The sequence below is a fragment of the Prosthecobacter sp. genome, from assembly GCF_044222565.1.
Classification (GTDB): Bacteria; Verrucomicrobiota; Verrucomicrobiia; order Verrucomicrobiales; family Verrucomicrobiaceae; genus Prosthecobacter.
The window spans coordinates 1-56,096 of record NZ_JBGANA010000033.1; the positions used below are offsets into that span (position 1 = coordinate 1).

The 56,096-nt window shown below is 59.9% G+C and carries 58 protein-coding genes (1 of these 58 running past the window's edge); 14 read left to right on the forward strand and 44 right to left on the reverse strand.

Annotated features, from left to right (window positions below):
* The coding region (locus ACILSR_RS29970) for a hypothetical protein (protein ID WP_395753506.1) at positions 1–1,179 on the forward strand (1,179 nt) is incomplete at its 5' end.
* A gap of 175 nt (positions 1,180–1,354) precedes the next feature.
* Here ACILSR_RS29970 and ACILSR_RS29975 read toward each other — a convergent pair.
* On the reverse strand, positions 1,355–1,774 hold the full coding sequence (locus ACILSR_RS29975) for a ketosteroid isomerase-related protein (RefSeq protein WP_395753507.1): 420 nt from the start codon (positions 1,772–1,774) through the stop codon (positions 1,355–1,357).
* A gap of 105 nt (positions 1,775–1,879) precedes the next feature.
* Here ACILSR_RS29975 and ACILSR_RS29980 point away from each other — a divergent pair, with 105 nt between their 5' ends.
* The gene (locus ACILSR_RS29980) at positions 1,880–2,848 is read left to right on the forward strand and encodes a D-alanyl-D-alanine carboxypeptidase family protein (RefSeq protein ID WP_395753508.1); all 969 of its coding nucleotides are present in this window, start codon (positions 1,880–1,882) and stop codon (positions 2,846–2,848) included.
* Positions 2,849–2,905: 57 nt separating this feature from the next.
* Positions 2,906–3,985 carry a 6-phosphofructokinase gene (locus tag ACILSR_RS29985; RefSeq protein WP_395753509.1) on the forward strand — a complete coding sequence of 360 codons (1,080 nt, stop codon included), beginning with the start codon at positions 2,906–2,908 and terminating at the stop codon, positions 3,983–3,985.
* A 151-nt stretch (positions 3,986–4,136) separates the two neighbouring features.
* Here the strand turns inward: ACILSR_RS29985 and trxA are convergent, their stop codons facing one another.
* Positions 4,137–4,523, reverse strand: coding sequence for a thioredoxin (gene trxA, locus ACILSR_RS29990; RefSeq protein ID WP_395753510.1), 387 nt, complete (start codon positions 4,521–4,523; stop codon positions 4,137–4,139).
* Positions 4,524–4,728: 205 nt separating this feature from the next.
* Here trxA and ACILSR_RS29995 point away from each other — a divergent pair, with 205 nt between their 5' ends.
* Positions 4,729–5,547: a CHAD domain-containing protein gene (locus ACILSR_RS29995; protein ID WP_395753511.1), complete on the forward strand. Its 819-nt coding sequence runs from the start codon at positions 4,729–4,731 to the stop codon at positions 5,545–5,547.
* Between the two features lie 46 nt (positions 5,548–5,593).
* Here the strand turns inward: ACILSR_RS29995 and ACILSR_RS30000 are convergent, their stop codons facing one another.
* Both ACILSR_RS30000 and ACILSR_RS30005 read right to left on the reverse strand, forming a co-directional pair.
* Positions 5,594–7,030, reverse strand: coding sequence for a YfbK domain-containing protein (locus tag ACILSR_RS30000; protein ID WP_395753512.1), 1,437 nt, complete (start codon positions 7,028–7,030; stop codon positions 5,594–5,596).
* Entirely contained in the window at positions 7,027–7,578 is a 552-nt protein-coding gene (locus tag ACILSR_RS30005) for an RNA polymerase sigma factor (protein ID WP_395753513.1), read from the reverse strand. The genes ACILSR_RS30000 and ACILSR_RS30005 overlap by 4 nt, the downstream gene beginning before the upstream one ends.
* 148 nt (positions 7,579–7,726) lie before the next feature.
* Between ACILSR_RS30005 and ACILSR_RS30010 the strand changes: the two genes are divergently transcribed.
* Entirely contained in the window at positions 7,727–8,008 is a 282-nt protein-coding gene (locus ACILSR_RS30010) for a hypothetical protein (protein WP_395753514.1), read from the forward strand.
* A gap of 22 nt (positions 8,009–8,030) precedes the next feature.
* Here the strand turns inward: ACILSR_RS30010 and ACILSR_RS30015 are convergent, their stop codons facing one another.
* The 30 genes from ACILSR_RS30015 to ACILSR_RS30160 form a co-directional block, all read right to left on the reverse strand.
* Positions 8,031–9,440 (reverse strand): efflux transporter outer membrane subunit, encoded by a 1,410-nt coding sequence (locus ACILSR_RS30015; protein ID WP_395753515.1) that lies wholly within the window; start codon positions 9,438–9,440, stop codon positions 8,031–8,033.
* On the reverse strand, positions 9,437–12,553 hold the full coding sequence (locus ACILSR_RS30020) for an efflux RND transporter permease subunit (RefSeq protein ID WP_395753516.1): 3,117 nt from the start codon (positions 12,551–12,553) through the stop codon (positions 9,437–9,439). Before ACILSR_RS30020 ends, ACILSR_RS30015 begins: the two co-directional genes overlap by 4 nt.
* Positions 12,550–15,669, reverse strand: coding sequence for a multidrug efflux RND transporter permease subunit (locus ACILSR_RS30025; protein WP_395753517.1), 3,120 nt, complete (start codon positions 15,667–15,669; stop codon positions 12,550–12,552). Before ACILSR_RS30025 ends, ACILSR_RS30020 begins: the two co-directional genes overlap by 4 nt.
* A 26-nt stretch (positions 15,670–15,695) precedes the next feature.
* A complete protein-coding gene (locus tag ACILSR_RS30030; RefSeq protein WP_395753518.1) occupies positions 15,696–16,979 on the reverse strand; it encodes an MdtA/MuxA family multidrug efflux RND transporter periplasmic adaptor subunit in 1,284 nt (427 codons plus the stop codon).
* Between the two features lie 199 nt (positions 16,980–17,178).
* Positions 17,179–18,012 carry a type I methionyl aminopeptidase gene (gene map / locus ACILSR_RS30035; RefSeq protein ID WP_395753519.1) on the reverse strand — a complete coding sequence of 278 codons (834 nt, stop codon included), beginning with the start codon at positions 18,010–18,012 and terminating at the stop codon, positions 17,179–17,181.
* Positions 18,013–18,029: 17 nt separating this feature from the next.
* Entirely contained in the window at positions 18,030–19,532 is a 1,503-nt protein-coding gene (gene secY / locus ACILSR_RS30040) for a preprotein translocase subunit SecY (protein WP_395753520.1), read from the reverse strand.
* A gap of 94 nt (positions 19,533–19,626) precedes the next feature.
* A complete protein-coding gene (gene rplO, locus ACILSR_RS30045; protein ID WP_395753521.1) occupies positions 19,627–20,070 on the reverse strand; it encodes a 50S ribosomal protein L15 in 444 nt (147 codons plus the stop codon).
* 29 nt (positions 20,071–20,099) lie between these two features.
* Entirely contained in the window at positions 20,100–20,699 is a 600-nt protein-coding gene (gene rpsE / locus ACILSR_RS30050; RefSeq protein WP_395753522.1) for a 30S ribosomal protein S5, read from the reverse strand.
* Between the two features lie 21 nt (positions 20,700–20,720).
* Positions 20,721–21,080, reverse strand: a complete 360-nt coding sequence (rplR, locus tag ACILSR_RS30055) for a 50S ribosomal protein L18 (protein WP_395753566.1) — start codon at positions 21,078–21,080, stop codon at positions 20,721–20,723.
* Positions 21,081–21,095: 15 nt separating this feature from the next.
* Entirely contained in the window at positions 21,096–21,635 is a 540-nt protein-coding gene (rplF, locus tag ACILSR_RS30060; protein WP_395753523.1) for a 50S ribosomal protein L6, read from the reverse strand.
* 22 nt (positions 21,636–21,657) lie between these two features.
* Positions 21,658–22,047, reverse strand: coding sequence for a 30S ribosomal protein S8 (rpsH, locus tag ACILSR_RS30065; RefSeq protein WP_395753524.1), 390 nt, complete (start codon positions 22,045–22,047; stop codon positions 21,658–21,660).
* A 27-nt stretch (positions 22,048–22,074) separates the two neighbouring features.
* Positions 22,075–22,659, reverse strand: a complete 585-nt coding sequence (gene rplE / locus ACILSR_RS30070) for a 50S ribosomal protein L5 (RefSeq protein WP_395740285.1) — start codon at positions 22,657–22,659, stop codon at positions 22,075–22,077.
* Positions 22,660–22,748: 89 nt separating this feature from the next.
* Entirely contained in the window at positions 22,749–23,033 is a 285-nt protein-coding gene (gene rplX, locus ACILSR_RS30075; RefSeq protein ID WP_395753525.1) for a 50S ribosomal protein L24, read from the reverse strand.
* A gap of 5 nt (positions 23,034–23,038) precedes the next feature.
* Positions 23,039–23,407 (reverse strand): 50S ribosomal protein L14, encoded by a 369-nt coding sequence (gene rplN / locus ACILSR_RS30080; RefSeq protein ID WP_395740287.1) that lies wholly within the window; start codon positions 23,405–23,407, stop codon positions 23,039–23,041.
* 45 nt (positions 23,408–23,452) lie between these two features.
* On the reverse strand, positions 23,453–23,737 hold the full coding sequence (gene rpsQ / locus ACILSR_RS30085) for a 30S ribosomal protein S17 (protein ID WP_395753526.1): 285 nt from the start codon (positions 23,735–23,737) through the stop codon (positions 23,453–23,455).
* 35 nt (positions 23,738–23,772) lie between these two features.
* The gene (gene rpmC, locus ACILSR_RS30090; protein ID WP_395753527.1) at positions 23,773–23,991 is read right to left on the reverse strand and encodes a 50S ribosomal protein L29; all 219 of its coding nucleotides are present in this window, start codon (positions 23,989–23,991) and stop codon (positions 23,773–23,775) included.
* 24 nt (positions 23,992–24,015) lie between these two features.
* Positions 24,016–24,438, reverse strand: a complete 423-nt coding sequence (gene rplP, locus ACILSR_RS30095; RefSeq protein WP_395753528.1) for a 50S ribosomal protein L16 — start codon at positions 24,436–24,438, stop codon at positions 24,016–24,018.
* A 46-nt stretch (positions 24,439–24,484) separates the two neighbouring features.
* Complete coding sequence (gene rpsC, locus ACILSR_RS30100; RefSeq protein ID WP_395740290.1) at positions 24,485–25,252, reverse strand: 30S ribosomal protein S3; 768 nt, start codon at positions 25,250–25,252, stop codon at positions 24,485–24,487.
* 33 nt (positions 25,253–25,285) lie between these two features.
* A complete protein-coding gene (rplV, locus tag ACILSR_RS30105; protein ID WP_395740291.1) occupies positions 25,286–25,732 on the reverse strand; it encodes a 50S ribosomal protein L22 in 447 nt (148 codons plus the stop codon).
* Positions 25,733–25,758: 26 nt separating this feature from the next.
* Positions 25,759–26,538: a hypothetical protein gene (locus tag ACILSR_RS30110; protein WP_395753529.1), complete on the reverse strand. Its 780-nt coding sequence runs from the start codon at positions 26,536–26,538 to the stop codon at positions 25,759–25,761.
* A 26-nt stretch (positions 26,539–26,564) separates the two neighbouring features.
* The gene (gene rpsS / locus ACILSR_RS30115; RefSeq protein ID WP_395740293.1) at positions 26,565–26,843 is read right to left on the reverse strand and encodes a 30S ribosomal protein S19; all 279 of its coding nucleotides are present in this window, start codon (positions 26,841–26,843) and stop codon (positions 26,565–26,567) included.
* A 24-nt stretch (positions 26,844–26,867) separates the two neighbouring features.
* Positions 26,868–27,707 (reverse strand): 50S ribosomal protein L2, encoded by an 840-nt coding sequence (gene rplB, locus ACILSR_RS30120; RefSeq protein WP_395747638.1) that lies wholly within the window; start codon positions 27,705–27,707, stop codon positions 26,868–26,870.
* A 42-nt stretch (positions 27,708–27,749) separates the two neighbouring features.
* Positions 27,750–28,034: a 50S ribosomal protein L23 gene (gene rplW, locus ACILSR_RS30125; protein ID WP_184338228.1), complete on the reverse strand. Its 285-nt coding sequence runs from the start codon at positions 28,032–28,034 to the stop codon at positions 27,750–27,752.
* A gap of 2 nt (positions 28,035–28,036) precedes the next feature.
* Positions 28,037–28,648, reverse strand: coding sequence for a 50S ribosomal protein L4 (rplD, locus tag ACILSR_RS30130; RefSeq protein WP_395753530.1), 612 nt, complete (start codon positions 28,646–28,648; stop codon positions 28,037–28,039).
* 17 nt (positions 28,649–28,665) lie between these two features.
* A complete protein-coding gene (gene rplC, locus ACILSR_RS30135) occupies positions 28,666–29,319 on the reverse strand; it encodes a 50S ribosomal protein L3 (RefSeq protein ID WP_395753531.1) in 654 nt (217 codons plus the stop codon).
* A 36-nt stretch (positions 29,320–29,355) separates the two neighbouring features.
* Positions 29,356–29,664: a 30S ribosomal protein S10 gene (gene rpsJ, locus ACILSR_RS30140; protein ID WP_294398955.1), complete on the reverse strand. Its 309-nt coding sequence runs from the start codon at positions 29,662–29,664 to the stop codon at positions 29,356–29,358.
* A 40-nt stretch (positions 29,665–29,704) separates the two neighbouring features.
* Entirely contained in the window at positions 29,705–31,855 is a 2,151-nt protein-coding gene (fusA, locus tag ACILSR_RS30145) for an elongation factor G (RefSeq protein WP_395753532.1), read from the reverse strand.
* A gap of 39 nt (positions 31,856–31,894) precedes the next feature.
* A complete protein-coding gene (rpsG, locus tag ACILSR_RS30150) occupies positions 31,895–32,368 on the reverse strand; it encodes a 30S ribosomal protein S7 (protein WP_395740378.1) in 474 nt (157 codons plus the stop codon).
* Between the two features lie 37 nt (positions 32,369–32,405).
* Positions 32,406–32,810 carry a 30S ribosomal protein S12 gene (gene rpsL / locus ACILSR_RS30155; protein WP_395730645.1) on the reverse strand — a complete coding sequence of 135 codons (405 nt, stop codon included), beginning with the start codon at positions 32,808–32,810 and terminating at the stop codon, positions 32,406–32,408.
* A gap of 292 nt (positions 32,811–33,102) precedes the next feature.
* Positions 33,103–36,429, reverse strand: coding sequence for a hypothetical protein (locus ACILSR_RS30160; protein ID WP_395753533.1), 3,327 nt, complete (start codon positions 36,427–36,429; stop codon positions 33,103–33,105).
* 186 nt (positions 36,430–36,615) lie between these two features.
* Between ACILSR_RS30160 and ACILSR_RS30165 the strand changes: the two genes are divergently transcribed.
* Together ACILSR_RS30165 and ACILSR_RS30170 are read left to right on the forward strand one after the other, a co-directional pair.
* Positions 36,616–37,242 (forward strand): hypothetical protein, encoded by a 627-nt coding sequence (locus ACILSR_RS30165; RefSeq protein ID WP_395753534.1) that lies wholly within the window; start codon positions 36,616–36,618, stop codon positions 37,240–37,242.
* Positions 37,243–37,618: 376 nt separating this feature from the next.
* Positions 37,619–38,005: a hypothetical protein gene (locus tag ACILSR_RS30170; RefSeq protein ID WP_395753535.1), complete on the forward strand. Its 387-nt coding sequence runs from the start codon at positions 37,619–37,621 to the stop codon at positions 38,003–38,005.
* Between the two features lie 385 nt (positions 38,006–38,390).
* Here ACILSR_RS30170 and tadA read toward each other — a convergent pair whose 3' ends face one another.
* Complete coding sequence (tadA, locus tag ACILSR_RS30175) at positions 38,391–38,951, reverse strand: tRNA adenosine(34) deaminase TadA (protein WP_395753536.1); 561 nt, start codon at positions 38,949–38,951, stop codon at positions 38,391–38,393.
* 70 nt (positions 38,952–39,021) lie between these two features.
* Here tadA and rpe point away from each other — a divergent pair, with 70 nt between their 5' ends.
* Positions 39,022–39,696, forward strand: coding sequence for a ribulose-phosphate 3-epimerase (gene rpe / locus ACILSR_RS30180; RefSeq protein WP_395753537.1), 675 nt, complete (start codon positions 39,022–39,024; stop codon positions 39,694–39,696).
* A gap of 551 nt (positions 39,697–40,247) precedes the next feature.
* Here rpe and ACILSR_RS30185 read toward each other — a convergent pair.
* The 6 genes from ACILSR_RS30185 to aroE all read right to left on the reverse strand — a co-directional run bounded on the left by ACILSR_RS30185 (position 40,248) and on the right by aroE (position 44,482).
* The gene (locus ACILSR_RS30185; protein WP_395753538.1) at positions 40,248–40,427 is read right to left on the reverse strand and encodes a hypothetical protein; all 180 of its coding nucleotides are present in this window, start codon (positions 40,425–40,427) and stop codon (positions 40,248–40,250) included.
* 101 nt (positions 40,428–40,528) lie between these two features.
* Positions 40,529–41,350 (reverse strand): ATP-binding protein, encoded by an 822-nt coding sequence (locus tag ACILSR_RS30190; RefSeq protein WP_395753539.1) that lies wholly within the window; start codon positions 41,348–41,350, stop codon positions 40,529–40,531.
* Positions 41,351–41,362: 12 nt separating this feature from the next.
* Positions 41,363–41,875 (reverse strand): contractile injection system tape measure protein, encoded by a 513-nt coding sequence (locus ACILSR_RS30195; protein WP_395753540.1) that lies wholly within the window; start codon positions 41,873–41,875, stop codon positions 41,363–41,365.
* A 97-nt stretch (positions 41,876–41,972) separates the two neighbouring features.
* Entirely contained in the window at positions 41,973–42,713 is a 741-nt protein-coding gene (gene infC, locus ACILSR_RS30200; protein WP_395753541.1) for a translation initiation factor IF-3, read from the reverse strand.
* A gap of 588 nt (positions 42,714–43,301) precedes the next feature.
* Complete coding sequence (locus tag ACILSR_RS30205) at positions 43,302–43,580, reverse strand: hypothetical protein (protein WP_395753542.1); 279 nt, start codon at positions 43,578–43,580, stop codon at positions 43,302–43,304.
* 17 nt (positions 43,581–43,597) lie between these two features.
* Positions 43,598–44,482 (reverse strand): shikimate dehydrogenase, encoded by an 885-nt coding sequence (gene aroE / locus ACILSR_RS30210; protein WP_395753543.1) that lies wholly within the window; start codon positions 44,480–44,482, stop codon positions 43,598–43,600.
* Between the two features lie 149 nt (positions 44,483–44,631).
* Between aroE and ACILSR_RS30215 the strand changes: the two genes are divergently transcribed.
* From ACILSR_RS30215 to ACILSR_RS30225, 3 genes are all read left to right on the forward strand, one after another.
* Entirely contained in the window at positions 44,632–45,495 is an 864-nt protein-coding gene (locus ACILSR_RS30215; RefSeq protein ID WP_395753544.1) for a ThuA domain-containing protein, read from the forward strand.
* A gap of 117 nt (positions 45,496–45,612) precedes the next feature.
* The gene (locus ACILSR_RS30220; protein WP_395753545.1) at positions 45,613–47,883 is read left to right on the forward strand and encodes a peroxiredoxin family protein; all 2,271 of its coding nucleotides are present in this window, start codon (positions 45,613–45,615) and stop codon (positions 47,881–47,883) included.
* Between the two features lie 64 nt (positions 47,884–47,947).
* Complete coding sequence (locus tag ACILSR_RS30225) at positions 47,948–49,213, forward strand: exo-beta-N-acetylmuramidase NamZ domain-containing protein (RefSeq protein WP_395753546.1); 1,266 nt, start codon at positions 47,948–47,950, stop codon at positions 49,211–49,213.
* Here the strand turns inward: ACILSR_RS30225 and ACILSR_RS30230 are convergent.
* From ACILSR_RS30230 to ACILSR_RS30240, 3 genes are read right to left on the reverse strand one after another with little or no spacing between them, the layout of a single operon-like run.
* Positions 49,204–49,884 carry a response regulator transcription factor gene (locus ACILSR_RS30230; RefSeq protein WP_395753547.1) on the reverse strand — a complete coding sequence of 227 codons (681 nt, stop codon included), beginning with the start codon at positions 49,882–49,884 and terminating at the stop codon, positions 49,204–49,206. The two genes, ACILSR_RS30225 and ACILSR_RS30230, sit on opposite strands and share 10 nt — an antisense overlap.
* 18 nt (positions 49,885–49,902) lie before the next feature.
* The gene (locus tag ACILSR_RS30235) at positions 49,903–51,468 is read right to left on the reverse strand and encodes a sensor histidine kinase (RefSeq protein WP_395753548.1); all 1,566 of its coding nucleotides are present in this window, start codon (positions 51,466–51,468) and stop codon (positions 49,903–49,905) included.
* Positions 51,465–52,808, reverse strand: coding sequence for a hypothetical protein (locus tag ACILSR_RS30240; protein ID WP_395753549.1), 1,344 nt, complete (start codon positions 52,806–52,808; stop codon positions 51,465–51,467). The genes ACILSR_RS30235 and ACILSR_RS30240 overlap by 4 nt, the downstream gene beginning before the upstream one ends.
* 120 nt (positions 52,809–52,928) lie before the next feature.
* Between ACILSR_RS30240 and rsfS the strand changes: the two genes are divergently transcribed.
* From rsfS to ACILSR_RS30255, 3 genes are all read left to right on the forward strand, one after another.
* Positions 52,929–53,402: a ribosome silencing factor gene (gene rsfS, locus ACILSR_RS30245; RefSeq protein ID WP_395753550.1), complete on the forward strand. Its 474-nt coding sequence runs from the start codon at positions 52,929–52,931 to the stop codon at positions 53,400–53,402.
* Positions 53,403–53,486: 84 nt separating this feature from the next.
* On the forward strand, positions 53,487–54,635 hold the full coding sequence (locus tag ACILSR_RS30250) for a sugar ABC transporter substrate-binding protein (protein WP_395753551.1): 1,149 nt from the start codon (positions 53,487–53,489) through the stop codon (positions 54,633–54,635).
* Positions 54,632–56,096 carry the 5' portion of a sugar ABC transporter ATP-binding protein gene (locus ACILSR_RS30255; protein ID WP_395753552.1) on the forward strand. The gene runs 47 nt beyond the window's last position, so only the first 1,465 of its 1,512 coding nucleotides appear in the window; the start codon lies at positions 54,632–54,634; its stop codon lies off the right edge, out of view. Before ACILSR_RS30250 ends, ACILSR_RS30255 begins: the two co-directional genes overlap by 4 nt.

Below are 56,096 nucleotides of genomic sequence, written 5' to 3' on the forward strand. Positions count from 1 at the left end.
GGCACCGGTGGTGCCGGTGGCGGCTTTGGCAAAGGCATGGGCATGGGCGCAGCCAACGGCTTCGTGACCCTGCCACCGTCCATGCGCAGCCGCTGCTCCACTCAGGAGCGCTTGGAAAAGCTGCGTCAAAATGGCGGCTCGCCGGAGTGCGAGGCTGCGGTCTCCGCTTCTCTCGAATGGCTCAAGACTCAGCAGAACGCTGATGGTTCCTGGGGCCGTGGCAACAAGTGCGCCATGACGGGCCTCGCCCTGCTCTGCTTCCTCGGCCGCTGCGAAACACCTGAGTCCCCCTTCTATGGCGAAAACGTCACCAAGGGCATCATGTTCCTCCTGGAAGTCGGAAAAAAGAACCCTCACGGCATCTTCTCCGAAACCGGCTGGAAAGGTGAGGCAGCCGGCGGCAAAGGCGGTGCGGGCACCTACGAGCACGGGATCGCCACCTACGCTCTCGGTGAAATGTACACCCTGGCCCGTCTCGGCAGTAAATCGCTCCCCGGCATGCGCGAAGGCTTCGAAAAAGGTGTCAAAGTCATCATCGACAACCAGACCCCCAAAGGCGCCTGGGCCTACGGCGGCAAAGACCAGATCGTTTATAACAAAGCTGGCGGTGCCGACCTTTCCGTCGTCGGCTGGCAGTTCCAGGCGCTCAAAGCCGCCAAAAACACCGGTCTGAAAATCGAAGGCCTCCACAGTTCCATCGGCAAGATGACCGATTACCTCGAAACCATGCAGACCAAGGACGGTGGTTTTGGCGGCAGCAATCGCGACCAGCACTACAACCAGTGGAGCCTCTCAGGCGTGGGTATTCTCGGCCTGCAGACCATGGCCAAAGGCAAGACCGCCTCGATCAAAAAGGGCATCAAGTTCCTTCGTGACTTCATCACTGCCGAGCCTCTCGACTGGAACAAAAACTGCAACCTCTACTGCTGGTACTACTACACCCAGGCCTTCTTCCAGCAGGGCGGAGACGACTGGAAGTTCTACAACCAGCAGTTCCTCCCTCAGGTTCTTAGCGCCCAGCAGCCCGATGGTTCCTTCAAGCACGGCCGCCCCAACTGGCCCGCCGGTGACGCCGCCGATGCCATCTACCGCCAGTGCCTCTGCACCCTGCAGCTCGAAGTGTACTACCGCTACCTCAAGGTCGGCGACCGCGAAGAATCATCGTTCTTCGACAAGTAATCGCATAGTTCGGGAACTCCCTCTGGTGTAAGACAGACACTCTTGTCTGTCGTACTCAACGTTCTGCAAAAACCAGCAGTCAACGAAACCCCTCCGATCCCGCTGAAGCGGATCGGATTTGCATGTCTGTGATTAGCGAGACAAAGCCCGCACAGTACGCTTCAGCGCAGCCCCTCTACTTCGCCCCCACCTGCTTCAGCCATTCCTCCAGGTTGTAATAGTTCGTCACACGGCGAACTTTTCCATCCAGCAGATCAAAGAAGGCTCCCACTCGCAGACGATAGCGCTGGCCGCTGGCAGGCGGCAGGCCTTCGTCGGTTGAGAGGTATTCCCCTTCGATGAAAAACTCCGCCGCCCCGCGTGTACCGTCCTCGGAGGCAAACACCACCAGGTCGCACACCTGCTCCCGGTAGCAGCGGTCCATGCGCACCAGAAACGCTTCAAACGCAGCGCGTCCCGTCTCCGCTCCCCCTTGATTGATGTCATGCACCACGTCGTCTGTCAGCAATGCCAGAAACGCCTTGCGATCACCTGCATTGAAAGTGCTGTAATACGTTTGGATGAGTTCGAGTGCCTGCTGCTGGGGTGTTGCCATGGGTGGCCTCCAGCATGAATTCACCGGCTCCAGCGTCAAATGAGAAATCACTGTGGGAAATCCAAGGTTGCGGTGCGGACGCAGACAGCTAAACATCAGAAGTCTATGTTTTCCCCCAGCATCGCGTGGCTACTTTCCCGCGCATCGATCCTTGGCATCTGTTTCACCCTCGTCACCGGCGGAGCCGCTTTGCAGGCCCAGTCTGCGGTGCTCGTCGTGGATGCCTTCAACAAAAAAGTTCACGTCGCCGCTGACGCGCAGTCAAAACGCCCGGTCGGCGGTCTTGCCAAAATAGCCACTGCCATGGTGACGCTCGACTGGGCGGAGGCCTCCAAAGTCGGCGTCGGCGTGCTGGCCACCGTCCCCTCCTATGCCGCACAAATCGCCAGCCCCGGCAGCATCGGCCTGCAGGCAGGAGACCAGGTGACCCTGCGCGATCTCATTTACGCCACCATGATGACCAGCGACGACATCGCGGCCATCACGCTCGGCGACTTTGTCGGCCAGGACCACCTCGCACGTCTCGGACGCAACGGCCATCCCATGGAGGAGTTCGTGAAACAGATGAACCAGCTTGCCAAACGCGAAGGCGCCAAAGGCACGCGCTTCACCAATCCCCACGGCTTGGAAAACTCCCGCCCCCTGCCCTACTCGACGGCGGCGGACATCGCACGCCTGGCCATCTATGCGGTGTCGCGCCCTGCATTGCGCTTTTACACAAACCAGAGCAGCCGCACCATCACCATCTATCGGGGTGGTCAGCCAATGCCGGTGAGTTTGTCCAACACCAATCAGCTTCTTGGCGTGGACCGAATCGATGGCGTGAAGGCCAGCGCCACGGCCCGCTCCGCCGGCTGCCTGGTCATCTCGGCCGAAAAGCCCTCAAGCGTTCAGGTGCAGGCGGACAACAGCAGCCTCATCTACCGCCACCGGATGGTGGTTGTCGTCATTGGTTCAGCCAGCCCCTTTGAAGAATCCCGCGCACTGCTTCACCAGGGCTGGGCCGCCTATGACCGCTGGCTCGCGGCGGGCCGCCCCATCACCGACAAGAAGCAGATGCTCGACCACTTCTAGTCCTCCCCCGGCTTCGTATTCTCTCCCTTCTCCAAACCATTTTTCTCCCAAACCATCATGCGTATCGGAATTTTAAATAGCGGCGGCGACTGCCCCGGTCTCAATGCGGTCATTCACGGCGTCGTCGGCGCTGCGCACAATCTCGGCTGGGAAGTTGTCGGCTTTCGCGATGGCTTCGAAGGCCTCCTGCCTCCGGGCGACTACATGATGCTCGATTCTGAAAAGACTGTCGGCATCATGAAGCTTGGCGGCACCATTCTCGGCACCACCAACAAAGGCCACTTCGTCGCCAAAGTCGGCGAGGGCAATGTGTCGCAGGTGCCGGTGGAAATCGTCGAAAAAGCCAAGAACACCCTGCGCCACCTCGAAGTTGGCGCACTCATCGTGGTGGGCGGAGACGGCAGCCTCACCACCGGCCTTCAGCTCTCCCAGATGGGCATCAACGTCATCGGCGTGCCAAAGACCATCGACAACGACATCCAGGCGACTGCTACTTCCTTCGGCTTTGATTCAGCCGTCGCCACCGTGGTCGATGCTCTGGACCGCCTCCACACCACGGCGGAGAGCCACAAGCGCGTCATCGTTCTGGAAGTCATGGGCCGTCATGCAGGCTGGATCGCCCTCTACGGCGGCATGGCCGGCGGCGCGGACGTCATTCTGCTGCCAGAGATTCCTTTCAATTTTGACGCCGTGGCCAGGGCCATCCGCAAACGCGATGCCGCCGGCCACCACAGCACGCTGGTCGTGGTCGCTGAAGGCGCCCGCATCGAGACCGGAGAACTTCTCACCAAAGAGCGCGTGGGCAGCAAAGGAGAAGACCGCCTGGGTGGCATCGGTGATTACGTGGCCAAGCAGATCGAAAAAGACACCGGCAAAGAAACCCGTGCCTGCACCCTCGGCCACCTTCAGCGCGGAGGCGCTCCCACCGCCCTTGACCGCATCCTCGGCGTCCGCTTCGGTGCCAAGGCCGTCGAACTCATCTCCCAGGGCAGCTTCGGCCGCATGGTCAGCTACCAGCAGTATCAGGTGGGAGACGTGCCCATCGAGGAAGCCGTGCATCAGCTCCGCCTCGTCGGTAAGGACAGCGAAATCGTCCGTGCCTCCCGCGCCATCGGCATCTCCTTCGGAGACGAATAAGAATAGCTTTCGTAGAGAAGGAGGCAGGGGTTCCACCTTGCCTCCTTTTTTATTTCCCCCAAAGGACAGCGCCTCCCAATCATGTGCGAAGGCAAAAAACAGCCGCTGATGAGACAGCGGCTGCTTCGAAACTCGAATGTCGAAACACGGATCAGGCCAGCGCCGCAAGACGCTTGGACAAGGCGTCTTTGGACTGCACACCGACGACGGTGTCCACAGCCTTGCCGTCCTTGAAGAAGATCAGCATCGGGATCGATTTCACGTTGAACTGTGCCGAGAGATTTGGCGCCTCGTCCACATTCACTTTGACGACCTTCAGCTTGCCAGCCTGATCCTTGGCCAGGTCCTCAAGGATCGGTCCCAGCATGCGGCATGGGCCACACCATTCAGCCCAAAAGTCCACGATCACCGGAACGGTGGAGCTGGAGATTTCGGATTCAAAATTTGCTTCGGTGAGGTTGAGTACTGCTTCGCTGGCCATGATGGAGTGTGGGTGGGTTCGGGAGGGATTACGCACGCACGCTTGCACCAGAGGCACATGAATCAACGAAAGTTTTCACCAACCTCCCCGCCAAATCCAAAAATTCGGCCCAAAACCCTATGTGACGACACTCCCAATTGCTCCACTGATTGGAGTCATTCAGACAATTCACAGCCATTGTTCACTTGTTGCCAGCTTTTGCGGACGATTGTGAAAAACTCTTTCTTGCCGTCCGGGCTCATCCTCGGCTGAATGCTTGCTCATGAAACAAAGCCGTGACTCCACGGGCCTTCATGGCCGGAAGTTAAAGCGTTTGTTGCATCAGCTTTGTGAGCGCGCCCAGGATGATGTGCGGAGAATGCCATCGCATGAAGAAGCGGCCACCCACCAGTTGCGCGTGCGCGTGAAGAAGATGCTGGCCTTGCTGCGGCTCGCCCGCGCTGGCATTGATGAACACACCATGCAGGCCATGCGGCTGCATCTCCGCACGATCAAAAACACCTGCGCCTCCAATCGCGATCATGTGGTGCAAAGCCGGCTCATCGACAAGCTGGCGCGCCGCTTTCATCTGGCGCCAAAGCATCGCCCGCATTTGATGAGCAGCCCTCCTGCGGCGCCGTCAGCCTCCAGCCTGCAGCATCAGCTCTACGCCATGAGCCAGCTCATTGACAGCACCTGCATCGGCTCGCTTTCCGAGGAGCAGATTCTTGAGGAGCACGCACGCTGTTACCGCAAAGGCCGCCGTCTCATGAAGGAGGCGTTCGAGACCACGGACAAGCGCACCCTTCACCGCTGGCGCCATCGTGTGAAGGACCTCTATTTCCAGACCCTGACCCTGTCCCACTTGCCAGGCGCTGCCCGCCGCATCAGGCGTGCCCAGCGTCTCGGTCACCTGCTCGGGCGTGATCAGGACCTCGCCAATCTTTCCCAGGAACCTGCCTTCGCCGTTCGTCGCAGCCCCTGGGTGCAGGTGATCCATGAACACCGCGAGCATCTGCGGCAGCGCTACCTCTCGCTCGGTCACAAACTCTACGCCCCGCCCGGCACACGCTTCAGCGGCAGGATCGCTGTCTGCGCCTGACGAACGCAGCGGGGGTTCAGCGACAGTTCGTGCCAAAAGTTAAAGCTTAAAGTCCTGCCGCGTTTTGCGCATCCTGCACCAGGCGGATGAAGCGCGCACGCTCTCCTTGAACATCGGCTCCCTTGGACTGGCGCGCCAGGCTCAGGACCATGTCATGGTTCAGACCGCCCAGCTGTTCCGCACCACGCAGCAGCAGGCCAAAACCCACCACGGAGGTTTCAAACACAAAATCCTCACGCGCATTTTGCAGGGAGTAACCGCGGTCGATGACCTGCAGCTTGCTGCTGTCAAACGGACCCACTGTTTGAGAGGTAAAGTGCGCATTCGGCAGAGTGACCGTGGCAATCTGCCGGTTGCTGTCACGGCTGGTCTCGCCGCTGCCGTTGGGCTGAAATTCATACCACAGTACATGCGTGCCCGCGCTTCGCAGTTCTGCCGCCGCCAGATGCCGCTCACACAGCATGCGGAACTGCTTCACATTCGCAGGATCAAAGTTCACCTGCAGAGGAAAGCGGCTCTCCGCGTTCAGCACGGCTGGCTGGTCCGCCGGCAATTGGATCACAATCCGCAGCAGGCGGTTTGCGGCGTTCCATGGGCAGGCGGCCACTTCAGCCTGCCATGAGTGAATGTACAAATCTGCCACCCGCTCAGGCTTGTGCTCAATCTTGCTGCCGGCGGCTGTTTGTGGAGAAGCCAGCGCCTGTGCCTTCGCCTTGGACTGCATGGGTTTGATCTCGGCCGGGTGCAGGCTGAACTGATCAGCAGCCTGCTTCGTGGTGCTCACAAAGGCGGCATGTCCGGCCGGGAGGGTAAACCCAAGCTTGAGCTTCGCTCCACCTGCGGCCGCAGGCAGTTCCTTCATCGACGGCATCTGGGCCACCACCATTTCCTGCACGTTGGGTGCCGGAACTGCAGGAGCCACAGCGACCTCTGGCTTTGCCACGTTGGCTGCAGCCACGACTGGCTTCGACTCAGGCTCGGTTGGTTTTGCCTTCTCAACCGCGACGACAGGTGCATGAACAGTCTTTTCAATTCCCGCCTTGGGATTGACGATTGTTGCAGTAGCTTCGGACTCCGACGGCGTGGAAGCCATCTGCGCCGCAGACTTCATCTCCGGTCCGTACAACCAGCCCAACGTAAATGCTGCTCCGGTCAGCGCGATCACAGCTGCGATCTTCACCAAAGATCCAACAACCGGCCAGAAGAGCGGCTGCGCCCGTTTCACCGGCTGGCGCGGCCTCATCGGCTGAATGCGTCGTGGAAGATTGGCAGGGTGCAGCACTGCATGCCGCTGCTCATGGGTGAGGCGTGATTGCGGAATGGGCGCTCCATGGCGCAAGGCGTCTGTGACCGCTTCGATCTGCTCCAGCTCATGCGCAGCCGCTGGAGTGCTGGCCAGCAGCTCGTGCATGGCGCGCGCCTCCTCGGCACTCAGTTCTCCGAGTGCATAAGCGGTAAAGTTGGGATTGTCCTGAGGATTCATGAATGGGTGGGTGAGTAGGCTTCGCTGACGTCGGTGCTCATCACTTCGCGGAGTTTCTTGATGGCGTGGTGCATGATGAAGCCCACATTGCCGACACTGAGTCCGGTGATTCCGGCGATTTCCTGGTAGGAGCAGTCGTGCAGAAATTTAAGCCGCACGACTTCACGCTGATTGGGCCGCAGGCGGTCCACGCAGCTCCAGATGTGCTCGTAGAGCTCATGCATGCCGGCGCTTTGGGAAGGGTCGGGCTCATGGTCTGTCGCAGCATCGATGACCTCCTCGTTTCCAAGGTCCAGCCGCTGCTCCTTGCGCAGGATGTCAAAGGCCCGGTTGCGGCAGACGGTAAAAAGCCACGATTTGAGGTTTTCGCGGACTCTCTCCGGCTCGGTGAGGTAAAGCCGAAGCATGGCATCCTGCACGACATCACGCGCACGCTCGATGTCTCCACCAAGGATGCCGGCTGTGTAGGCGATAAGGGTGCTTTCATGCTGGTCTAACGCACGTCTGACCAGCACGGCGGCTTCATCCTGTACGTGTGGGTCGGGCATGTGAGAGTTCAGGTTCGGAACGGGCAGACACGGGGGAAACTTAGGCTCAATGAACGATTTTTGCCGCACTTTTTTGCCTCGAACACGGCAATCCTGCCCCTTTCATGGCATTGACTTGGCCCCGGTTTCCGGCGTTGGTACCGCCATCGTGAGCGATTCCTCCTCCACCGGCACCTCCTTCGTCTTGATCCTTCTGGCTCTGGGCGGCGGCATGTGGCTCGTCCAGCAGGCCTTCACCGAACCACCCAAACCGGTGCCAGCAGCCCCAGTCGAGGAGGCATCCTCCACCGCCAGCCGCTCCTTGGACTATTCCAAAACCAACGGCGATGCCATGAACAACTCGGTGAACGATCAGCTCAAATCCGTGCAGCAGATGACAGGCGGTTCCTACGATGGCCAGACCTTCGTGCTGCCAAAGGCAAAGAAATAGCCAGTCTTGGCTCTTCCCCCGCTCACCACCCCCCACCCAGCGCCTTCACCAGCGCCACGGTGGCATTCAGTCGCCGCGAACGCAGATCAATGGCACTGCGTTCCGCGTTCAGAGCCGCAGCCTGTGCCGTGGTGACATTGATATAACTCAAAGTCCCGGCCTCATACTGATTCCCCGCGATCCGCTCGCTCTCCCGCGCGGCCCTCACGGCCTCATCCTGCGCAGTGGATTCAGCTGCCAGGATCCGTAGCGTGGACAGGGCATCCTCAGACTCCTGCATCGCCGTCAGCACCGTCTGCCGGTAATCCGCCACGGCCTGCCGCCACGTGGCATCCGCCTGGGCCTTCGCTGCCAGCCTCTGCCCGCTGTCCAGCAGGTTCAGCGCAGCATCCGGACCAAACGACCAGAAGTTGTTTCCCTGCGCAAACAGATTGGCCAGCGCTCGCCAGCCAGTGGCCGCGCCAAGAGAAACCGTGGGAAAAAACGCCGCGATCGCCGCGCCGATTCGTTCATTGGCCGCAGCCACGCGCCGTTCTCCGGCGGCAATGTCCGGCCTTCGCTGCAGGAGCGTTGACGGGGCGGTGGCCGGCACCGTGGGGATGTGGGAGGCCAGTGTGGCTGGCTTCAGCCCAAACTCTGCCGGCGTCCGTCCGGTAAGCACTGCCAGTGCATGCTCCATCGTGGCACGTGTCACTCCGGTTTCGATCAATGCAGCGCGGGAAGTCGCCAGCTGCGTGGCCGCGAGAGCCACATCCGCCTCGGACGCAACCCCCTGCGCTTTGCGGTTTTGCGTGAGCTCAAGAGACTTCGCATAGCTGGCCACCTGCCGCTCCAGCAGCTGCCGCTGCGCATCCGCGGCACGCAGGGAAAAGTAGCTCTGCGCTGCCTGCGCCTGAAGTGTCAGCCTCGTGGACTCCACATCCGCCTTAGCCGCCTCGACGTCCGCCTTGGTGGCCTTGGCCGTGTGCCTGAGCCGTCCCCACAAATCGATTTCCCAGTTTGATGTGGCACCCACAGACTGAATGCTCTTCACACCGGCCCCGGCCCGGGAGGCGTTGATCGAGTTCGCACTGCCACCGCCGCCCAGCGCACCGCTCTTGTTCACGGTGTAGTCGCTCGTCAACTGGGCCGTGGGCAGAAAGGCCAGCTTCGCTGCGGTGAGCAGTGCCGAAGTCTGCTGCGCCTTGGCCACTGCGGATTGCAGAGACTGATTTGAGACCTCCAGGCTCTGCATGATGGCGTCCAGATCTCTGTCATGAAAAATGGACCACCAGTTGCCTCGCGGCAGATGATCGGCAGGCTGAGCGACTTTCCAGCCGCGGCTTTCCTTGAAGTTCGCCGGCACATTCATCAACGGCGCCTGCTTTTTCGGACTAAAACTGCAGCCGGACGCGGCCAGCATGAGCACAAGGAAAAGGGGACGGTTCGTCATAGAGTAACAGGAGCAGAGGAAGCGGTCATGACCGGCTCCGCGTGATGTTTTTTCAGAAAACGCATCCGCAGGCCATCGAGAAAGAGATACACAACAGGCGTGGTGTAAAGCGTGAGCACCTGGCTGACGATCAGCCCGCCCACCACGGCCACGCCTAGCGGTCGCCGCAGTTCAGACCCCACGCCGGTGCCCATCGCCAATGGCAGCGCACCCAGCATGGCGGCAAAGGTGGTCATCAGAATGGGCCGCAGGCGCAGCTGGCAGGCTTCGAAAATCGCCTGAAACGAATCAATGCCACGGTCGCGCTCCACCTGCAGCGCGAAGTCGATCATCATGATCGCATTCTTCTTCACGATCCCGATCAGCAGGAAGATGCCGATCATCGCCATCACGCTGAAATCCATGCCGCTGATGTACAGCGCCAGCATGGCTCCCGCACCGGCGGAGGGCAGCGTGGAAAGGATCGTCAGCGGCAGCAGGAAGCTCTCATACAGGATGCCCAGCACCAGGTAGATCACAATGAGCGCCGTGAGAATGAGAATCGGCTGGCTGTCCAATGAGGCCTGAAAGGCTCCCGCGGTGCCCGCAAAAATCCGCTGCACATCTTCGGGAATGTTCAGCTTGTCCACGGCGTTGGTGATCGCGTCGGTGGCCTGCGCAAAAGCCACGCCGGCTGGAACATTGAAGGAGAAGGTCAGAGCGGCAAACTGCCCCTGGTGGCTGATGGACAACGGCGCGGGCGCGGACTCCCAGCGCGCAAGCTGGTTCAGCGATACCAGCTTCCCGGAAACGGTGCGCACCATCACATGGTCGATGGCGCCCGCATCGTCATTTTCCGAGGCCTCCAGGATGACGCGGTACTGGTTCAGCGGCGCATAGATGGTGGACACCATTCGCTGGCCAAAGGAGCTGTTCAAGGCCGCGTCCACGGACTGCATCGTCACGCCGATGCGTGCGCAGGCCTCCCGGTCAATCACGAGACGGGTCACCGTGCCCTTGTCCTCAAAGTCGCTGTTCACGTCCGTGAGTTCCTTGAGTCCCAGCAGCGCCAGCCTCACGCGCGGCTCCAGCTTGCGCAGTGTGTCCACATCGCCTGCCTGCAGCGTGTATTGGTACAAAGCGCGGCTGGAACGCCCGCCGATGCGCAGATCCTGCGAGGGCATGAGCAGCAGCTGCGCCCCGGCAATCTTGGAAAGTTTGCCGCGGAAGCGCGCCAGCACCACGTCCATTGATTCGCGCTGGCTGACCGGCTTGAGCGCAATGAAAACCCTGCCGGTGTTCTTTGGCCCGCCCATGCGCGAGTCGGAACCGCAGCTCGCATTGAGCTTCGCCACGGCCGGATCTTTCTGCACGATTTCCGAAATCGCGATGATCTTTTCCCGCATCGCCTGAAACGAAATGTTTTGATCCGCGCTGATGTTGCCAATCAGCAGGCCGTTGTCCTGCTGCGGGAAAAACCCCTTCGGGATCGTCACATACAGCCAGCCGGTCAGGCCGACAATACCAATGAGTGCTGTGAGCGTGAGCCAGTGATGCCGCAGGGCAATGTGCAGCGTGTAGGCGTAAAACGACTGCACCCAGTTGAAGATGCCGTCCGAGAGACGGGCAAAAAATCCCGGCTTGTGCCCCGGCTTGTCTGCGCTGATGAGACGTGCGCACATCATCGGCGTGGTGGTCAGGGAAACCACAAGCGAGACCGCGATGGCCACGGAAAGAACGACCGCAAACTCCCGGAACAGCAGACCCATCAGCCCGCCCATCAGCAGAATGGGGATGAAAACGGCCACCAGCGAAACGCTCATGGAGATGACCGTAAAGGTCACCTCCCGCGTCCCCCGGCGCGCCGCCTCCATCACCGGCATCCCGTTCTCAATGTGGCGGGTGATGTTTTCCAGCACCACCACCGCGTCATCAACCACAAAGCCCGTGCTGATCGTCAGCGCCATCAGCGAAAGATTGTCCAGGCTGTAGCCGCAGAGATACATCACACCGAACGTGCCCAGCAGCGAAACCGGCACCGCCACCCCTGGGATCAAAGTGGCCCGCACCCGGCGCAAAAAGGCAAACACCACCAGCACGACGAGCAGCGTGGCGATAAGCAGCGAGTGCTGCACATCATCAATGGAGGCACGAATGGTGATGGTGCGCTCCATCGTAACGTCCAGCGACATCGAGGCGGGAATCATCGCTCGCAGCTTTGGGACAAGGTCTTTGATCTTGTCCACCACTTCGATGATGTTGGCTCCGGCCTGCCGGAAGACGATCAAAGAAACGGACACTCTGCCGTTGGTGCTTCCGTAGTTAAAGGCATCCTGAACCGAGTCCGTCACTTCGCCGAGATCCGCCAGCCGCACCGCAGCGCCATTGACGTAGCTGACCACGACATCCTTGTACTGGTCCGCCTTCGAGAGCTGATCGCTGGCCAGCACCTGCCAGCGCCGGTCCGCGTCTTCCACGACTCCCTTGGGCCGGTTGACGTTGGCCGCCGCGATGGCCGTGCGCACATCTTCCATGGTCAGGTTTGCGCGCGTGAGGGCGCCCATGTTCATGGTCGCGCGAACCGCCGGCAGCGAGCTCCCCCCAATGCTCACATTCCCCACACCATCCACCTGCGAGATCTTCTGCGCCACGATCGTCGAGGCAACATCGTACATCTGCCCCGAGGTATGAACGTCCGACGTCATGGCCATGATCATGATCGGCGAATCCGCCGAGTTCATTTTGCGGTACGTCGGATTTCCCGGCATGCCCGTGGGCAGCAGGCTGCGCGCGGCATTGATGGCGGCCTCCACATCCCGCGCGGCGCTGTCCACATCCCGGCTGATGTCAAACTGCAGGCTGATGCTGGTGGTGCCCATCGATGACGAAGACGTCATCTCCGTGATGCCTGCGATCCGGCCCAGCGTGCGCTCCAGCGGTGTGGCCACCGTGGCCGCCATGGTCTCAGGGCTGGCTCCCGGCAGCGACGCCGAAACCGAAATCGAAGGCATGTCCACCTGCGGCAGCGGAGAGACCGGCAGATTCGTGTAGGCCAGCACACCCGCCAGCGCAATCGCCAGCGTGGCGAGCGTCGTCGCTACGGGGCGGTGGATGAAGGTGTCGGTGATGCTCATGCGACGGAGGCCATGGCAGGGCTGGAGGCCGGATCCTGCTCCCTGCTGGATGAAGCCACAAACCGGTCAAACATCAGGTAGATCACCGGCGTGGTGAAAAGAGTGAGCAGCTGGCTGACGAGCAGGCCGCCCACCATCGTCAACCCCAGCGGATGGCGCAGCTCGGAGCCTTCGCCACTGCCGATCATGAGAGGCAGCGCGCCCAGCAAAGCAGCCAGCGTGGTCATCAGAATGGGCCGGAAGCGCAGCAGGCAGGCCTGATAAATCGCCTCGCGCGGCGGCATGTGGTGCTCACGCTCGGCCTCCAGCGCGAAGTCGATCATCATGATCGCGTTTTTCTTCACGATGCCGATGAGGAGCACGATGCCGATGATGGCCATGACGCCGAGTTCCGTATGCGTCACCTCCAGCGCGAGCAGCGCCCCCACCGCCGCCGAAGGCAGAGTGGACAAAATCGTCAGCGGATGAATGAAGCTCTCATACAGAATGCCCAGCACCAGATACATCACCACCACGGCGGCAAGAATGAGCAGCAGCTGGTTGCTCAGCGCGCCCTGGAAGGCCAGCGCAGTGCCCGCAAACGCCGTCTCGATGCTTTCGGGCATGCCCAGCTCTTCTTTGATGTGCTCGATCTCCGAAACCGCGGCCCCCAGCGAAACTCCCGGCGCCAGATTGAATGACACAGTTGCCACCGGAAACTGATCCTGATGCGCCACGGCCAGGGCTGCGGGTTCCTCAACGATCTTGGCAATCGTGTTCAGCAGCACCTGCTGCCCGCCCGTTGCTGGCACGCGCACCTGGTCAAAGGCGGCAAGTCCGGACTGGAACTCCAGGTCATGCTCCAGCACCACGCGGTACTGCCCGCTCTGCGTGAAAATCGTCGAGACAAGCCGCTGGCCAAACGCATTGTACAGCGCCGCGTCAATGGCCGCCACCGTCACCCCGAGTCGGCTGGCCGTTTCACGCTCGATGATCACCCGCGCCTGCAGGCCTTTGTCCAGTTGGTCGTCGGCCACGTCCGCCAGCAAGGGGGAGGCGCGGAGTTCATCCACAAACTGGTGCGTCCATGACTGCAGCGAGTCGATGTCCGGAGATTGCAGCGTGAACTGAAATTGCGTACGGCTCACACGGTCCTCGATGTTCAAATCCTGCACCGGCTGCAGATACAGCTGCACTCCCGGTATCCGGTTGGCCCGGTCCTGCAGCCGCCGCACCACCTGCACCGCGGAGACGTCACGCTTCTCCCGCGGCACAAGGTTGATGAGCATGCGCCCGCTGTTGGGCGTGGTGTTCACACCGTCCACACCGATAAAGGACGAAACACTTTCCACGGCGGGATCCTCCCGCACCAGCCTCATCAGCTCCTGCTGCCGCTTGCCCAGGGCAGAAAACGACCCGTTCTGCGAGGTCTCGACGAAGCCCTGGATCAGCCCCGTGTCCTGCAGCGGGAAGAAGCCTTTCGTCACACTTTCATAAAGCACCCCTGTCGCCACCAGCGTGGCGGCAAACACCAGCATCGTCGTTGCGCCGTGGTTTAGCACCACACGCAGCACTCTCCCGTAGAAATGAATGATCGCATCAAAGCCCCGCTCCACCGCCCGGGCCAGCGGCCCTTCTCCGCCATGCTTCAGCAGGCGGGCACACATCATCGGCGTCAGCGTCAGCGAGACGATGGCGGAGATCACAATGGAAATGGCCAGCGTAATGGCAAACTCACGAAACAGCCGCCCCACCACATCCTGCATGAACAGCAGCGGGATCAGCACGGCAATCAGCGAGATGGTAAGCGAGATGATGGTGAAACCGATCTGCCGCGCCCCTTTCAGCGCAGCCGCCATCGGCGCCTCCCCTGCCTCGATGTAGCGCGCGATGTTTTCGATCATCACAATGGCGTCATCGACCACGAACCCGGTCGCAATCGTCAGCGCCATGAGCGTCAGGTTGTTCAGGCTGAAACCACACACCCACATCACAGCAAAGGTGCCGACGAGCGACAGCGGCACTGCCACCGCCGGAATCACGGTCGCGCGCAGGCTGCGCAAAAACACAAAGATCACCGCAACCACGAGGCCGATTGAGAGCAGCAGCTCATATTGCACGTCTTCCACCGAAGCACGGATGGTCGTGGTGCGGTCGGTGAGGATCTGGACGTCCACCGCCAGAGGGAGGTTCTCACGCAGCTTTGGCAGCAGCGCCTTGATGCGGTCCGCCACTTCGATGACGTTGGCCCCGGGCTGGCGCTGTACATTCACCACCACCGCCGGCAGCACGCCCGCCTTCGAGTTCACATCCACCCAGGCGGCAAGACGAACATTCTCCGCGTCATCCACCACATCCGCCACGTCGATCACCCGCACCGCCGCGCCGTTGCGCCATGCGATGACCAGATTGCGGTAGTCGTCCGCGGACAGGAGCTGATCATTGGCATCCACCGTGCTGCTGCGTGTGGTGCTGTCGAATCCGCCCTTCGGCTGGTTCACATTGCCCATCGTGATGGCATTGCGCAGATCCTCAGTGCTGAGACCGCGCGAAGCCAGCGCCACCGGATTGGCCCGAATGCGCACCGCCGGCCGCATGCCGCCGCTGAGCGAGACAAGGCCCACCCCGGAAATCTGCGAGAGCTTGGGCACCAGCCTCGTGTCCGCCGCGTCCTGCACCTTGATCAGTGGCAGCGTTGCCGAAGTCAGCGCCAGCGAAATGATGGGCGCATCGGCCGGGTTAACCTTGTTGTAGATCGGTGGGTTGGGCAGGTCCGTGGGCAGCAGCGTGGCCGCTGCATTGATCGCTGCCTGCACGCTCTGCTCGGCAATGTCCAGCCTCAACCCCAGCGTGAACCGCAGCGTGATCACCGAGGAGCCGCCGCTGCTGATGGAATACATCTGCGCCAGCCCGGGCATCTGGCCAAACTGCCGCTCCAGCGGTGCGGTGATGGAGGACGTCATCACCTCCGGGCCAGCTCCAGGATAAAGCGTGACGACCTGGATCGTCGGATAGTCCACCTGAGGCAGTGCTGACACCGGCAACAGCCGGTAGGCCAGCCCGCCGACCAGCAGCACGGCCACCATCAGCAGCGTGGTCGCCACGGGGCGTTCAATGAAGATGCGAGAGGGATTCATGCGTCATGCTTCAGGTGAAACATCCCTCATGACAGAGGCGCTCCTTTGCCGCGCCTCTCGTCCCCCTTCTCTTCTTTGTCCTCTTTGGGCTTCTCTCCCTTCTCCCCTTTCGGCCCTCCTCCCGGAGGATTCTTGCCGGGAACGATGACCTCCACTTTGGAACCGTCGCGCAGGCGGTCCACCCCCTGCGTGATCACCTTGTCTCCCGCCTTCAACCCTTCAGTAACGAGAACTCGGTCTCCCTGCGTGGGACCAGTCACCACATTGTGCATCTTCACCGTGCTGTCATCCTGCAAGACATACGCATAGGCTCCCTTGGCCCCGCGCTGAATCGCCGTTGCCGGCGCAACGGTGGCTTTCGGCTGGATGTCCACCAGCAGCCGCGTGATCACAAATTCATTCGGAAACAGCGCCAGGTCCGTATTGGGCAGCTGCGCCTTCAGTTTCAAAGTGCCTGAGGTGAGATCGATCTGATTGTCCGTCGTCAGCAGCTTGCCGCGCCCCAGCACCTTGTTCATCTCTTTGTCCACCGCCTCCACCTGCACTTCATCGCTGCTCCTGAGGCGTTTAAGCACCGCGTCCACCCGTTCCTGCGGAATCGAGCAGAACAGCCCGATGGGATCCATCTGTGTGATGATGACCAGCCCGTTCGCGTCGGTGGACCGGATCATGTTCCCGGCATCCACCTGGCGCAGACCGATGCGTCCGGACAGCGGCGCCGTGATCTTCGTGTAGCTGAGCTGCAGTTCCGCGCTGGCGACGGCGGCGCGGTCTGACACAAGCGTGGCCTCATACTGGCTGACAAGAGATCTCTGGGTGTCCACCTGCTGCTTGGCAATGGAGTCCTGCTTGAGCAGCTCCGTGTACCGGTTCATGTCCTTGTTCGCATTGGCCAGCATGGCCTCATCCCGGCCGAGCTGCCCTTTGGCCTGATCCAGGACGACCTGAAACGGGCGCGGATCAATCTCCGCCAGCAGGTCCCCGGCCTTGACCATCTGCCCTTCGACAAAATTGACTTTGTTCAGCTGCCCGTCCACGCGGCTGCGCACCACCACCACCTGAAGCGGCGTTATGGTACCTGATAGGCTCACCCATTCCTCGAAGTCTTCCTGTTTCACTTCCCCTGCGGTAACCGCCACCGGACCTCCTGCTCCCCTGCCCCCTTTGCCGACGGGTGGCCCGCTTTGAGTCGTGGCCGGCCGGTGCATCCACAGCCATCCGCCGGCGGCAAGAACCAAAAAGATGATCACAAAACATCCGGCACGACCTTTGGCTGATGGCGGATTGGGTGGGGAGGAGGTGTCGTTCATGTATAAAGTGGACCGGAGCGCACGGAAGATGATTCGATCTAGCGCACACGCAAGAATACGAATCGCACCTGCGTCATGAATCAGTCTTTAATAGCACAAACGCTGTCAGTATTTTTGCAGAACAGTCGTATATTGCCTTCGTAAACACGGGTTATAAGCCGATCACTTAACCTGTGTAGCGGCTGCCATACTTCAAAGTTCAACCCAGCTCTGACACAGGTCTAGGCGTGAGGTCCGCAATTCCCTTGGGAAACATGCGATCACGTGCAGTCAAGATCTCCGGTTCATCCGCTGTGACCAGGACCACATGCTCAAAGTGGGCCGACGGCTTGCGGTCTGTCGTCACCACGGTCCACTTGTCTTCAAGGGTTTTGGTCTTGCCTGTTCCCATGTTGATCATGGGTTCGATGGCCAGAGTCATGCCGGCCTTGAGGCGCGGGCGCTCGCCTTTTTTGCCATAGTTGGGCACCTGCGGCTCTTCATGCAGCTTTCGGCCCACCCCATGGCCCACAAATTCGCGCACCACGCTGTAGCCATACTGGGTCACGTGAGCCTCGACGCTGTGGCAGAGATCGCCCAGCATCCAGCCATCGCGGGCATATTTGACGGCATTGAGCAGAGATTCTTCCGTCGCTGCCAGCAGGTGCAGCGTCTCCTGCGCCACCTTGCCCACCGGCACTGTCAGCGCATTGTCGCCGACCCAGCCATCAAAATGAACTCCAACGTCGATCTTGACAATGTCTCCATCCTGAATCACTCGCGGGCCACCGATCCCATGCACCACCTCCTCATTAATGGAGATGCAAATGTGTCCCGGAAACTTGAGGCGGCCGTAGCCAAGGAAGGCGCTGATGGCACCGCACGCCTTGATCTCAGCGGCGGCATACCGGTCCACTTCGGCTGTCGTCACACCCGCATGCACCTGCGATGCGGTCTTGATGAGAACATCGCGCGCGACCTGGCAGGCCCGGCGAATGCCTTGCTGCTGCGCGCCGTGACGGATGGGAATGTTTCCCGATTTGACGAAAGCCATGACGCGCTGAAGAAGACTCACTTAAGAGCCAGTTTGTACACCACGCCGACCAAGACCATGATCGCGAGAGCCACCCAGATCCACACCACGGTGGTGGAATCCACAGCACGGGCTCCCTGCTGGATGCGATCCACGCGACCACGGATGCGCCCCTTCTTGAGGAAGCCGTCATAGTGGGCCTGCAAAAGATGAGTTTCCACCTGGCGCATGACGTCAAGCACCACGCCCACCAAGATCAGCAGGCTCGTGCCACCAAAGAACTGGGCGGCGGAGCTGGAGATCTTCATCGAGCTGCTGACGATGCCTGGCATCACATACAGTCCGGTAAGGAAGATCGCACCTGCGAAAGTGAGGCGGCTCATCGTGAAGTCGAGGAAGTCGGCGGTCGGCTTGCCCGGGCGGATGCCAGGAACGTAACCACCGCTTTTCTTGAGGTCTTCCGAGATCTGCGTCGGCTGGAACATCGTGGCCACCCAGAAGTAGCTGAAGAAGAAGATCAGCAGAGAGGACGCCACATAATAAACCCAGCCGCTGCTCACAAAGATGGCCATGCGCTGAATCCAGGCGGTCTCCTTGAAAAGGGAGGCCAGAATCGTGGACGGGAAAAGAAGGATCGCCTGGGCGAAGATGATCGGCATGACGCCGGAATAATTGATCTTCAGCGGGAGATACTGCGTCTGACCGCCATAGACCTTGCGGCCCACCACGCGCTTGGCGTAAGTGATGGCGATACGGCGTGTTGCCTGTGTCAGCGCGATGACGCCGGCAATGACAAGAATCATGAAGCCCATCAGCAGCACAAGGGTGAAGGCGCTGGCCGGGCTGGCTTTCACGCTGTCCACAAAGGTCTGCCACACCTGGATCAGTGCGCCAGGAAGGTCGGAAACGATGTTGACGCAGATGAGGATGGAAACGCCGTTGCCAATGCCGCGGTCGGTGATCTGCTCGCCCAGCCACATCATCAGCATGGTGCCAGCAGTAATGGTGATGACACTCGTGATCACAAAGCCGATGCCATAGTTCGGCACCAGCGGTTGCCCGCCCAGCTTGTCGATCGCCTCCTGCAATCCCGCCATCAGGTAGTTCTGCTGCGGGTCCGCCAGAGACTGAGCCAGCAGCGTCGCCTGAAACACGCAAAGCAAAATGGTCGCCACGCGCGTATACTGCGTGATCTTCTGGCGGCCGCCTTCTTCACGGGCCAGCTTGCTCAGCGGCGGCCACACGGCGGTCAGCAGCTGCAGCATGATGCTCGCGCTGATGTAAGGCATGATCCCCAGGGCGAAAATAGCACAGTTTTGCAGGCCGCCTCCGCTGAAGATGTTGAGCAGCGCTGCCACCTGGGCGGCGCCACCGGCATTGTTGCCCGCCTTGTTTTCGATCCACGCATTCAGCACCGTTGGGTCCACGCCAGGAAGCGTGATCGAGGTGCCGATACGGACGATGACAATCATCGCCAGGGTGAAAAGAATGCGCGAGCGAAGTTCGGGGACTTTGAAGCTGTTGGCAAAAGCAGAGATCATGAGAGAGTGGCTCTAAGCGAAGATGGGCCTGCTTCCTGGCAGCGTTCGCTGCGCGGAGACCGGCCCATCAAAGAGGTTGGTTGGTCTGAAAAAATCAGGCAGCGATGGAACCGCCTGCTTTTTCGATTTTTTCACGGGCCGTGGCGCTGACTTTGGCGCCCTGGACAGTGAGCTTGCGAGTAAGGTCGCCGGTGCCGAGAATCTTGATGATGTCGCAGTTGCGGCTCACAAGACCCGCTTCACGCAGCGCGGCTTCATTGATCACAGCGCCATCTTCAAAGGCTTCGTTCAGCTCACCCACATTCACGACCTCGATCGCGTCCTGGAAGAGGGTGTTGTTGAAGCCCTTCTTGGGGAGACGGCGATGCATTGGCATCTGACCACCTTCGAAGCCGGGGCGGATGCCGCGTCCTGCGCGGGCCATCTGGCCTTTGTTGCCTTTGCCGGAGGTTTTTCCGTGACCGGAGCTTTCGCCACAGCCGATGCGCTTGCGGCGCTTTTTGGCGCCGGGGCGGGGTTTGACGTCTTGGAGTTGCATGAAAATTAAAATGAGGAAATGGGATTCAATCAGAGGGCCTTGCGCTCTTTGATCTCCTTGCCGCGGGAGCGGAGGATTTCATCAGCAGGACGCAGAGCGGTCAGGGCGGCAAGAGTCGCACGCACCACATTGGCGTGGTTGCTGGACCCAAGGGATTTGCCGATCACGTCTTTCACGCCGGCTGCTTCCAGCACGGCGCGGGCTCCACCACCGGCGATGATGCCGGTGCCCGGAGTCGCGGGCTTGAGAAGGATGTGGCCGCCACCGTGGGCACCGGTCACTTCATGGGGAATGGTGCTGTCCTTCAGAACGATATTGAACATGTTCTTGCGGGAGGCTTCCGTCGCCTTCTTGATGGCGTCGGAAACTTCGTTGGCCTTGCCAAATCCGCAGCCCACTTTGCCCTTTGCATCGCCGGAAACGACGAGTGCGCTGAAGCTGAAGCGGCGGCCGCCTTTGACCACCTTGGCGCATCGGTTGATGTGCACGACTTTTTCCACGCCGTCCACTTCACGAGGACCGCGGTCGTCACGGCGCCATGGGGAGCCGCCGCCGGAAGGTGCTTGTGCTGGAGCGGGTGCTGCGGCCTCCACCGGCGCTGCTTCGGTAACTACTGTTTCATCAGCCATAATAAAAAATTTGCGGGTGGATTAGAATTTCAGGCCCTTTTCGCGGGCGGCATCGGCGAGGGCTTTCACCTTGCCATGATAAATGAAGCCGGCGCGGTCGAAGACCACTTCGGTGACGTTCTTGGCCATGGCGCGCTCCGCGAGGAGGGTGCCGATCTTCGTGGCGTTTTCGATGTTCGCCTTGCCGCCGCCGTAGCCTTTTTCCTTGGTGGAAGCCGAAACGATCGTCTTGCCGGCAGCATCGTCGATGACCTGCGCATAAACGTTCGTGTTCGAGAAGTAAACGGCGAGGCGGGGACGCTCGGCTGTGCCGCTGAGCTTGCGGCGGATGCGCTTGTGAATGCGAGCGCGGATTTCTTTGCGATTGGTAAGAGCCATGATGAGTATCTCCGGTAATTATTTGACGGACTTGCCGGCCTTGCGGCGGATGTGTTCGCCCACATAACGGACGCCCTTGGCCTTGTAAGGCTCTGGCGGATAGTAAGCGCGGATGTCAGCGGCGAGCTGGCCGACGACCTGTTTGTCGATGCCTTCGATGGCGATCTTGGTGTTTTCCGTGACGGTCACCTTCACACCCTTTGGAATCGGGTGCAGGCGGTCGTGGGACTGGCCAAGCTGGAGATCAATGTTGGAACCTTTCACCGCCGCACGAAAGCCCACGCCGTGGATCTCGAGGTTGCGGGTGTAGCCCTGACTGACGCCGATCATCATGTTGTTGATCAGACGCTGGGTCGTGCCATGAAGGGCGCGCACCTTGCGGTCTTCGGATTCGCGGGTGACCGTGGCGGTCTTCGCGTCAGATTCGACGGCGACGCCAGCCGGAAGGGTCCAGCCGAGTTCACCTTTAGGTCCTTTGACCTGCACCGAGCGGTCGGCGCCTACTTTGAGGGTGACCTTGTCCGGGATGGAAATAACTTGTTTGCCTACGCGTGACATAATGTTGCTACGGGTTGGGGGTTTACCAGACGGTGGCGAGGAGTTCACCGCCCACCTTGGCCTTGCGGGCCTTGGCTCCGGTCATGATGCCACGTGGCGTGGAGAGGATCGAGATGCCCAGGCCGCCAAGAACGCGGGGGATCTCGGTGCTGCCGACATACTTGCGCAGACCAGGCTTGCTGACGCGGTCAAGCTTGCGGATGACAGGGGCTTTGTCCTGATACTTGAGCTTCAGCTTGAGGCGGGGATGCGCCGCGCTGGTGTCCACTTCGTAGCTCCAGATGTAGCCTTCTTCCTGCAGGATGCGGGACAGTTCGGCCTTCATTTTGGAGAAGGGGATGAGCACCTGCTCCTGCTGGGCTGAGCAGGCGTTGCGGATGCGGGTGAGAAAATCTGAAATAGGATCGGTCATGACGCTGAGGGTGTCCGGGTGTTGGGGTTATGCGGCGGCTTCAGTGCCATCTTCCTTCTTCGGCTGGGCGGTGCGGGTGCGGAATGGCATGCCCAGGGCGCGCAGCATTTCACGCGCATGGTCATCATTGTTCGTGCTGGTCACGAAGGTGATGTCGAAGCCAAGCGGACGCTTGATCTTGTCGAGTTCGATTTCCGGGAAGATCGACTGCTCGGCCACACCGAGGGTGTAGTTGCCACGGCCGTCAAACGCACGGGGGGCCACACCGCGGAAGTCACGGATGCGGGGGATGGCGGTGCGCACCAGGCGCATCATGAAGTCATACATCTTGCCACCACGGAGAGTGACCTTGACGCCGACGTTTTCACCTTCACGCAGCTTGAAGTTGGCGATGGCCTTCTTGCTCTTGGTGATGACGGGCTTCTGGCCGGTGATCAGCGTCACTTCGTTGACGGCGTCTTCGATGGCCTGCTTGCGCTCGCTCTGGCTGCCGATCGCGCAGTTCACGACGATCTTTTTCAGCTGCGGGACTTGATGAATGTTCGCAAGGTTGAGCTGGGTCTTCAGCTCCGTGCGCTTCTGCTTGTAGAGGGTCTGTAGGGTATGTTCCATGATTCAGTTTGGCTGTGCCGCCTTTCCCTCGTGGCCGCACCAGGGTGGTGCGGCGATGGCGGGGGGGGAGGCAAATGGGGGGGCGAGACTTAGGCCTTGGCCTTCTTCTTCGCAACTTTCTTTTTCTTCTCTTTCACAGGCGCATCGACGCGCTTGACGTTGGAGATGTGGATCGGGGCTTCCTGGTCCTGGAAACCACCGGCTTGATTCTGCTGGGTGGGCTTGATCGCTTTCTTGATCATGCGCACGCCTTCGACGAGCACCCGGCCTTTGCCTGGCTGCACGGACAGGACAACGCCCTGGGCGCCTTTGGCTGCTCCGGAAATGACGACGACATTGTCGCCTTTTTTAACGTGGGTCTTGGTACGGCTCATGGGAATTACAGCACTTCGGGTGCGAGGGAAACGATCTTCATGAAGTTCTTGTCGCGCAGCTCACGGGCCACTGGGCCAAAGATGCGGGTGCCGCGCGGGTTGTTGTCCTTGTCGATGATGACCATCGCATTGCGGTCAAAACGCAGGATTGATCCATCAACGCGGCGGATCGGGTGCGAGGTGCGCACGATCACGGCGCGGACCACTTCACCCTTCTTCACCGCCGCTGTCGGGGTGGATTCGCGGATGTGCGCGGTGATGATGTCGCCCACATAGGCGAAGCGGGTGTTTTTCTTGCCGAGCACGCCGATCATCGTCGCCAGTCGGGCACCGGTGTTGTCAGCCACCGGGATTGAGGACTCCATTTGCAACATAAACTGTTTCTCCTGGTCAGGTTAGGGGGTTCAAAAAATCACGGACTAGTGCTTCTGCACTTCGATCAGCTCCCAGCGCTTCAGCTTGGACAGCGGACGGGTTTCGGCGATGAGCACCTTGTCACCTTCCTTGGCCGCGTTGTTTTCGTCGTGGGCGTAGAACTTGGAGGTTTTGCGCACGATCTTCTTGAAGATCGGGTGCGGGACGCGGCGTTCAACCTTGACGACGATGGTCTTCGACATCTTGTTGGACACCACAACACCGACGCGCGTCTTGCGCACGGGTTGCTTTTCGGTGGCTGCAGGGGCTGCTGCGGTAGGCTCGCTCATGATAATAGAAATGCTTCAGTGGGTTGATGACCGGATCAGGCGGCCTTCTTGGCAGCCGCGGCGCGGGCGCGCTCGGTGATGATGGTTTCGATCCGGGCGATTTCGCGGCGGATATGCGTCAGACGGGCGGGATTTTCGAGCTGTCCGCCACCAGCGCTCTGCTGCACGCGCAGATTGAGCGCTTCCTGCTTCAGTTCGCGACGGCGTGTGGAGAGTTCTTCCACGGACGATTCACGGAGTTCTTTGATCTTCATAATTCAGTTCGCAGTTCGCGTTGTTTATTTGTGCATGCTTTCACGGCTGACGAAGCGGCAGCGCAGGCCGAGCTTCGTGGCGGCCAGGCGGCAGGCTTCACGGGCGGTGGCTTCGTTCACACCGGAGATTTCGAACAGCATGTGTCCTGGAAGGACCACTGCCACCCAGAATTCGGGGGAGCCTTTACCTTTACCCATTCGGACTTCCGGTGGGCGCTGGGTGACGGGCTTGTGGGGAAAAATACGGCAGAAGACCTTTCCTTTGCGCTTCAGGAAGCGGGTGATGGCCACACGGCAGGCTTCAATGTGGATGTTCTTCACCCAGCCGCGCTCAAGCGTCTGAAGGCCGAAGTCACCGAAGTCCAGCTTGTTGCCGCTGGTGGCGTTGCCGCCGCGGTTGCCACGCTGCGATTTGCGATATTTTACTCTGCTTGGAAGGAGGGCCATAAATCTAGGTCCGGAGAAAAGGTTTTAGTTCAGTGAATGAGGCAGGTTATGCCTGGGCTGCAGGGGCTGGTGCGCCTTGGCCTTGCGGGCGGCGGTCGCCACCACGAGGGCCAGGAGCGCCTGGGCGGCGGTCACCACGGTCGTCACGGCGTGGGCGGCGTTCACCGGAAGGACGGGAGACGCCTTCAGGAGCATTGCCACGGTTCATCCAGCACTTGACGCCGATGATGCCGTAAACGGTGCGGGCTTCGGCAAAGCCGTAGTCGATCGGGATACGCAGAGTCTGGAGAGGAACCTTGCCCTGGCGGTACCACTCAGCACGGGCGATGTCAGCACCACCGAGACGGCCGGCGCAGCGGAGACGGATGCCGTCGGCACCCATGTCCATGGCGGTCTGCACGGAGCGCTTCATGGCGCGGCGGAAAGAAATACGGCGCTCAAGCTGCACGGCAACGGCTTCGGCCACCAGCTGGGCGTCGAGCTCAGGCTGCTTGATTTCGAAGATGTCAATTTTGACCTGCTTGCCACCGCACATTTCGGAGACCTTCTGGCTCATGACGTCGATTTCCTGACCCTTGCGGCCAATGACGAGTCCTGGGCGGGCGGTGTGCAGCGTCACGCGGACCTGGTTCCAGGCGCGCTCGATGACGATCTTGGAAATGGCGGCCTGCATGAGCTTCTCCTTCAGGTAGGCACGGATGGCGAGGTCGCTGTGAAGCGAGTCTGCGTATTCTTTTTCAGGTGCGTACCACTTGGAGCGCCAGTCTTTGGTGACTGCGAGGCGGAAGCCGATCGGATTTACTTTCTGTCCCATAAAGTGAAGAGGTGCGGTTCGGTGGCGTTGCGGTTATTCGGAAGCTTTCTTGGATTTTTCAGCCTTGGCCGCCTTCTTTTTGGCGGGGGCGCTGCGGCGTGCGGACTTCGGGGCTTTCTTCTCCCCTTCGGCCTTGGCTTCTTCAGCCTTTGGCGCGCCAATGATGACGGTGATGTGGGTCATGCGCTTCTTGATCGGAGCGGCGGATCCACGGGCGCGTGGCATGATACGGCTCAGGGCAGGTCCAGGAGTGGCCACTGCGGATTGCACAATGAATTCGGAGGCATCCTGCTCGTGATTGTTCTCAGCATTCGCGATCGCGGAGCGGAGGGTTTTGCCAACGAGGAAGGCGGCCTTTTTGGGGGTGAAGTCGAGAACGCTCAGCGCCTGGTTGACGGGCATGCCGGTGATGGCACGTGTGACCTGACGGGCTTTCTGCGAGGAGATCCTGGCGTATTTGAGGACGGAGCGGACGGACATAAAGCGAGGGGGGTTCTTGACTTCGTTTAGAGAGATTTGTTGAGATCGACGCGACCCCGGTCACCGACACGGACGGGATCGTTGGCAGCGGCCAGTTCCTGGACCACGGCGCCACAGACAGAGTTGCGAACTTCAGTGACAAGCACTTTGGCGATGGGCTTGTCTTCGCGATAGATTTCGAAAGGCATTCCAGGCTTCACACCATCCTTGGCACCAATGGACAGCACGGCGATGCCGAGCTCATTCTTGAGGCTGACGACGCGGGCGTTCTGGAGATCGCCAACGGCTTGATTGCTCTGTCCGCCGCCAGCCTTGACCAGCGCTGCATCAGCGGCGGTGATGGCCTTGTTCAGACGGTCAGCCGCGGCGGGATCAGCGTTTTGAGCGCTCTTCATCAGGCCCATGCCCGACTCAGCCATTTCAATCAGGGCACCGGCGAGTTCATCGCGCTGCTCTTTCATGATGCGCAGATCGCTGAGGGCAGCGAGCAGGCGCTCCTGAGTCTGGTCCTTGGAGTTTTCCAAGGCTCCAACTCCGAGACCTTCCAGCAGGCCACGCAGCTTTTCGTAGCGTTCCTTCAGTTCGTTGGTTTCGGCATTGGCGGCAGCTGCGCTCTGGGCCAGGGCGTCGTTCTTGTCCTTGGCGGCAAGAAGCTGGGCGTCCTGCGCCTGGAGTTTCGCCGCTGCTACCGCAAGCGAGATGTGCAGCTCCTGATTTTCGAGCCTGTCATCCCCACGCACACCGGTCACTCCCACTGCCAGAAGCAGGGAGAAAGTGGTGCAGGTGATGGAGTTGCGGAGTGACATGATTGACTCGATGCTCAGGAATTGAATTACTTGGCGGCCTTGACGGTGACAGCACCGTGAGACTTGAACAGACGGGTCATGGAGAACTCGCCGAGACGATGTCCGACCATGTTTTCGGTCACATACACGGACACGAAGTCCTTGCCATTGTGAACGAGGAAGGTGTGGCCGACGAGGTCAGGAGTGACCATCGAGGAACGGGCCCAGGTTTTGATGGGGCGTTTCTGCTTGGCGTCGTTGAGCTTGTCCACCTTGTCGAGGAGGGCTTGCTGAACGAAGGGACCTTTTTTGAGGGAGCGTGCCATGAGATTACTTGAGTGAGGAATGGATTACTTCTTGGCGTTGCGGCCCTGGATGATGAGCTTGTTCGTCGCCTTCTTCTTGTTGCGGGTCTTCTCACCCTTCGCGTGGCCCCAGGGGCTGAGAAGGTGCTGACGACCACCACCGGACTTGGAACGGCCTTCACCACCACCGTTCGGATGGTCGATCGGGTTCATACACATGCCGCGGACGGTCGGGCGGGTGCCCTGCCAGCGGGTGCGGCCGGCCTTGGCACTCACCACGTTCATGTGCTCGATGTTGCCCACCTGGCCGATCGTGGCGTAGCAGACGGCGAGGATCTTGCGGATTTCTCCGGAAGGCATGCGCACCAGGGCGAAGTCACCTTCACGGTTGGAAAGCACGGCGGCCTGGCCTGCGGCACGGGCGACGACGCCACCTTTGCCTGGGGAGAGCTCGATGTTGTGGATCGAGGTACCAAGAGGGATCTTGCTCAGCGGAAGGGCATTGCCCACTTCTGGAGCGGCCTTCTCGCCGGCCATCACCGAGGCACCAACCGCGAGAGCGTTCGGGGCGAGGATGTAGGCGCGCTGTCCATCCTTGTATTCCACAAGGGCGATGCGGGCGGAGCGGTTCGGATCGTATTCGATGCCGACCACTTTGGCGGCTTCGTCACGGCGGACGCGCTTGAAGTCGATGAGACGGTAACGCTTGTCGTGACCACCGCCGATGTGACGGCAGGTGATGCGACCAGTGTTGTTACGGCCACCGGATTTGCGGAGAGCCACGGTGAGGCTTTTCTCCGGAGAGTGCTTGGTGATCTCATCAAATGAGTTCCACTCTTTGTAACGGTTGGTGGGCGTGGTAGGCTTGAATGTTTTCAGCGCCATGACGGTAGGATAAGTTAAAGGGTTGCGTGCCTGAGCCTGAGTTTACGCGAGGTCGAACTTCTCGCCGTCCTTGAGACGGACGATGGCTTTCTTCCAGTGATTGGTGCGGCCATAGTCGGCACGGCGTTCACGACGGGCCTTGCCGTCATAGTTCGCTGTGCGGACGCCGGTGACTTTCTTGCCAAAGAGCTTTTCGATGGCCTGCTTGATGTCGATCTTGGTGGCATCGACATCGACGGAGAACACGTACTCGTTGTTCTTTTCGCCCAGCAGCGTTGCTTTTTCGCTGAGGCGGATGGTTTTGATGACTTTGTGCAGGTCTTTCATGATCAGGCAGTCCTCTTGGCAAGGGTTTCAAGGGCTTCTCCGGTCACCACAACGCTGCGGTAGCGCAGGAGGTGCTCGGCGTTCACTTCGTCAGCGGAGATAAGCTGAACGTTTTGTACATTGCGGCCGGCGCGGAAGGTGAGTTCATCGAAGCCTTTGCCGATGAGGAGCACATTCTTGGCATTGGTCAGGCCGTTGACGGCGGCGATGAAGCTCTTGGTCTTGCCATCAGTCACAGAAAAGCTTGGGACGGTAAGCACTTCGCCATCATTGATGCGGGCGGTCAAAGCGGCGCGCAAAGCCAGCTTGCGGGTGTTCTTGGTGGTCTTCTTGGCCCACACGGTCGTGTTGCGGGGACCAAAGACGACACCACCACCGCTCCAGATTGGAGAACGCTTGGAACCCATACGGGCGTTGCCGGTTCCCTTCTGGTTCCACAGCTTCTTGCCGGAGCCGGAAACTTCAGAACGGTTTTTGGTGTGGGCATTGCCCTGACGGCGGTTGGCACGGTAGGCCACCAGCGTGTCATTGAGAGCCTGGGAGCCTTGATAGCCCTCGGTCAGTTGGATGTTGGCCGCCTTGGCGGCGTCGGCTGAGAGAATGGTCGCGGACATGATTCAGTTCCTCGTGGTTACTTTTTGACGACGGCCTTCTTGCCGGGGCGCACCACAACGATGCTGCCAGTGTTGCCGGGGAGAGCGCCTTTGATGAGCAGGATGCCTTCTTCAGGGCGGCTCTGCACAACCACGAGATTCTGCGTGGTGCAGCGGGTGGTGCCGTCATGGCCGGGCATCTTCTGGTTCTTCCAGACGAGACCGGGGGTCAGACGGCAGCCGATGGAACCAGGACGACGATGCATCATGTGACCATGGGAAGCGGGCTGGCCGGCGAAGTTCCAGCGTTTCACAACGCCCTGGAAGCCTTTGCCCTTGGTGTTGCCGATGACGTCCACCACCTGGCCGTTGCTGAAGATGCTGGCGTCAAGCTTGGCGTCGGCAGCGGGGAGCTGGTCGTCGCTGGCAAGACGGAATTCTTTGACGATGCGCTTGGCGGTCGTGCAGCCGTGCTTCTTGAAGTGGCCCAGCAGCGGCTTGCTGACGCGGGAATCCTTCAGCTGGTCGCCGTAGCCCACCTGCACTGCGCTGTACTTGTCTTTGCCGTCGCTGCGCTTCACCTGCAGAATGGTGTTGCCGCTGACATCAACGACCGTGACGGAGATTGCGTCGCCTTTGGCGTCGTAAACCTTGGTCATGCCGAGTTTTTTGCCGATCAATCCGAGACTCATGAGTGTGTCCTCCTGGTTGTAAAAAGTGAAGATCGCTTAGATCTTGATGGTGATGTCCACGCCGGAAGGAAGGTTGAGCTTCTTCAGCTCGTCCACGGTGCGGGAGGTGGGGTCAACGATGTCCAGCAGGCGCTTGTGCGTGCGGATTTCGAACTGGTCCATCGACTTCTTATCGACGTGCGGAGAGCGGTTCACGGTGAACTTCTCGATGCGGGTTGGCAGCGGGATGGGGCCTGCAACACGTGCGCCGGTGCGCTTGGCGGTTTCGACGATGTCTGCGGTGCTCTTGTCGAGCACGCGGTAGTCATAGGCGCGAAGGCGGATTCTGATGCGTTGATTTGTCATGACGATGGTCCGGGGATTAGAGTTTCAGTGCGCGTATGCGTTATGCCTTGGAGCCTCCACGCTGCTCGACGATCTGCTCAACGATCTGCTGCGGCACCTGCTCGAAGTGAGAAGGCTGCATGGAATAGCTGGCACGGCCGGAGGAAAGGGTGCGGATGGCGGTGGAGTAGCCGAACATTTCGGCCAGGGGAACTTCAGCGCGCAGGATGGCGGTGGTGCCGCGGCTGTCCATGCCCTGAATCTTGCCACGGCGACGGTTAAGGTCACCCATGATGTCGCCCTGATAATCTTCCGGAGTGGAAGCTTCGACTGCCATGATCGGCTCAAGCAGAATGCACTTGGCCTTCTTGAGCGCGTCTTTCACAGCGAAGATGCCGGCCATTTTGAACGCGTTTTCGTTGGAGTCCACTTCGTGGCTCGAACCATCGACCAGGTCGATGTGAAGGTCGATCACCGGATATCCGGCGATGATGCCGTTGAGAGCGGCTTCGATGCAGCCAGCCTTCGCAGGGTTGATGAATTCTTTCGGAATGGTGCCGCCAACAACTTTGTTTTCGACGACGACGCCGGAGCCCTTTTCACCAGGACGCACCTTGATGACAACGTGGCCATACTGACCACGACCACCGGACTGCTTGACCAGCTTGCCTTCGCCATCGGCTTCCTTCGTGAGGGTTTCGCGATAGGCGATCTGTGGCTTGCCCGTGTTGGTTTCCACCTTGTGCTCGCGCTTGAGGCGGTCGCAAAGAATTTCCAAGTGAAGCTCGCCCATGCCGGCGATGATGACCTGGCCGGTTTCTTCGTCGGTCTTGACGAAGAAGGTAGGATCTTCTTCGGAGAGGCGCTGAAGGGCGTTGCCCATCTTTTCCTGGTCGCCCTTGGTCTTTGGCTCGACGGCCATCGAGATAACGGGTTCTGGGAAGGTCGGCGGCTCAAGCTGCACGTCGAGATCTTCATCACAGAAGGTGTCGCCAGTGCGGACGTCCTTCACACCCACGAGGGCGGCGATATCGCCAGAGTAGCAGGTTTCGATGTCCTTGTGGACGGCGGCCTGGATCTGGATCAGGCGGCCCACACGCTCAGACTTGCGGGTGCGGGGATTGTAGATCGTGTCGCCTTTGGAAACCTTGCCGGAATACACGCGGAAGAACACAAGGCGGCCAAACTTGTCGGACCAGAGCTTGAAGCCCAGAGCGATGAACTTGCCATTGTCATCAGGCTTGGCCTCAATGACGGTGTCTGGCTCATCAACGACGCTGCCCTTCTGAGGTTCAATGTCGAGAGGACCCGGGAGATAGTCGATCACGGCGTCGATCAGATACTGCACGCCCTTGTTCTTGAAGGCGGAACCACCGGCCATTGGGATGATCTTGTTGGCGATCACCGCGCGGCGGAGACCTGCCTTGAGTTCCACAGGACCGATTGGCTTCTCTTCGAGGAAGAGCATGCCCAGCTCTTCGTCAGCGCTGCAGACGGCGTCGAGCAGCTCGTCATAGGCAGCCTTGGCAGTGGCCACTTCGTCACCTTCAAGATCACGCACGGTGTACTTGGAACCAAACTTTTCGTCATCAGAATAGATGATCGACTTCTGGTTCACCACGTCGATCTGGCCGATGAGGTTTTCTTCAGCACCGATTGGGATGAGAACAGGGAAGGCAGGAGCACCCAGCTTCTTGCGCACATCATTGACCACGTTGAAGAAGTTGGCGCCAGTGCGGTCCATCTTGTTCACGAAGGCGATACGAGGCACGCCGTACTTTTCAGCCTGGCGATACACCGTTTCAGACTGCGGCTGCACACCGGCCACGCCGCAAAGCACGAAGATCGCGCCGTCGAGCACGCGCAGGGAACGTTCCACTTCAGCGGTGAAGTCCACGTGTCCGGGGGTGTCGATGATGTTCACGCGGATGTCTTCCATTTCGCGTGACTTATAAATGCCGGCTTCCTTCAGCTGCTTCCAGCGGGCGGTCACAGCGGCGGAGGTGATGGTGATGCCGCGCTCCTTTTCCTGCTCCATCCAGTCGGTGGTCGCAGCGCCGTCATGCACTTCGCCGATCTTGTGGATCATGCCGGTGTAGAACAGAATACGTTCGGTCAGAGTCGTCTTGCCCGCGTCAATGTGGGCGCAGATCCCGATATTGCGGGTGCGCTCAAGGGGGTATTCGCGGTTGGGGGAATTTGGGTTCGACATGGGGTCGGAAAAAATCGTGAAGTGGACGAAAGGGATGAATTAGAAGCGGAAGTGGGCGAAGGCGCGGTTGGCCTGGGCCTGCTTGTGAACGTCGTCGCGTTTGCGGACGGCATTCCCCTGCCCTTGTGCGGCATCCTTCAGCTCATTGGCCAGCGCGCGGTGCATCGCCTGTCCTTTGCGGCCGCGGGCGAAACCAACGATCCAGCGCATGGCCAGGGATTCCTGACGGCGGGGCGACACTTCGAGCGGCACCTGGTAGGTCGCACCGCCAACGCGGCGGGCTTTGACTTCCACACGTGGCTTCGTGTTTTCGATGGCACGGTTGAAAAGCTCAAGCGGGTCAACGCTGTCAGTCTTGTCGTTGAGCGCCTCAATGGCGGAATAGACAATGCGCTCGGCGAGCGACTTCTTGCCATCCAGCATGATGTTGCTGATGAGGGCGGCGACGAGTTCGCTGTCGTAGCGGCTGTCTTTGCGGACCTCTTTGTTATAAACGCGTTTTCTGCGGGCCATGACGTGATGAGATAAAGGGTGGAGTCAGAGAAAATGATTATTTCTTCTTAGCGGCAGCGGCGGCAGCACCAGCCTTCGGACGCTTTGCACCGTACTTGGAACGGCCACGACGGCGGGCGTCAACGCCAAGGCAGTCAAGCGTACCGCGGACGATGTGGTAACGCACACCGGGCAAGTCTTTCACACGACCACCGCGCACCAGAACGATGCTGTGTTCCTGAAGATTGTGACCTTCACCACCGATGTAGGCGATGACTTCATAGCCGTTGGTGAGGCGAACCTTGGCCACCTTACGCAGAGCGGAGTTGGGCTTCTTCGGTGTGCGGGTCATCACCTGAAGGCAGACGCCGCGACGCTGCGGGCACTTTGCAAGCGCAGGAGACTTCGACTTTACCGCTTTGTCTTTGCGGCCGTGTCTGACGAGTTGATTGATGGTGGGCATGGTGTGAAAGAGCTGTAAACCTCGGCTTTATCGTAGCCAGTTTCGGGGGACAGCGCGCCATGCTCACATTGAGCATACGCAGACTTTTCCGGATCTGGTTCCGATAATGAAGAGCCTCCGTGGAGGGTCTTTATTTGCCAGCATCGTGGGGGATGGCTGGGCCTTGGGAGCGCGCATCTTGGCGAGTCCCCACCTCCCCGCAAGCTCTTTTTAAAGCTTTTTGAAATAATTATTCACATTCTCTGCCCTTCCCACCAATAACTCCAGCTCAATGGGCTAAAACGCCTGCTTTTTACCGCGTTACACGCAGTCGCATGAATCGCCGAGGTGCCTCCTGCAGGCTCACTACGTCTTTCACCTCCACGTTCACCAGCGGCGTGATAATGAAAGTGCCCGTCGCTTGTTCGTCCACAAAACCCGGCCCGCTGGTGGTGGCCCCACCTGCGCTGGTAGCCAGCGTGGTCCAGGGTCCCACAGGACTGTCCGAAGCCTGAACTTCGTAGGTGATGTCCGTCTTGGTGGGATCCCGCTGGAAGGTGAGACTGAGATGGTGCGCCCCGGAATAATTTTTCAACTGGGGCTGCGGTAGGATTTCTGGTTTGGCGGGATCCAGGTTGAGCGCATACTTCAGCAGATTAGGAACCCCGTCCCCAGCGGGCGCGGCCAAATCTGCCGCGTTGCCAGCGTCGTCGATGGTGTTGAACACCGCCTGCCGCCAAGCCTGAACAGGCGCGATCGTGCTGAAGCTCGCATCAGTTCCGTAGTAACTATTACCATAGTTGTCCGTGAGCTTGATTCGATAGTGATATTCCGTCAGCGGCAGCAAGGAAGCCACCATGCCAGATCGCGTCTGAGTGGTATTTCCACCTCCAATGATAATGATATTCTGACCATTCGGATCATTTCCACCCAATACCAGTCCGCCGCCAAGAATCACCCCGCCACCTAAAATAATGCCTCCCGATGTCGCCGTCTGTCCATACGCGGTCGTTTGCCCATAATCGAATGCGACCGTGTAGTTGCCACCCTGCATGTTGCAGGTGCCGTTGAGCAGGGCTGTGGTGGCCCTGATGGCGGTGGCGGCAGTGGTGGTGACCGTGGGCTGGTCCAGCGTCGTCACACTCACATCCTGCCCGGTGCTGGTCCCTTCACCGTTGGTCACGATGATGCGGTAGTGGTACTCAGTATTCGCTGTCAGGCCCTCCAGTGGGTGGGCAAAAAAGGCCGAGGTGCTCGTGTCAAAAGTTCCCGAAACCGCGAACTGACTCCCGTAGGCATTCGTGGTGCCATATTCAAATACCAGCGAGGCAGGCGAACTGCCGGTTTCAAAGCTGGCATTCAGCGTCACCGCCGTTGGCGCAAGGTTGGTCGCGCTCATGGTCGTGGCCGTTGGGGGTGTGGCTGGTGCACCTGTGGTGAAGGTCTGATCCGCCCCATAGAAGATTTGAAGGTTGTCCAGCGATCCAGTCTGCGGACTGAGATAGATGGTCAGCATGCGAAAATGGTACGTGGTGTTAGGCAGCAAATGATTGGCCGGCGTGCTGAATGGGATCGGACCTGATCCCGTGAGATAGTTACCTATGGGAGTGACTCTCCTGCCATAAGAGGTAGTGGGACCTATCTCAAAGTACACGGCATAATTGCCCCCTCCATTGGCATTGGCCGAGCCATTGAGTACCGCCGTGACGTCAGCCACGCTGGTTGCTGGTGCTGTGGTGACCGTGGGTCCATCCAGCGTGGTGAAGGTCGCGGAGGCACTGTAGGAAGTTCCCTGCCCGTTGGTGGCTCCGCAGCGATAGGTATAGGTCGTTGCGGGTTGCAACCCCGTCAGCAAGGCTAAAGCGGCGCTTGGAGTTCCAAGAGTGATCGTGGCAGGTGTCCCAGTCGCGGTCAGGACCGGCCCCCCGGCGGAAACCTGGTATTCCCAAAAGACGGTGGCTTCCGAACTGCCCGCAAAAACGGAACTGGCCTGAACCCTTGCCGTGGAAGCACCGACATTGTTGGATGAGACTGCGCCCACACTGGGAGGGGTCTGCGCCGCCGCCGTGGTAAAGCTCACATCGGGGCCATAGTAGTCCTGATCAAAAATGAAGGAGTAACGAACCTTGGCGCGGTAATGGTAAGTCGTGGCCGGCATCAGCCCAGTGGCACTGGCCGTGAAAGTTCCCGTACCGAGGATGCTGCCAGGCGCTCCATTCAAGGTCGTGCCATAGTCCGTCGTCGTGCCAAATTCAAAACTCACCGCCGCCGTGGTGCTCGGACCGTTGGGATTCACCCCGCCGTTCAGGATCGCAGACAAATCGCCCACACTTGTGGCCGCTCCCGTGGTCACGGAAGGCAGCATCACTGTGGTGAAAGTGCTGTCTGCCGAGGCATGCGACCCCTGCCCATTGGTCACCACACAGCGCACATGGTAGGTGGTTCCCGGGGTTAAACCGCTCAGATCCACATATGGAGCGGCGTCTGGCACGTTGGCTGGGATTTCCGCGATGGCGGTGCTTGTGCTGCCATAGGTCGTGGTCGGGCCGTACTGGAACACGGCAGTGGTGGAAGAACTTCCAGAAAACACGGGCCAGCAGCTCACCCGGGCAGAAGTGGCGCCCACATTCGGAGCGCTCACCGTTCCCGCGGTCGGAGGGGTCGCAGCGGCGCCCGTGGTGAAGGTTTGATCCTGACCATAGAAAACAAGGTTGCTGTCATAGTAGTAAGATGCCTTGAGCCTGTAATGATAGGTCGTCGCAGGCAGGAGCGCCGGCGGCTGGACGCTCAGCGGAGTGGCGCTGGTGTTGCTCACCCCGTTTGCAGCACTGATCACCAGCCCATAGTCGGTGCTCAGTCCGTACTCAAAGATCACATTCAAGAGCTGCCCGTCTGTCATCACAGTGCCGTTGAGCGTGGCTGCGAGGTCAGTCACCCCCGTGGCCGCCCCCGTCACCAGCACCGGCCCCAATGGCGTGGTGAATGTACCGTCCGCGCTGTAAACCGTCCCCTGCGCATTCACCGCCTTCGCTCTAAAATGATACGTCGTACCCGGTGTCAGTCCCGTCGCTTTCGCAAAACAGGTCGTGTAGGCGATCAGGTCCTTGTCCACCTGCGTCGGACTTTCCACCACGGAACCGTAGCTAGCCGTCAGCCCATATTCATAGGAAACCGTGGTGCGGGAACTGCCAGACAACAGCGAGCTCAGGGAAAAATTCACCTCCGTTGCTGCGAGACTCGACACCCCTGCATTCACCGCGCCCAGCACCGGCGGATTCGCCAGGGTGGTGAAGGTCATGTCATTCCCCACATAGGTGCTCGTTCCGTCCAGGGTCTTGGCCACAATGCGGTAGTGGTAGGTGGTGTTCGTGGCCAGGCCCGAGGGATGGAAAGCACAGCTCTGCACACCATTGCCCCAGAAGTTGGACGAACCTTGAGTGACGTAGCCATAGTTCGCCGTCAGCCCATACTCCGCCCGTACTTCGAAGATGTCTCCCATCGGGTCGATGGTGCCGTTGAGAGAGGCATCACTATCCGTCACTCCCGTGGCCGCCGTGGTTGTGAGAGTCGGCGTTACGGCCCCCGCCACTGCCGTCAGCAGCAGCCCCACAAGCAAGTACAGAAAAATGCGCCCAAGCATTCGCAAGGAAGAAAAGCCCGCACGATTTGAAAAACGCAGCATTTCTCAAATTTTGCTCATACCCCAGCTCTCTGGCAAGGTTATTAGAGCGTCCACGCCGCCGCCCCCACGGAAATTGTCGGCCTTTTTCCGAATGGCCGCTTTGCGGGACGTTTGCTTCTCCCCTGGTCCACGCCACACTCCACCATGCGCATGCTTTTCTGCCTCCTGCTTCTCGCGGCACTTCCCCTGCCTGCGCAGCAGCCCGTCACACCAGAGCGCAAGCTCGAGTCCCTCCTCCTCATGCCCGAGCCAAAGGCCATGCGCGGCGCCTATTCCATCATCCTGCCCAATTCCCAGAAGACCGTTTTGACCTGCTTTCGCGAGTCCACCACCTCCCTCACCGGCGTGGAGGTCCATTCGCCAGAAAGTTTCGCCAGGCTTGGACTCAGCGTGGAATCCTTCGCCGCAAGAGCCAAAACTGCCGCGGACAAACGCCTCCTCCAGATCAAGCCCGAACTCATCAAAGGTGAGGACGGCAGGGTCGCCTACGCCGTTTATCGCGGCGAGTCCTCCCTCTACGCCACCCTGCTCGTCGCCCCTTCCCTGCCCAAAATCTTTGCCGAGTTGTTTGGTCAGGAAATCTGGGTGGCAGCTCCGGACCGCCACGCCCTCTACGTCTTCCCCGCCAACGCCGAACTCCTCCAGGAATTCGCCGACGACCTCGCCGAGCGCTACACCAGCGATCCCTACGCCGCCAGCTGCGAGGTCTTCGCCCTCAAAGCCGGCAGCGAGCCACGAGTCGTCGCCTCCTTCGCAGGAGAGGAGCCCTAGGAAAGCTCGGCTTCAATTAAGTCAGCAAACCCTCTTGATTTGCAGCTTCAAATCGAACCGCAAATCAACCTCCGCCCTCCATCATTCTAAAAAACTCGCGGCCCCTCGTGGCGATTCGCGTTGGCAATTTTGCCCCCTTTTGAACGAGGCAGTCATTCAGCAGAGGCCTCGTTTCATTCGGACCTCCCCCCCTCCTCGTAAGCCATCCCATCCACGCCTGGCTATCCGTGGCCCCACCTCACCACGGGCCATCCCTCTCCCCGTCCTCACGCCCCATCAAAAAAAAGCTGATTATGAATTGAACGGCTTGCGCCCTAAAACGTTCAATACCGCCAGTGCCACGACATCTTTCATTATTCAAGCCATCGAGCATCCGATGATGACCGAAGCTCAGGTCGTAACCGCCATGCGCAGGCATCTGGAAGGACTTTTTCCTTTGTCCTGCCCTTTGTGCCAGCGCGAGTTCAAGACCTTCCGTGAGTACCTTCAAAACACCGAACACGAAGGCGATGCCATCCCCTACGACGCCGAACTCGGCCGCTGGCAGCCCCTACGTCCCATCGGCACCGTCACCCTCGCCAACTGCCGCTGTGGCAACACCCTCACCCTCAGCTCCGAAGGCATGCCCCTCCTCCAGCTCTGGTCCCTCCTCAACTGGGGGCGCGTGGAGAGCCAGCTGCGCAATCAAACCCCGCGCCAGCTCCTCAACTACCTCCGCGACCGCATCTGCGAGCAGGTCCTCACGGAGCCGGAAGAGCCGTAATTTGAAGCCCCTCGCCCCACAACCAAACCATTGCCTCCCCAGTAACTGCGGTTCAAATCTCCGGCCATTCCTTGGCTCCTTCATTCCTTTGCGAAAAAACAGCGCCGCCTTCCGCACAGCTTCCCCGCTCACCCTCCGCCCCCACCATCAAGCCGTCTGGAGTACAAGATCTCTGCAGTCTGCTAATCTCTTGCTGCGTAAATTCAGTGCATCCCGAGGCTCAGAAGTTTGGAGAAATTTTTCTACCCCTAATCTTTCTACCTTCTCCTCAGGGCCTTCGAAGCGAAAAGCCTCCGCTTGAAGCGCGGCAAACAAAACTCAAAAAATCCAAATCAGACTCCGGCAAAATCTTTTTGCCCCAAAAACTCCGCCCACGCCCGACCACTCACGGCCCGTCAAACACCAGTCCGCCCTTGTCGCCCGCCTCTTTCGCCGCACCCTTCTTATGCTCCAGCCCCTCCGCACGGCGGCGGCGCGCCTCGGCGAAGAACTCCTTCAAAATTCGCACACAATCATCATTCAGGACCCCCGGCGTAATCTCCGTCCGATGGTTCAAATTCGGAGCCTGCAGCAGATTCCAAAACCCGCCCGCCGCCCCACCCTTCACATCCGGACAGCCAAAGATCACACGCCTCACCCTGCAGTGCATGATCGCCCCCGCGCACATCGGACACGGTTCCTTGGTCACGTACAAATCGCAGTCCGTCAGCCGCCAGTCCCCCAGAGCGCTCTCCGCCTGCGTCAGCGCCAGCATCTCAGCATGCGCCGTCGCATCCTTCAGCGTCTCCACCTGGTTCCACGCACGGCCGATGATGCTGCCCTGATGCACGATGATGGCCCCAATCGGCACTTCATCCTGCTTCGCCGCCTTGCGCGCCTGCCGCAGCGCCTCGCGCATATAATGTTCGTCGTCGAAAGGATTGATGATCAGGGTCGGCTCGCTCACAACGCCTTGTAGCCGCAGACGCTCAAACTTGAAACTTGAAACTTGAAACTTGAAACGGGATAGGAAGCCCATGAATCACACGACCAACATCATCCTCCCCTCTTTGCTGGCCTCGGACTGGTCGAAGATCGCCGCCGAAGTCAAACGCGCCTCCGCCGCCGGCGCCCAGTGGCTGCACCTCGATGTCATGGACGGCAGCTTCGTGGACAACATCTCCTTCGGCCCTCAGATGGTCCAGACCGTGCGCAAATGCACCGACATGTACCTCGACGTGCATCTCATGATTCACCGCCCGGACCACTACCTCGAGCGCTTCATCAAAGCCGGTGCCCAGAACATCACCATCCACGTCGAGGCCACCTACGACACCAGCGTCGCAGAAACCCTCAAGCGCATCCGCGCCGCCGGCCTGCACTGCGGCCTCGCCCTTCACCCCAGCACCCCCTTTGAGGCCGCCCTGCCCTACTTGAAGGACATCGACCTCCTCCTCATCATGACCGTCGTCCCCGGCTTCGGCGGCCAGCCCTTCATGGAAAAGGAAACCATGCCCAAGCTCGCCGCCGCACGTGATTACCGCGATGCCCACGGCCTGAGTTTCCACCTCGAAGTGGACGGCGGCATCTACACCACCACCGCCCCCATCGCCAAACAGCACGGCGCCAACCTCTTCGTCTGCGGCACCTCCTCCTTCGGCCCGCCAGACATGAAGCAGGCCATGTCCGACCTCGCCGCCTCCGTGGCCTAGTAATGCGGGCAATCCTGCCCGCACTCAGGACAGTGATGTGGGCACTCTTGCCTGCAATCCGAGCACCCCAGATCAAGTCATGCTCCAAGATCCACTCTCTGCGCAGAAAAAACCCGCCGCACAAAAACGACCACGAACGTTTCCTGCGTCCAGGAGTGCACTCATCACGTCCCAGCATTCGCGGGCATCAAGGCCAAACAAGTGTCAACCGCCGTCAACAATCGTTCAGCCACCGTAAACGGCTCCATCGCCCTCGCTACTCCAGCTCTGCATTATCATTCACCGGCACGCTGACTGCCTTTCACCTGCTCCCAGGCCTTCAAACCGCCCTGCGCCTGCTGCACTCCATGCCAGGTCTCATGCGGCAGGTGCTCTTTCTGACCCGGAGCAAGGAGAATGTCGCTTTCCTGCGCATAATTCTACTTTGGTAACTCTTCAGGACGTTCATAAAAGTCATCAGGAGATTTCCACCCTCAGCCTCAGGCATCCGTGTCAATCCGTGTTATCCGTGGTCAAACATTCTGGAAGAATCAGGTCTGATCAGGCCCATATTAGGACTTACCAAAGTAGAAATAAGCTTCGGCGTTGAGTTCCTCAGATTTGGCGGAGTTGTAGTGCACTTTCACGCCATCGAGCGAAAGACCCGATAGCGCCTCAACGCCGGCCTTGAGTTCGTCGGACAGACCGGTGTGCCTCGGCACATGAGTAATCGGGAGTTTTTCTGGCTGCACGGGTAGGCAGAATATGTCTAGAAACGGATGAGTGCCCCCCCCTCCTCAAGAAAACTCATGCGTCGCAAAACGCATCTGCCCGATGATTTTCACCCCATGCATCAACCCGCACGTCCATCCTTCTCCAGTTCGAGCTTCAGACCGAAGCAGACGTCTTCAAGGCGGATCACACGTGGCCCACGTTCGATGGCTTTGAGCACGCTGTAGCGCACCGCGTTCACAATTTGGCCGCCGGTTACTTCATACTCACGCGCCAGATACTCGAGTTGCACAGCAGGCTCCAGTTCGAGGGGCGGGGTGAAGGCTCGTTCCCACAACCGACGGCGCAGGGTGCGGTCTGGCGGTGCAAAGTGAATGCAGCTTTGGAGGCGGCGCAAAAAGACGGAGTCGATATTTGCTGAGGAATGGGCCGCGAGAATCACCACGCCGGGGTAGGCCTCGATCCGTTGCAGAAGGAAGGACGTTTCCAGGTTCGCGTAGCGCTCATTCGCCTGTTCGGTATGCGTACGACGGCCAAACAGAGCATCGGCTTTGTCAAAATAGAGGATCCAGTTCTTGTCCGCGGCCTGATTAAAAACGTCGGCCAGATTTTTCGCGGTCTCGTCTAGGTACTTGGAAATCACCTGCGGAAGATCCACGCGGTACACGTCCATTCCCTGAGATTGCCCCAGCAGGCAAGCTGTCATTGTCTTGCCGGTCCCGGGTGGGCCGTGAAAGAATGCTTTGTACCCTGGCGAAGTCCGCTGGCCTAAGTTCCACTCGCCCAGCAGCGCGCGGCCATGCCTCATCCATAAGTTGACCTCCTGTACCTGCATCATCACATCCGGCGCCAGGATGAGATCATCCCAGGTCAAACACGAAGTGATGCGCTTGGCCGGAAAGTGGGCGCTGAGGTCCGGCTTAAGAGTGCTTTTGGTTTTCATCGAGATCGAGTTTCAGACCCAGTCAACATAAAGCGGATCAGGCATCCACAGTGGCTTTATCACGCCAAAGCTCCACGGAATCGTGGACATGAGCACATCAAAGCCACGATGCTCAATCGAGATCGTCCAGCGCTCCTTCCCTCGGGTGAGTTTGCCACGCCGCCAGAGGAAGGAGCCGCGAAAGCCGTCAGGAGAGAGATTGCCCGCGGTCGGCCAGTTCTGAATGGCACTGCGCAGCAGCATCTGCGTGTGCGTACGATCCTGCTCACCCAAACCGTTCTCACGTGCCACCGGAGTGTCGGGCGTAAGTCCGCAGAGCACTTTGTTCAGCACCAGCGACTGCTCGGGCACCGCAGTCTCCTCGGTCAGCAAAGCATGGATCAGATGTACCCCACACGCAGCCGCCGTTTGATCGCGAAAGCGCCCGTTTTCGAGCAACCCGTGTTTTTCATGCAGCCGGGCAAAGTAGGGCGAGAGGATCACCAGCCCTGCATTCTCAACGTCGTATGAGTCTCCCATCATCATCTGCTACGGCCTAGGTTACCCCATCATCGTGAATCATTGCAAAAAAAAAGGGCAGGAGATTCACCCCCTGCCCTTCGTAATCTGACTGGATTCTGCGCTACTCCAGCGGCGGCGTCGGCGCGGGCTTGGCGGCCTTCGGAGCCTGTGCCGGAGCCGGAACTGCTGCCTGGGCCACAGGCGCGGCGGCAGCGTCGCCATGATTCTCTCCATGATGGTCGTCATCGTGGTGGTCGTCATGCTCGTCGTGCTTGTCCTCGCGTGGGTCATGCCCTTCAGCATGCAGGATGTCCTTGTGCTCCGTGACGCCCTTCAGGTGCGTCTTGAACTTGCGGTGGCGCTGGCGCTCCGGCAGCGGACTCAGCTGCATGTTGATGTTGCGGCCCGCCATCCGCGGATCCTGGTCCACATGGCCCATGGTAAGGAGGTCTTCCTTGATCTTCTTCGCCAGCTGGTGCCCCAGCTCCTGATGCGCCATCTGACGGCCGCGGAACTGCAGCTGGATGCGCACCTTGTGCCCTTCCGCCAGGAAGTCTTCGGCATGCGTGATCTTGATCAGGTAGTCATGCGGGTCGATGCCGATGCGGAATTTCATTTCCTTCACCTTGCCGCCCTTCTGGTGCTTGTGGGCCTCCTTCTTGTGCTTCTCCTGGATGTACTTGTACTTCCCGTAGTTGACGATTTTGCACACGGGCGGGTCCGCATTCGGCGCCACTTCCACCAGATCGAGCCCTCGCTCCTTGGCGATACGAATGGCCTGCGACGTGGCGATGATGCCAAGCTGATGATGCCCGTCTTCCTCAACCACACGCACCTTCGGCGCACGGATGCGCTCATTCACGCGAGTCTGGTCCACAAAACGTCCGTTCGGACGATCCCGGCCTCCGGGGCGATTGCCACCGCCGCCCGGACGGAATCCACCACCCGAGCCCTGATAGCCACCTGCGGGGCGCGGAGCAGGGCCGCTCGGACGCGGAGCTCCCAATGCAGGTCCGGCTGGACGCGGTGCTGGGTTCGCGGGGCCTGAGGGACCTGCCGGCCTCGGTGGGCCGCCTGTGCCTTGGTTTTGCTGGGGACGTGGCGCAAAATTGCCGCCGCTCAACTGCTGGAATGGATTGCTTATGGGATACCTCCGGGTGTGTTCAGAACTCCAGGCCGCCGTGTGGCAGGCACCTGGAAAAGGGTTTGGGAAAAGCGCGCTGAAAAAAACATCATGATCAGCGCGGACTCACTTCCAGCATGCACGCGCTCGCCTTCTCCCGTTCATGCGGGGTGTGTGGGCGCGTCAAAAATAAAATCATGCTGAGAAAAAAATCAAAAAGAGCGCTTTCTGTGAAAGCCGCTGGCAGAGCCTATGGACTCAAACGCTCGCCATAGGTAACGACTTTCACGACTTTCAGCAAGCCGATTTATTTTCTTGCAACATTTCCTAATGATCTTTGCCACAGACCCGGCACATGAACCGGTTCGCCCGGTTTGGAATCTCGTAACTCTGCCCGCGGCAGAAAGGGCAGGTCACGGCCACGCAGTTTCGCACAAACCAGCGTGTCGCCATTCCCACCACCAGCCCTCCCACCAGCATGGTCACCAGCGGCGGGATGTGGTGCTTTTCCAAAAAGTTCCACGCCAGCACAATAAGTCCGCAAAACAGTCCCGCTGTGAGCATGGGACCGAAAAAGCTGAGGACGAAGTGTCGGTTCGAAGTCATCGGGGAAGAAGGTAGTCTCACCCCTTCACTGCGTTCTGCAAGCCCTCACGCATCACCTCCAGCGGAGCAGGCGGGCCAAACCAGTGCTCGAAGGAAATCGCCCCCTGGTGCAGCAGCAGCGTCAGCCCGTCCACCGTCTTCGCCCCTGCCGCCTTGGCGTCTGCCACAAGAGTGGTCTCCCCACCGGCGCGATAGACCATGTCGAAGACCAGATGCTTTGCAGCCAGCGCGTCGGCCGGAAGCAGTCTGGCGTCGTCCGCTTTCATGCCCAGGGAGGTGGCATTCACAATCAAATCAGCCTCCGCCAGCGTCTCTCGCAGGGCGCCGTCATCCCAGGTCCTGACCCTCACATCAGGGCAGACCCCGAGGGCGCGAATCTCCGCCGCCACGGCATCCGCCTTCGCCGGTGACCGGTTCACCAGCGTCAGCTGTGGGCAGCCGCTCAGGGCGCTTTGCACCGCCACCGCCCGTCCGGCGCCGCCTCCCGCGCCGAGGATTAGTGCCCGCAAATCTTGAATCTCTGCTCCGAAAGCTTCCCGCACGCTGCGTAGAAATCCCGGCCCGTCGCTGTTGTAGCCATGCAGCCGCCCCTCACGGATCGCCAGCGTGTTCACGGCTCCAAGCTGTCGTGCCAGCGGATCCAGCACATCCACCGCATCCAGCGCTTCAAATTTGTGCGGAATGGTGATGTTCACGCCTAGAAAGCCGCAGGCGGCAAACTGCCGGAATGCCTCTGCCACCCGTCCTACCGGCACCTGCACGCGGATGTACTGGGCGTCCTTTCCGCAAGCCTTGAGCGCCGGATTGTGCATCTGCGGACTGCGCGAATGCCCGATGGGATCGCCGATCACCGCCAGCCGCGCAGGCGGTGTGAAGCGCTCCGCCACCGCGTCCCAGTTCATCAATTCTTCAAATGATAAAAAATCTCCCACACCGCAGACATGGCTCGGAACCACCGCCTGTCAAAGCAGCCCGCAATTTTCCCGCTCGACATCCCGTTCCATCCGCGCTGCAATCAGCACTCCCGTTTCCCCCAACCAACCACCACCCCATGCGACTCCTCTTTCCCCTGCTCACTCTCACCGTAGGCACTGCCCTCTTTCTCGCCCAGGCCGCGGAATCCACTGTGAAGCCCCTGCGCGTCCTCATCGTCGCCGGCGGCTGCTGCCATGAGTATGACAAGCAGCACATCATCCTCAAAGAAGGCATCGAGGCCCGCCTCAACGCCATTGTCGATGTCGCCTACAATCCCGACAAGTCCACCAAGGCCACCTTTGAGATCTACCAGGCCAAGGACTGGGCCAAGGACTTCGATGTCATCGTCCACGACGAATGCAGCGCTGACGTGACGGACCCCGCCTATGTAAAGGCCATCCTCGATGCGCACAAGGCCGGCAAGCCCGCCATCAACCTTCACTGCGCCATGCACAGCTACCGCTGGGGCAATTTCCGCGAACCCGTGAAGGCTGGCGCGGACAATGCAGGCTGGTATGAAATGCTCGGCCTCCAGTCCACCGGCCACGGCCCGCAGCAGCCCATCGACATCTCCTTCACCGACACCACCCACCCCATCACCAAGGGCCTCGAAAACTGGACCACCATCAACGAAGAGCTCTACAACAACATCCAGATCCTTACCGGCAAGGCGCTTGCCAGCGGCCACCAGGTTGTGCCACCCAAAGCCAAGAAAGGCGAAACCCTGCCGCCGGACGCCAAAGCCACCGAAGCCACCAGCGTTGTGGCCTGGACCAATGAATACGGCCCGAACAAGACCAAGATCTTCTCTACCACCATCGGCCACAACACCGCCACCGTCGCCGATACCCGCTACCTCGACCTTGTAACCCGTGCCATCCTCTGGACCACCAACCACATTGACGAAAACGGCAAAGCCCTCCCCGGCTACGGCAAATAAGAGCCTGTCCTGCCCAAATTTTGCAAATGCCCGGCGGTAGCACCTCCGGGCATTTTGCTTTTTTCTGCCGTACAACTCTCAGTTTTCCGCTCCGATCAGCGTTCTAGCCATCTCCACATGCGTCACATCCCATTCATCCTTCTCACGGCAATCTCGATTTTCCCTGCCTACGGAGACCCCGGCCACTCCGCCAACGGGGAGGCCTTCAATGAAGGCCCCCGCCAGGCCGCCGTCCTCATGCCAGGATGTGGGGACGTCCATTTCCCCATCAGTTCCAAGAATCCCGACGCGCAGAAGTTCTTCACCCAGGGCGTCGGCCAGCTCCATGGCTTTTGGTATTACGAAGCCGAGCGCTCCTTCCGCCAGGTGGCCGCTATCGATCCCGACTGCGCCATGGCCTACTGGGGCATGTCAATGGCCAACGTGAACAACGAACGTCGCGCCAGGGCCTTCATCAAAAAAGCCGCCCCCCTCAAATCCAAGGCCACACCTCGCGAACAGAAGTGGATCTCCACCCTCGAAAATCTCTACCGCGACGACGACAAGCGCGACAAAAAGCAGAAGAGCCTCGACTGCATCAAGGACTTCGAAACCCTCGTTCAGGACGACCCCAAAGACATCGAAGCCAAGGCCTTCCTCGTCTGGCGTGTCTGGTTTTCCCGCGAAGAAGCCCCCATCTCCAGCCTTCAGGCCCTCGATGCCTTGATCGACCAGATTTTCGCAGCCTCCCCCAACCACCCCTCCCACCACTACCGCATTCACCTTTGGGACCAGAGCAAGCCCATCCTCGCCCTCAAATCCGGCGCCCTCTGCGGCCAGTCCGCCCCCGGCATCGCCCACATGTGGCACATGCCCGGCCACACCTTCTCCAAATTGAAGCGCCCGGACGACGCCGCCTGGCAGCAGGAGGCCAGCACCCGGGTCGATCACGCCTACATGATCCGCACCTACATTTTGCCGGATCAGATACACAACTATGCACATAATGAGGAGTGGCTGACCCGCACTTTCAACGATCTCGGCCGCGCCAAAGACGCCGCCGCCCTTGCCCGCAGCCTCATCGCCATCCCCCGCCACCCCGGCTACAACACCCTCGAAAAGCCCTCAACCTCAGCCAGTTACGGCCGCACCCGCCTCATCGAAACCCTCCTGAAATGGGAGCACTGGAAGGAAGTCAAAGACTTCACCCGCCCCCCCGCCGGCCAGACCACCCACGACATCACCCGCCTCCGCGCCCTCGGCATCGCCTCCTACCACCTCAAAGACACCCCAGCCCTCGCCACCGCCCTCAAGGACCTCGAAGCCGTCAAGATCGACACCAAGGCTCCCGCCACCGACAACAGCAAAACCCAGCCTCTCCCCGAACCCAAGAAAGCAGAAACCAAAAAATCTACGCCCACAACCGCTGGCACCCCTCCAGCCAAGAAACCCGCCAAGCCGGAAGTGAAGGCTAAATCAAACGCCATCGCCGAGCTCAAAGCTCTCGCAGCCCTGAGCGACGCTTCGGCCCGTCGTGAAGATACCCGCAAGCTGCTCTCCGACCTCAAAGACAACGATGTACCGAAGGAAAGGCTGGCCCGTTACTGGTTGAAGTTTGACGACAAAACGCAGGCGGCAGAACTCACCAAGAACTTCACGGCAGACCTCGTCGGCCTGGCCACCAAAACCGAAGTGCTGCTGGAATGTGGCAAAACTGAAGACGCAAAAAAGGCCTTTGAGGAAACCCGCAAGCTGGCCTTTGCCATGGATCGAGATCTGCCCATCGCCAAGCGTCTGGATGCGCTGGCCAAGTCCTGGAACATTCAGGGTGAATGGCGTGCCGCCGCACCCAAGCGCACCGATAGCGGTGTACGCCCGGACATTGCCTCCCTGGGCCCCGTTCATTGGAGCGCACCGGAGGCGCCGACCTTTGAGGCTCTGACCCTGGAAGGCAAACCCGTCAAGAGCACTGACTTTACCGCGAAGAAGCCCACTCTTTTCATCTTCTACCTTGGCCATGACTGCGGTCACTGTGTCGAGCAGATGCAGGCCTTCTCGAAAGCTGTGGCCGACTTTGACAAGGCGGGCATCCAGCTGGTGGCCATCACCTTGGAAAAGCCGGAAGACGCAGCTGGCATCCGCCCCAAACTGGGGCTTAAACCCGAGCAGCCGCTCCCCTTCCCCATCCTCAGCGACGCCAGCCTGGCCTCCTTCAAAAAGGTGCGTGCGCATGACGACTTCGAAAACGAAAACCTCCACGCCACCATTCTCATCGACACGAACGGCAAGCAGCGCTGGCAGGACATCAGCTTTGATCCCTTCAAGGACGCGAAGTTTGCTTTGGAGGAATCAAAGCGCCTGCTGCAACTCGATGCCCCCAAGGCCTCTCCGGCACACGCGGGGGAGTAAGCCTTTGGTTTGATTTTCAGCACCACGGCGTTGCCGCCTGCGGCATTAGCCGTTAAGACAGCGCATGGATTTCCAACGTGTTTTTCTTCGTGTTGCAGCCGCCTGCTGCACGCTGCTCCTAGCTTCGTGTGAGATGCCTGCGCCGCAGGCTTATCAGCAACCGCAACAAGGCTATCAGCAGCCGCAGGCAGGGCCGTTTATGCTGGGAATTGATGTGCTGGCATCGAGGGGATTTGATCTGATCCGGGGGAAGAGGGTGGGGCTGATCACCAATCAAACCAGCATGACGGGACGTGGGGAACGGACGCGGACGGTCATGCAGCGGGCACTGGGACCGAATTTGGTGGCGCTGTATGCGCCGGAGCATGGGATCGACGGGACCATCGGGGCCGGGCTGCATGTGAGCACGAGGCGGGACAATGTGACGGGACTGACGGTTTACTCGCTGTATGGACCCACTCGAAAACCGACACCGGCAATGCTGGCTCCGATCGATGTCCTTGTATTTGATCTGCAGGACATCGGCTGCCGCAGCTACACGTATATCAGCACAATGATCGTGGCGATGGAAGCTGCGGCGGAATGCGGAAAACAGTTTGTGGTGCTGGACCGGCCGAACCCCATCGGCGGGTGGCGGGTGGAAGGCCCCCCGCTGGAGGCCAAGTGGAAGTCGTTTGTGGGTCAGATTCCAGTGCCGTATGTGCATGGCATGACTGCGGGAGAGCTGGCCATGATGGCGGCCGGACGTGGCTGGATGGCTCGGGTGCCGCGGCTGGATGTAGTGAAGATGCAGGGCTGGACCCGTGGCATGACATGGCAGGACACAGGACTGCATTGGTATCAGACGTCCCCAAACATACCGCACGCCACTTCGCCGTTTTATTACGTGGCCACGGGCATTCTGGGCGGAGCCACGTCGGTGGACATCGGCATCGGCACCGAAAATCCGTTTGGCTATGCGGGAGGCAGCGGTGTGAACCCGCAGGCACTGTACGCGTATTGCCAGCGGTTGAACACACCGGGTGTCAGCTTTTCGCCTTATTCGAAGAACGGGTTCGGCGGCGTGCGGCTCAACATTTCCCCGCGTGCGACAGCGGACATCACGGCGCTGGATGTGCTGCTGCTTGGAGAAATCAACCGCCAGACTGGAGGCAAAGTGATCGGGCGCATGAGCGGCTCAAAGCTGAACTTGTTTAACAAGGTGTATGGCAGCGAGTCGCTCTACCATGACCTGCGCCGTGGCGTTCCGGCGATGAGCATTGTTTCCCGCTGGCAGGGATACAACCAGAGCTTCCGCTCCCAGCGGCAGCGGTTTCTTCTCTATCCCTGACCACGCCAGCGGTAGCCGACGCCGCGCACGGTCTCGATGATTTCCTCGCTCTCGCGCTCGATCTTCCTGCGCAGTTTGGCGATGTGCTGGTCCAGTGTGCGGCTTTCCGGCATGTAATCGAGACCCCAGCAGACATCGAGCAAGGTGTCGCGGCTGAGCACCTGGCCGGCACGCTCGTGGAAGAGCTTGAGGATGGACACTTCGCGCGGAGTCAGGTCCATGCTGTCGGCTTCGCGCTGAGCACGGAGTTCGGCGGGAAAGACGCGCAGCGGGCCGAGCTGAAAGCTGGCGGAGGCAGGAGACTGCACCGTCTGCGTGCGGCGCAGGGCCGAACCGATCCGCGCGATTAGTTCGTGCTTGCCGAAGGGCTTGCGGACAAAATCATCGGCACCGAGACGGAGACCGACAACGACGTCGATCTCCTCGCTCTTGGCGGAGAGAAAGAGGATGGGCACCGACGAGTCTGCTGCACGCACACGGCGGCAGACTTCGTAGCCGTCGATACCGGGCATCATGATGTCGAGGCAGAGGAGGTCGGGTTTGTGCTTTTGCCAAAGGGTCAGCGCTTCTTCGCCATCGTGCGCCAGCAGCGTGCGAAAACCTTCGGGCTGCAGGCAGGCGGCGAGGCTTTCGAGGGTGACGGGATCGTCTTCGGCGAGCAGGATGGTCATGGAGCAGAGGTGAAGAAGTCAGGAGGTGGTCAAAAGGTCAAGATGGAGCTCAAAGCACGCACCTTTCTCACCCGGAATGAGCTTTAACGTGCCCCCCATGCGCGCAGCCAGATCTCGCGCAATAGCAAGCCCGAGGCCAGCGCCGCTGACACCGGCTTTTACGCGATCATCGGTGCGATAAAAGGGTTCAAAAACACGCTCAGTTTCGCTGGCAGAAATGCCTGGGCCTCCATCTGTCACGGTAAGGATGAATTCGTCAGCGGTCTGCCGGGTGTGAAGGGTGGCTGGTGCATGTGGGGCGTATTTCTCCACGTTCGAGAGCAGATTTGCAATGATCTGCGCGAGGGCGTCAGCATCCATCAAGGATTCGAGCCTTTCGCCTTCGTGGGTGCGAATCAGCGGGATGTCACGACGCTGAAGCGCGGCCTCAAACTGCCGCGCGATGCCGTCCACAACGGCAGCAGGAATGCATGGGGCGTTGTTGAGCTTCATGCGCCCTTCCTCCTGCCGGGAAAACGTGAGCACGTTTTCGATGAGGCGGCTGAGACGCCCGGCTTCTTCACGCACGATGGCAAAACGGCCGGTGGTGGCGTCCGGCACGGAGTCTTCAATCACATCCAGATTGAGGATGATGTTGGTCATAGGGGTGCGCAGCTCGTGGGAGACGCGGTTCACAAACGAAACCCGCTGTGCTGCCAGGTGAGCGGCGCGGCGCTGCTGGGCGCTCATCCAGATGCCGCAGCCTGCGACGAGCACTGCCAGAGCGAGCGAGCCGGCCAGAGTGGGCAGGTGATAGGTGGTTTGCATCTCACGCTCATCCCACGAGACCACCTGCCAGCCACCAAAGCGTGAAATGACCGGCCCCAGCAAATCGGGCTGCCGCGAAGGTAGATCGCCAATCGAACGCAGGATTTTCCCCTGAGCGTCCTGCACGGCATCCGGGCCGCCCAGTTTTTCCATGGAGCGAAAGCCTTCTTCCAGCCAAGTTTGGAAGTGGCCCGCCATCGCCGAACTGACGGCATCCCGGTCGACCAACATGACCACTGCAGTTCCGAGCGTCTGGACATAAAACATCAGCGGTTTCCCAGGCTCATCGATCCAGCCGGAAGTCCTGCCGCCGGCATCGCGAAACAACCGTTTGGGATCCAACAGCACGCGCGGGCGGGGGATGCCGCGCGGCTCTTTTTCGAGCGTTGGCTCGGGCAGTGGTGGATTCGCCACTGGGAGGAGACTCAGCTGCGTTTCAGGACTGGCGCTTTTCCAAAACAGCCATGCGATGTGCTGAATGCCCTCGATGTTTTGCGCGCGTCGTCTCGCGGTTTCGAGGTCGCTCCAGGCGTGGGTGAGCAGTTCGCCGGTGGTTTGAAGGTGCGCCTGATAAAGATCCTCCAGCTTGCGTGACTCGGCCTGCAATGCGGAAGCCAGCGCGTGCTGCGGCTGGCGGTCGCGCTCTCGCCGCAGCTCCGTTTCGCGCCGGGAAACCAGCAAGCCGCCCGCAGCGATGCAGACGGCGAGCGCGAGCATCATGCCAAGCACCATGCCCGCGCTCGAAACTGGTGAGCGTTCTTTGGCGTCCGTCTTCATTCCAGATTCACATCCAAAAAGAGCAGCCACATGCGCCCTGTGTCTTTGTGACCGAGTGCGCCGGTGTCTCCCGGCGGGTTGAGGGTGCTGATCAAATGGGTGGTGCCGACGAGCTGGGAGTAGGATGTGGTGACTTTCTGGCAGGAAAACACAGGAATGTCCGGGTAGTGCTCGTTCCAATTCTCACCCTTCAGATTGCCAGTCATGGTGACGAACTCAGGGGCGAGGGTGAGATCGGCAGTCGCGCCGTCGGCTCCGATCACGGCCTCCACTTCCAGACGAAAACCAAGGGAACGATTTTCAAAGGCCGTGGTGCCCGCAAGGCTCGCAGGCATGGCTGGTTGCCCCTGGTCTTTGGGATCCTTGGCAGGTTGCGCGGGCACGGCCTCGATCGGTGGAGAGAACTGGGTACCATAGGTGTAGAGGACACCCGATTCGTGGACGGCACGCACGGCGGGCTTCACATTGATTGTAGCAATATGCTCGAGGGCGGCGCTTTTGGATGCAAGCAGGGGTTTCAAGTCGGCCAGAAGGGCGGCGTTTGCCGTGCCGTGCTGTTTGAGAAGCTCCCAGCCTTTGGCGCGATCGAGCGAGATGACGCGGGCGGTGAGGAGCACATTGCCCTCTGTCACTGCGGCGGGCGCTTTGGGGGCCGGGAGGGGGACGACATGGGCGGTGGCAAACAGCAGTGTCGTGCTGCCTGGCTCCGGATGGCTGAGCGTGGCGAGGAGTGTTGGGGAGCCGGGGATGAAGCGGCTGGAGGAGGTGCGCTTGCGCGTGAAGAAGTTCGCCACCGGTACGCCCATAAGGGTTGTGTCTGCCTTGACCACGCGCAGCCCAAGGAGCTGATCCCGTGAGAAATCATAGGTGACATCGAGAGTGCCGTTTTCGCTGTTTAAAACGGTCTCGTATTCGAAACGATCTCCCAACTGTCGCATTTCCAAGGCCGTCGGATATTGGAATCCTTTGAGATCAGCGGGAGTCCACTCGCTGGGATGGATCAGTTCGTCCACGCTTTCGAGGACGGTGCGCATGCCGCTTTTATTGGTGACCCAATGGCATCCGTCGAGCCTGGCGCTGCCGGCTTTCACCGCCTCCAGCACCTGCGAGTAGAGCTTGTCACGGCCGCCGGGGGCGTCGAGCAGGGCTGCGTAGTCGGCCTGGGGCAGCGTGAAGGTTTCGAGCAGGCACTGGATGTTCCGGGGCGTGTCCTCCGACACAGCAGGTGCGGCGGCGGTCTGCTTGTCTTTGACGAAGGGGTCCTTGGGCTTGTCCTGCGCGGTTAGCAGGCTGGCGCTGGCGGAGGCGGCGAGAAGAAGCAGGCAGAGGTGTGGTTTCATGGTGCCGGGAGAGTGGCGCATCGGCAGGAGCTTGCGTCAACGCTGCATGATGGGAGTGTAAAAGTTCTGTCAAAAGACCGAAATCCGTGCTTATGACTGCCTGCCCGTTACCAAACAACCATGGAAGACCTCGAAATCGCCCGCGCCTGCGCCCTTTACGCCGATGACAAAAAAGCGGAGAACATCCGCATTCTGGACCTGCGCGGACTCTCGCCCATCTCCGACTACTTCGTGCTCGTCACGGCTATGTCCACGCCGCAGCTGCGTGCCGTGCGGGATGAAATCGTGGAGCGGATGAAGGAAGAGCACAAGATGCCCCCCACGGTGAAGGACGGCAATTTCGAGAGCCAGTGGATCATCCTCGTCTATGGAAGCGTGATGGTCCACATCCTCACGCCAGAGAAGCGCGAGTTTTACGCGCTGGAGGAACTGTGGGGTGATGCGCCGGAGCTTGCGCTGACTGTTGACGCCCCTGCCCCGCCACCGGAAGAGGCGAAGCCCAAGGCGGTGAAGAAGGTGACAGCCAAGAAAGCGGCTGTGAAAAAGACGGCCGCTAAGAAAGCACCCGCGAAAAAGGCGGCGAAGAAGAAGTAGGGCGACGGTCTCAGCTGCGGTCTAAGATTTCGGAAGCAAGCGGGACGCTTGCACTACGGGGCTGTATTCGCTAAAACAGCGGTCATGCCAGCCCGCATCCTGCTTGTTATTGTCTCCTGCGCCCTGAGCGTGGTCACCGGCCTTGTGATTGCCCGTGGGGGGGCTAACGAGGCGGAAGCACGCATGAAGACGGCTTTGTCCCATGCAACGGACTTCCTGAAGCAGCAGTCTGGGCAGGCGAAAAATGAACCAGTGTCCGTTACGGCGCAGCCGACGCAGGAGCGCCGACTCGTCATTGGCCTCTCGATGGACACGCTCAAGGAGGAACGCTGGCAGGTGGATCGGGATCTTTTCACCGCCAAGGTGCAGGCTGCTGGCGCGGAGGTGAAAGTGCAGTCCGCGAACAGCAACGACGTCATTCAGCTGCAAAACGTGGAAAGCCTGATCACGCAGAAGGTGGATGCGCTGGTGATCATTCCCCACGATGGCGCGGCGATGGCCAAGGCGGTGAATCTCGCGCATCAGGCCGGGATTCCCGTGCTTTCCTATGACCGGCTGATCACGGGATGTGATCTGGATCTGTATCTGACTTTTGACAATGTGAAGGTTGGAGAGTTGCAGGCCAAATTTCTCGCGGATCGCATTCCCGCAGGCGGCAAGCTGAGGCTGGTCCGCATCTACGGAGCGAAGACCGACAACAACGCGAAACTGTTCAAGCAGGGGCAGGACAACATCCTGCAGCCGCTGATCGCCGCAGGCAAAGTGGAGGTCCTTTTTGAGGACTGGGCAGAGGATTGGAAACCGGAAAGCGCCAAGAAGATCACCAATGCGGCCATCACCAAAAACGGCCCGAACTTTGACGCGATTCTGGCGAGCAACGATGGCACTGCGGGCGGTGCGATTCAGGCGCTGACGGAGGAAGGACTGGCAGGGAAGGTTATCGTCACCGGACAGGATGCCGACCTCGCTGCCTGCCAGCGCATCGCCCAAGGAACCCAGGCGATGACCGTTTACAAACCCATCCATAGCATCGCCACCAAGGCGGCGGAGCTGGCGATAAAGCTCGCTCAAAGGAAACCGCTGGTGGCGCGGGATGCGATTTCAAACGGGCAGATCGAAGTGCCATCCGTGCTCCTGGACATTGTGTCGGTGACCAAGGAAAACTTGAGAGAGACTGTTGTGAAAGATGGTTTCCGTAAAGAGGCAGAGGTCTTCCAATCCAACCAGCCATGATCCTTCGAGCACAAAACATTACCAAACGATTCCCCGGTGTGACAGCACTGAAGGATGTGTCCTTTGATCTTCATAAAGGTGAAATCCACGCGCTATGCGGCGAGAACGGAGCGGGAAAAAGCACGCTGATCAAGCTGCTCTCCGGCATTCATCCCCATGGCAGCTACGAAGGGCGGTTTGAAGTGAATGGCGTGGAAGCCACCTTTTCCACGATCAAAGACGCGGAAAAGGCGGGTATCGCGGTGATCTATCAGGAGCTGGCTCTGGTGGAGGAGATGACAGTGGCGGAGAACATTTTCCTGGGGCGTGAGCCGCGGCGCTGGGGAGTGTTCATAGACTGGCCGCGCATGTATCGTGAAGCGCAAGCTTTGCTGAACCGCTTCAAGGTAAACCTGGACCCCGCTGCACCAGTGCGCACGCTGGGGGTAGGACAGAAGCAGCTGGTGGAAATCATCAAAGCGCTGGCGAAAGATTCGAAGATCCTCATTCTCGATGAACCGACGGCGGCGCTGGCGGAGCATGAGGTGCTGATCCTGCTGGAGATTCTGCGTGATCTGCGCAGCCGGGGCATCGCGAGCATTTATATTTCGCACAAGCTGGATGAAGTCTTTGGCGTTTCAGACCGCATCACGGTGCTGCGAGACGGCACAACGGTTTGCACCACGAAGGCCGCTGAAACCAACAAGGCGGAAGTCATCCGCCAGATGGTAGGGCGTGAGATTGGCGATCTTTTTCCGCGCCGCTCCACACACCCAGGCGAAGTCATTCTGCGGGTCGATTCCCTGACCGTGGCGGATGGCGAGTCGGGCGCGGCACGGCTGCATGACATCAGCTTTGAACTGCGTGCTGGTGAAGTTCTGGGCATTGGCGGCCTGATGGGTGCGGGGCGCACGGAATTGCTCATGCATCTGTTCGGTGCCTGGGGGCGCGGTGTTTCGGGCAGAATGGAGCTGAGGGGAATGCCGCTCAAAGGACTCACGCCGGAGACGATCATACAACGCGGGCTCGTGCTGGCCTCCGAGGACCGTCGGCGCTATGGCCTGCATTTGGAACAAGAGATCGGTTTCAATCTCTCGCTCTCGTCACTGGCCAGCATCACCCGCGGAGGATTCATTCAGCGCAATGCGGAGATCCGACGCAATCAGAGCATCTTTGACTCCCTGCGTGTGAAGGCCACCGGGCTGGAGGCCGTGGTGGGCAAGCTCTCCGGCGGCAACCAGCAGAAGGTCGTGCTGGGCAAGGCGCTGCTCACCGAGCCTTCGGTCATCTTGCTGGATGAGCCAACGCGCGGCATCGATGTGGGCGCGAAGCTGGAGATCTACGAGATCATCAATCAGCTCACAGCGGCGGGCAAAGCAGTGATCCTGGTTTCGAGCGAGCTGCCAGAACTCATCGGCATGAGCGACCGAATCTTAATGCTCAATGAGGGACGTATTGGGGGATCCTTTATACGCAATGAGG

Coding starts and splice junctions, on each gene's coding strand:
- ACILSR_RS29975 (WP_395753507.1), bottom strand. CDS start 1,774: ATGGCAACACCCCAGCAGCAGGCACTCGAACTCATCCAAACGTATTAC.
- ACILSR_RS29980 (WP_395753508.1), top strand. CDS start 1,880: ATGTTTTCCCCCAGCATCGCGTGGCTACTTTCCCGCGCATCGATCCTT.
- ACILSR_RS29985 (WP_395753509.1), top strand. CDS start 2,906: ATGCGTATCGGAATTTTAAATAGCGGCGGCGACTGCCCCGGTCTCAAT.
- ACILSR_RS29995 (WP_395753511.1), top strand. CDS start 4,729: ATGAAACAAAGCCGTGACTCCACGGGCCTTCATGGCCGGAAGTTAAAG.
- ACILSR_RS30000 (WP_395753512.1), bottom strand. CDS start 7,030: ATGAATCCTCAGGACAATCCCAACTTTACCGCTTATGCACTCGGAGAA.
- ACILSR_RS30005 (WP_395753513.1), bottom strand. CDS start 7,578: ATGCCCGACCCACACGTACAGGATGAAGCCGCCGTGCTGGTCAGACGT.
- ACILSR_RS30015 (WP_395753515.1), bottom strand. CDS start 9,440: ATGACGAACCGTCCCCTTTTCCTTGTGCTCATGCTGGCCGCGTCCGGC.
- ACILSR_RS30020 (WP_395753516.1), bottom strand. CDS start 12,553: ATGAGCATCACCGACACCTTCATCCACCGCCCCGTAGCGACGACGCTC.
- ACILSR_RS30025 (WP_395753517.1), bottom strand. CDS start 15,669: ATGAATCCCTCTCGCATCTTCATTGAACGCCCCGTGGCGACCACGCTG.
- ACILSR_RS30030 (WP_395753518.1), bottom strand. CDS start 16,979: ATGAACGACACCTCCTCCCCACCCAATCCGCCATCAGCCAAAGGTCGT.
- map (WP_395753519.1), bottom strand. CDS start 18,012: ATGGCTTTCGTCAAATCGGGAAACATTCCCATCCGTCACGGCGCGCAG.
- secY (WP_395753520.1), bottom strand. CDS start 19,532: ATGATCTCTGCTTTTGCCAACAGCTTCAAAGTCCCCGAACTTCGCTCG.
- rplO (WP_395753521.1), bottom strand. CDS start 20,070: ATGCAACTCCAAGACGTCAAACCCCGCCCCGGCGCCAAAAAGCGCCGC.
- rpsE (WP_395753522.1), bottom strand. CDS start 20,699: ATGGCTGATGAAACAGTAGTTACCGAAGCAGCGCCGGTGGAGGCCGCA.
- rplF (WP_395753523.1), bottom strand. CDS start 21,635: ATGTCACGCGTAGGCAAACAAGTTATTTCCATCCCGGACAAGGTCACC.
- rpsH (WP_395753524.1), bottom strand. CDS start 22,047: ATGACCGATCCTATTTCAGATTTTCTCACCCGCATCCGCAACGCCTGC.
- rplE (WP_395740285.1), bottom strand. CDS start 22,659: ATGGAACATACCCTACAGACCCTCTACAAGCAGAAGCGCACGGAGCTG.
- rplX (WP_395753525.1), bottom strand. CDS start 23,033: ATGAGCCGTACCAAGACCCACGTTAAAAAAGGCGACAATGTCGTCGTC.
- rplN (WP_395740287.1), bottom strand. CDS start 23,407: ATGTTGCAAATGGAGTCCTCAATCCCGGTGGCTGACAACACCGGTGCC.
- rpsQ (WP_395753526.1), bottom strand. CDS start 23,737: ATGAGCGAGCCTACCGCAGCAGCCCCTGCAGCCACCGAAAAGCAACCC.
- rpmC (WP_395753527.1), bottom strand. CDS start 23,991: ATGAAGATCAAAGAACTCCGTGAATCGTCCGTGGAAGAACTCTCCACA.
- rplP (WP_395753528.1), bottom strand. CDS start 24,438: ATGGCCCTCCTTCCAAGCAGAGTAAAATATCGCAAATCGCAGCGTGGC.
- rpsC (WP_395740290.1), bottom strand. CDS start 25,252: ATGGGACAGAAAGTAAATCCGATCGGCTTCCGCCTCGCAGTCACCAAA.
- rplV (WP_395740291.1), bottom strand. CDS start 25,732: ATGTCCGTCCGCTCCGTCCTCAAATACGCCAGGATCTCCTCGCAGAAA.
- ACILSR_RS30110 (WP_395753529.1), bottom strand. CDS start 26,538: ATGTCACTCCGCAACTCCATCACCTGCACCACTTTCTCCCTGCTTCTG.
- rpsS (WP_395740293.1), bottom strand. CDS start 26,843: ATGGCACGCTCCCTCAAAAAAGGTCCCTTCGTTCAGCAAGCCCTCCTC.
- rplB (WP_395747638.1), bottom strand. CDS start 27,707: ATGGCGCTGAAAACATTCAAGCCTACCACGCCCACCAACCGTTACAAA.
- rplW (WP_184338228.1), bottom strand. CDS start 28,034: ATGAAAGACCTGCACAAAGTCATCAAAACCATCCGCCTCAGCGAAAAA.
- rplD (WP_395753530.1), bottom strand. CDS start 28,648: ATGTCCGCGACCATTCTCTCAGCCGACGCCGCCAAGGCGGCCAACATC.
- rplC (WP_395753531.1), bottom strand. CDS start 29,319: ATGAGTCTCGGATTGATCGGCAAAAAACTCGGCATGACCAAGGTTTAC.
- rpsJ (WP_294398955.1), bottom strand. CDS start 29,664: ATGACAAATCAACGCATCAGAATCCGCCTTCGCGCCTATGACTACCGC.
- fusA (WP_395753532.1), bottom strand. CDS start 31,855: ATGTCGAACCCAAATTCCCCCAACCGCGAATACCCCCTTGAGCGCACC.
- rpsG (WP_395740378.1), bottom strand. CDS start 32,368: ATGGCCCGCAGAAAACGCGTTTATAACAAAGAGGTCCGCAAAGACAGC.
- rpsL (WP_395730645.1), bottom strand. CDS start 32,810: ATGCCCACCATCAATCAACTCGTCAGACACGGCCGCAAAGACAAAGCG.
- ACILSR_RS30160 (WP_395753533.1), bottom strand. CDS start 36,429: ATGCTTGGGCGCATTTTTCTGTACTTGCTTGTGGGGCTGCTGCTGACG.
- ACILSR_RS30165 (WP_395753534.1), top strand. CDS start 36,616: ATGCGCATGCTTTTCTGCCTCCTGCTTCTCGCGGCACTTCCCCTGCCT.
- ACILSR_RS30170 (WP_395753535.1), top strand. CDS start 37,619: ATGATGACCGAAGCTCAGGTCGTAACCGCCATGCGCAGGCATCTGGAA.
- rpe (WP_395753537.1), top strand. CDS start 39,022: ATGAATCACACGACCAACATCATCCTCCCCTCTTTGCTGGCCTCGGAC.
- ACILSR_RS30190 (WP_395753539.1), bottom strand. CDS start 41,350: ATGAAAACCAAAAGCACTCTTAAGCCGGACCTCAGCGCCCACTTTCCG.
- ACILSR_RS30195 (WP_395753540.1), bottom strand. CDS start 41,875: ATGATGATGGGAGACTCATACGACGTTGAGAATGCAGGGCTGGTGATC.
- ACILSR_RS30205 (WP_395753542.1), bottom strand. CDS start 43,580: ATGACTTCGAACCGACACTTCGTCCTCAGCTTTTTCGGTCCCATGCTC.
- aroE (WP_395753543.1), bottom strand. CDS start 44,482: ATGAACTGGGACGCGGTGGCGGAGCGCTTCACACCGCCTGCGCGGCTG.
- ACILSR_RS30215 (WP_395753544.1), top strand. CDS start 44,632: ATGCGACTCCTCTTTCCCCTGCTCACTCTCACCGTAGGCACTGCCCTC.
- ACILSR_RS30220 (WP_395753545.1), top strand. CDS start 45,613: ATGCGTCACATCCCATTCATCCTTCTCACGGCAATCTCGATTTTCCCT.
- ACILSR_RS30225 (WP_395753546.1), top strand. CDS start 47,948: ATGGATTTCCAACGTGTTTTTCTTCGTGTTGCAGCCGCCTGCTGCACG.
- ACILSR_RS30230 (WP_395753547.1), bottom strand. CDS start 49,884: ATGACCATCCTGCTCGCCGAAGACGATCCCGTCACCCTCGAAAGCCTC.
- ACILSR_RS30235 (WP_395753548.1), bottom strand. CDS start 51,468: ATGAAGACGGACGCCAAAGAACGCTCACCAGTTTCGAGCGCGGGCATG.
- ACILSR_RS30240 (WP_395753549.1), bottom strand. CDS start 52,808: ATGAAACCACACCTCTGCCTGCTTCTTCTCGCCGCCTCCGCCAGCGCC.
- rsfS (WP_395753550.1), top strand. CDS start 52,929: ATGGAAGACCTCGAAATCGCCCGCGCCTGCGCCCTTTACGCCGATGAC.
- ACILSR_RS30250 (WP_395753551.1), top strand. CDS start 53,487: ATGCCAGCCCGCATCCTGCTTGTTATTGTCTCCTGCGCCCTGAGCGTG.